General features: G+C 42.1%; 44 protein-coding genes, 1 pseudogene and 1 riboswitch (2 of these 46 running past the window's edge). Of the genes and pseudogenes, 28 read left to right on the plus strand and 17 right to left on the minus strand.

The features are described from left to right. The 3 genes from sspA to metA form a co-directional block, all read left to right on the plus strand. On the plus strand, nt 1–56 hold the 3' portion of the coding sequence (sspA, locus tag VRUMOI_RS02595; RefSeq protein ID WP_089139222.1) for a stringent starvation protein SspA. It extends 580 nt beyond the left edge of the window; only the last 56 of its 636 coding nucleotides appear in the window; its start codon lies beyond the left edge, outside the window; it ends in the stop codon at nt 54–56. A 1-nt stretch (nt 57) separates the two neighbouring features. Next, nucleotides 58–543 (plus strand): ClpXP protease specificity-enhancing factor, encoded by a 486-nt coding sequence (sspB, locus tag VRUMOI_RS02600; RefSeq protein ID WP_089139221.1) that lies wholly within the window; start codon nt 58–60, stop codon nt 541–543. 185 nt (nt 544–728) lie between these two features. Continuing rightward, nucleotides 729–1,670, plus strand: coding sequence for a homoserine O-acetyltransferase MetA (gene metA / locus VRUMOI_RS02605; RefSeq protein WP_089139220.1), 942 nt, complete (start codon nt 729–731; stop codon nt 1,668–1,670). 80 nt (nt 1,671–1,750) lie between these two features. On the opposite strand, the gene VRUMOI_RS02610 is transcribed toward metA, so the two are convergent. Beyond that, complete coding sequence (locus VRUMOI_RS02610) at nt 1,751–3,103, minus strand: cation:proton antiporter (RefSeq protein ID WP_089139219.1); 1,353 nt, start codon at nt 3,101–3,103, stop codon at nt 1,751–1,753. A gap of 236 nt (nt 3,104–3,339) precedes the next feature. Here VRUMOI_RS02610 and metH point away from each other — a divergent pair, with 236 nt between their 5' ends. Continuing rightward, nucleotides 3,340–7,005: a methionine synthase gene (metH, locus tag VRUMOI_RS02615; RefSeq protein ID WP_408646263.1), complete on the plus strand. Its 3,666-nt coding sequence runs from the start codon at nt 3,340–3,342 to the stop codon at nt 7,003–7,005. Between the two features lie 227 nt (nt 7,006–7,232). Here metH and lysC read toward each other — a convergent pair whose 3' ends face one another. Beyond that, nucleotides 7,233–8,582 (minus strand): lysine-sensitive aspartokinase 3, encoded by a 1,350-nt coding sequence (gene lysC / locus VRUMOI_RS02620; RefSeq protein ID WP_089139217.1) that lies wholly within the window; start codon nt 8,580–8,582, stop codon nt 7,233–7,235. Nucleotides 8,583–8,704: 122 nt separating this feature from the next. Then, nucleotides 8,705–8,885, minus strand: a riboswitch (Lysine riboswitch). Between the two features lie 356 nt (nt 8,886–9,241). Here lysC and VRUMOI_RS02625 point away from each other — a divergent pair. Beyond that, nucleotides 9,242–10,363 (plus strand): pyridoxal-phosphate-dependent aminotransferase family protein, encoded by a 1,122-nt coding sequence (locus tag VRUMOI_RS02625; RefSeq protein WP_089139216.1) that lies wholly within the window; start codon nt 9,242–9,244, stop codon nt 10,361–10,363. A 316-nt stretch (nt 10,364–10,679) separates the two neighbouring features. Here VRUMOI_RS02625 and VRUMOI_RS02630 read toward each other — a convergent pair whose 3' ends face one another. The 4 genes from VRUMOI_RS02630 to VRUMOI_RS02645 all read right to left on the minus strand — a co-directional run bounded on the left by VRUMOI_RS02630 (nt 10,680) and on the right by VRUMOI_RS02645 (nt 17,352). Next, complete coding sequence (locus VRUMOI_RS02630; protein ID WP_089139215.1) at nt 10,680–12,455, minus strand: PglL family O-oligosaccharyltransferase; 1,776 nt, start codon at nt 12,453–12,455, stop codon at nt 10,680–10,682. Between the two features lie 216 nt (nt 12,456–12,671). Beyond that, the gene (gene uvrA, locus VRUMOI_RS02635; RefSeq protein ID WP_089139214.1) at nt 12,672–15,497 is read right to left on the minus strand and encodes an excinuclease ABC subunit UvrA; all 2,826 of its coding nucleotides are present in this window, start codon (nt 15,495–15,497) and stop codon (nt 12,672–12,674) included. Nucleotides 15,498–15,700: 203 nt separating this feature from the next. Next, nucleotides 15,701–16,552 carry a UTP--glucose-1-phosphate uridylyltransferase GalU gene (gene galU, locus VRUMOI_RS02640; RefSeq protein WP_089139213.1) on the minus strand — a complete coding sequence of 284 codons (852 nt, stop codon included), beginning with the start codon at nt 16,550–16,552 and terminating at the stop codon, nt 15,701–15,703. Nucleotides 16,553–16,701: 149 nt separating this feature from the next. Continuing rightward, a complete protein-coding gene (locus tag VRUMOI_RS02645; protein ID WP_089139212.1) occupies nt 16,702–17,352 on the minus strand; it encodes a helix-turn-helix transcriptional regulator in 651 nt (216 codons plus the stop codon). Between the two features lie 421 nt (nt 17,353–17,773). Between VRUMOI_RS02645 and VRUMOI_RS02650 the strand changes: the two genes are divergently transcribed. The 22 genes and pseudogenes from VRUMOI_RS02650 to tldD all read left to right on the plus strand — a co-directional run bounded on the left by VRUMOI_RS02650 (nt 17,774) and on the right by tldD (nt 47,936). Continuing rightward, complete coding sequence (locus VRUMOI_RS02650) at nt 17,774–18,301, plus strand: single-stranded DNA-binding protein (RefSeq protein WP_089139211.1); 528 nt, start codon at nt 17,774–17,776, stop codon at nt 18,299–18,301. Nucleotides 18,302–18,495: 194 nt separating this feature from the next. Further along, a complete protein-coding gene (csrD, locus tag VRUMOI_RS02655; RefSeq protein ID WP_089139210.1) occupies nt 18,496–20,487 on the plus strand; it encodes an RNase E specificity factor CsrD in 1,992 nt (663 codons plus the stop codon). 17 nt (nt 20,488–20,504) lie between these two features. Continuing rightward, nucleotides 20,505–21,521, plus strand: a complete 1,017-nt coding sequence (locus VRUMOI_RS02660) for a hypothetical protein (RefSeq protein WP_162598331.1) — start codon at nt 20,505–20,507, stop codon at nt 21,519–21,521. A gap of 32 nt (nt 21,522–21,553) precedes the next feature. Further along, a complete protein-coding gene (locus VRUMOI_RS02665; RefSeq protein ID WP_110410635.1) occupies nt 21,554–22,579 on the plus strand; it encodes an IS630 family transposase in 1,026 nt (341 codons plus the stop codon). 274 nt (nt 22,580–22,853) lie between these two features. Continuing rightward, nucleotides 22,854–23,874: pseudogene (locus VRUMOI_RS02670) on the plus strand (IS110 family RNA-guided transposase). A gap of 591 nt (nt 23,875–24,465) precedes the next feature. Further along, entirely contained in the window at nt 24,466–24,978 is a 513-nt protein-coding gene (locus tag VRUMOI_RS02675) for a type II secretion system protein (RefSeq protein ID WP_110410636.1), read from the plus strand. Further along, complete coding sequence (locus VRUMOI_RS02680) at nt 24,975–25,571, plus strand: type IV pilus modification PilV family protein (protein WP_110410637.1); 597 nt, start codon at nt 24,975–24,977, stop codon at nt 25,569–25,571. Before VRUMOI_RS02675 ends, VRUMOI_RS02680 begins: the two co-directional genes overlap by 4 nt. Next, nucleotides 25,571–26,344 (plus strand): PulJ/GspJ family protein, encoded by a 774-nt coding sequence (locus tag VRUMOI_RS02685; RefSeq protein ID WP_110410638.1) that lies wholly within the window; start codon nt 25,571–25,573, stop codon nt 26,342–26,344. The genes VRUMOI_RS02680 and VRUMOI_RS02685 overlap by 1 nt, the downstream gene beginning before the upstream one ends. Before the next feature lie 11 nt (nt 26,345–26,355). Next, entirely contained in the window at nt 26,356–26,847 is a 492-nt protein-coding gene (locus tag VRUMOI_RS02690; RefSeq protein ID WP_110410639.1) for an MSHA biogenesis protein MshP, read from the plus strand. A 152-nt stretch (nt 26,848–26,999) separates the two neighbouring features. After that, nucleotides 27,000–27,374 carry a hypothetical protein gene (locus VRUMOI_RS02695; protein ID WP_110410640.1) on the plus strand — a complete coding sequence of 125 codons (375 nt, stop codon included), beginning with the start codon at nt 27,000–27,002 and terminating at the stop codon, nt 27,372–27,374. A gap of 78 nt (nt 27,375–27,452) precedes the next feature. Next, the gene (locus VRUMOI_RS02700) at nt 27,453–28,475 is read left to right on the plus strand and encodes an IS110 family RNA-guided transposase (RefSeq protein WP_110410641.1); all 1,023 of its coding nucleotides are present in this window, start codon (nt 27,453–27,455) and stop codon (nt 28,473–28,475) included. 269 nt (nt 28,476–28,744) lie between these two features. Further along, nucleotides 28,745–32,638 (plus strand): DUF6701 domain-containing protein, encoded by a 3,894-nt coding sequence (locus tag VRUMOI_RS02705; protein ID WP_089137968.1) that lies wholly within the window; start codon nt 28,745–28,747, stop codon nt 32,636–32,638. Nucleotides 32,639–32,824: 186 nt separating this feature from the next. Beyond that, nucleotides 32,825–33,013, plus strand: coding sequence for a hypothetical protein (locus VRUMOI_RS02710; protein WP_089137967.1), 189 nt, complete (start codon nt 32,825–32,827; stop codon nt 33,011–33,013). Then, nucleotides 32,964–36,521: a DUF6701 domain-containing protein gene (locus tag VRUMOI_RS02715; protein WP_162598332.1), complete on the plus strand. Its 3,558-nt coding sequence runs from the start codon at nt 32,964–32,966 to the stop codon at nt 36,519–36,521. The genes VRUMOI_RS02710 and VRUMOI_RS02715 overlap by 50 nt, the downstream gene beginning before the upstream one ends. Nucleotides 36,522–36,802: 281 nt before the next feature. After that, a complete protein-coding gene (locus tag VRUMOI_RS02720) occupies nt 36,803–37,846 on the plus strand; it encodes a rod shape-determining protein (protein WP_089137965.1) in 1,044 nt (347 codons plus the stop codon). Between the two features lie 105 nt (nt 37,847–37,951). After that, entirely contained in the window at nt 37,952–38,830 is an 879-nt protein-coding gene (gene mreC / locus VRUMOI_RS02725) for a rod shape-determining protein MreC (RefSeq protein ID WP_089137964.1), read from the plus strand. Continuing rightward, nucleotides 38,823–39,311 carry a rod shape-determining protein MreD gene (gene mreD / locus VRUMOI_RS02730; RefSeq protein WP_089137963.1) on the plus strand — a complete coding sequence of 163 codons (489 nt, stop codon included), beginning with the start codon at nt 38,823–38,825 and terminating at the stop codon, nt 39,309–39,311. Before mreC ends, mreD begins: the two co-directional genes overlap by 8 nt. A gap of 217 nt (nt 39,312–39,528) precedes the next feature. Next, nucleotides 39,529–40,134, plus strand: a complete 606-nt coding sequence (locus VRUMOI_RS02735; RefSeq protein ID WP_089137962.1) for a Maf family protein — start codon at nt 39,529–39,531, stop codon at nt 40,132–40,134. 17 nt (nt 40,135–40,151) lie between these two features. After that, nucleotides 40,152–41,621, plus strand: coding sequence for a ribonuclease G (rng, locus tag VRUMOI_RS02740; protein ID WP_089137961.1), 1,470 nt, complete (start codon nt 40,152–40,154; stop codon nt 41,619–41,621). Nucleotides 41,622–41,632: 11 nt separating this feature from the next. Next, entirely contained in the window at nt 41,633–45,577 is a 3,945-nt protein-coding gene (locus VRUMOI_RS02745; RefSeq protein WP_089137960.1) for a YhdP family protein, read from the plus strand. A gap of 78 nt (nt 45,578–45,655) precedes the next feature. Further along, a complete protein-coding gene (locus tag VRUMOI_RS02750; RefSeq protein WP_089137959.1) occupies nt 45,656–46,480 on the plus strand; it encodes a carbon-nitrogen hydrolase family protein in 825 nt (274 codons plus the stop codon). Between the two features lie 7 nt (nt 46,481–46,487). Next, a complete protein-coding gene (gene tldD / locus VRUMOI_RS02755; RefSeq protein WP_089137958.1) occupies nt 46,488–47,936 on the plus strand; it encodes a metalloprotease TldD in 1,449 nt (482 codons plus the stop codon). A 192-nt stretch (nt 47,937–48,128) separates the two neighbouring features. Here tldD and yjgA read toward each other — a convergent pair whose 3' ends face one another. Beyond that, on the minus strand, nt 48,129–48,650 hold the full coding sequence (gene yjgA / locus VRUMOI_RS02760) for a ribosome biogenesis factor YjgA (RefSeq protein ID WP_089137957.1): 522 nt from the start codon (nt 48,648–48,650) through the stop codon (nt 48,129–48,131). Nucleotides 48,651–48,773: 123 nt separating this feature from the next. On the opposite strand from yjgA, the gene pmbA reads away from it, so the two are divergent. Beyond that, on the plus strand, nt 48,774–50,117 hold the full coding sequence (gene pmbA / locus VRUMOI_RS02765; RefSeq protein ID WP_089137956.1) for a metalloprotease PmbA: 1,344 nt from the start codon (nt 48,774–48,776) through the stop codon (nt 50,115–50,117). Between the two features lie 281 nt (nt 50,118–50,398). On the opposite strand, the gene mgtE is transcribed toward pmbA, so the two are convergent. The 10 genes from mgtE to kdsC all read right to left on the minus strand — a co-directional run. Next, nucleotides 50,399–51,769, minus strand: coding sequence for a magnesium transporter (mgtE, locus tag VRUMOI_RS02770; protein WP_089137955.1), 1,371 nt, complete (start codon nt 51,767–51,769; stop codon nt 50,399–50,401). Nucleotides 51,770–51,929: 160 nt separating this feature from the next. Further along, entirely contained in the window at nt 51,930–52,253 is a 324-nt protein-coding gene (locus VRUMOI_RS02775) for an HPr family phosphocarrier protein (protein WP_089137954.1), read from the minus strand. Further along, complete coding sequence (gene rapZ, locus VRUMOI_RS02780) at nt 52,250–53,134, minus strand: RNase adapter RapZ (RefSeq protein WP_394607894.1); 885 nt, start codon at nt 53,132–53,134, stop codon at nt 52,250–52,252. The genes VRUMOI_RS02775 and rapZ overlap by 4 nt, the downstream gene beginning before the upstream one ends. Next, a complete protein-coding gene (ptsN, locus tag VRUMOI_RS02785; RefSeq protein ID WP_089137953.1) occupies nt 53,131–53,580 on the minus strand; it encodes a PTS IIA-like nitrogen regulatory protein PtsN in 450 nt (149 codons plus the stop codon). The genes rapZ and ptsN overlap by 4 nt, the downstream gene beginning before the upstream one ends. Before the next feature lie 2 nt (nt 53,581–53,582). Continuing rightward, the gene (gene hpf, locus VRUMOI_RS02790) at nt 53,583–53,870 is read right to left on the minus strand and encodes a ribosome hibernation promoting factor (RefSeq protein WP_089137952.1); all 288 of its coding nucleotides are present in this window, start codon (nt 53,868–53,870) and stop codon (nt 53,583–53,585) included. A gap of 27 nt (nt 53,871–53,897) precedes the next feature. Beyond that, entirely contained in the window at nt 53,898–55,382 is a 1,485-nt protein-coding gene (locus VRUMOI_RS02795; RefSeq protein ID WP_089137951.1) for an RNA polymerase factor sigma-54, read from the minus strand. A 265-nt stretch (nt 55,383–55,647) separates the two neighbouring features. Further along, entirely contained in the window at nt 55,648–56,373 is a 726-nt protein-coding gene (gene lptB, locus VRUMOI_RS02805; protein ID WP_089137950.1) for an LPS export ABC transporter ATP-binding protein, read from the minus strand. A gap of 2 nt (nt 56,374–56,375) precedes the next feature. After that, the gene (lptA, locus tag VRUMOI_RS02810; protein WP_089137949.1) at nt 56,376–56,885 is read right to left on the minus strand and encodes a lipopolysaccharide transport periplasmic protein LptA; all 510 of its coding nucleotides are present in this window, start codon (nt 56,883–56,885) and stop codon (nt 56,376–56,378) included. Then, entirely contained in the window at nt 56,866–57,429 is a 564-nt protein-coding gene (gene lptC, locus VRUMOI_RS02815) for an LPS export ABC transporter periplasmic protein LptC (RefSeq protein ID WP_089137972.1), read from the minus strand. Before lptC ends, lptA begins: the two co-directional genes overlap by 20 nt. Continuing rightward, nucleotides 57,429–57,671: the 3' portion of a 3-deoxy-manno-octulosonate-8-phosphatase KdsC gene (kdsC, locus tag VRUMOI_RS02820; protein WP_089137948.1), read on the minus strand. 315 nt of this gene lie beyond the right edge of the window; 243 of the gene's 558 nt are visible here — the last part of the coding sequence; its start codon lies off the right edge, out of view; its stop codon occupies nt 57,429–57,431. The genes lptC and kdsC overlap by 1 nt, the downstream gene beginning before the upstream one ends.

Here is a 57,671-nt window from a genome sequence, read left to right on the forward strand (position 1 = left end):
ATTCATTCTTAGCCTCTCTAACAGAAGCTGAACGAGAAATGCGTTTGGTTCGCTAGTATGGATATGGACAAAATGACACCAAGACGCCCTTATTTGGTGCGCGCATTTTATGAATGGTTAGTGGATAATGAACTGACGCCTCACTTAGTGGTGGAAGCTACATTACCAGGTGTACGAGTGCCTGTTGAGTTTGTGCAAGATGGTCAAATTATTTTGAATGTTGCGCCACGAGCGGTTGGTAACTTGGAAATCAGTAATGATGCCATTATGTTCAATGCTCGCTTTAGTGGTCGCCCACATTCAGTCATTGTTCCTATGTATGCAGTACAAGCTATCTATGCGCGTGAAAATGGCGCAGGAACCATGTTTGAACCTGAAGATGCTTACACGGTTGAAATGGAAGCAGGCATCAAAGAAGAGCCTGTATCATCCCTATCAAGTGTGGATAGCCCAAGCGATGAAACGCCAGAAGCGTCAGCATCTGATGAGTCTGAAGCCCCAGCGAAACCTAAAGGTCGTCCAAGTTTAACCATCGTTAAATAGTGATAATCACGACATCTTGTTTTCAAAAGCAGCGCTTTCATGCGCTGCTTTTTTTTGCGCTAAACTTAAACTTAGTTAACTAAAATAAGCGGTCTGGCGTCACGGATATTCTTACTCGACATTCACCTTTGTCTTGATATACTTATAGGTGTTTAGACGTCTAGATTGCTTATGGAGAGAGTGCAATGCCAATCAAGATTCCCGATCAGTTACCTGCTTCTGATATTTTACGTCAGGAGAGAATCTTTATTATGTCGGAAACTCGTGCTACCACACAGATGATTCGCCCACTTAAAGTTTTGATCTTAAATTTGATGCCGAAAAAAATTGAGACGGAAACTCAGTTCTTACGTTTACTGTCAAATAGCCCGCTTCAAGTCGATATAGAGCTACTTCGAATTGATGATCGCCCGAGTAAAAATACGCCTACCGAACATTTAAATAATTTTTATCGTCAGTTTGATGTGGTGAAAGATCGAAATTTTGATGGTTTGATCATTACCGGGGCTCCATTAGGTCTCGTTCAATTTGAAGATGTCGCGTATTGGGATCACTTACAGACCATTATGGCGTGGGCGAAAGATCATGTCACCTCGACATTATACGTTTGTTGGGCGGCACAAGCTGGCCTCAAATTGCTATATAACCTGCCAAAACGCACACGAAAAGAAAAGTTATCCGGTGTTTATCGCCATGATGTCGTTAGTGAATTTCATCCAGTAGTAAGAGGCTTTGATGATAGCTTCTTAGCGCCACATTCTCGTTATGCAGATTTTACGGATGAGTATCTTTCTAAGCACACCGATTTAGATATTCTGGCGACCTCTTCGGATGCCGGTGTCTATCTTGCGAGCAGCAAAGATAAGCGACACGTTTTTGTTACCGGGCATCCTGAATATGATTCTCATACTTTACATCATGAGTATATGCGAGATTTAGCTGAAGGGATGGATCCGGCGGTTCCAGTAAATTATTACCCTAATGATAACCCTGATAATCCACCAATTGCGAGCTGGAGAAGTCATGGCCATTTACTCTTTTCCAACTGGTTAAACTATTGTGTGTATCAACAAACACCATACGATTTGGATCATTTCTCAGTAGATAATTTTACGAAAGATGATTAAGCGTTTTATTCAAAATCGTAGCTAATAAAAAAGCAGCATAACCGAAAAGTCATGCTGCTTTTTTTGTGAGGTGATTTGTTTTACACGTCTTTGTTTAACGTCTCTTTTTGTGTTGTTGAGTCTGCTTCAACTTGTGCACGTAATTTATCAGCATCTTCCATTTGTTTTTGGATCACTTTTGCTTTATTGATCATTGGTGTGATCGTCGAGCCTTGAATTAATATCGAGAACACAACCACGGCATAAGTCATCACCATGATGATTTCTTTTACATCAATATTGTCGGCGGTAACAAAGTATTTTCCATGTGGAATAGAAAGTGCCATTGCTAACGCAAGACCGCCACGTAATCCACCCCAGGTTAAGATCTTCACTGACCATTTATTGTAAGTACGGAAACGCTTAAAGCCGATAAACGGTATCCACACACTTAAGAAACGAGCGAGTAGAACCAGTGGAATCGCAATGGCCATCATAATCCAATCTTCAGAATGGAATTCAAACAATAATAGCGACATACCGATAAGCAAGAACAAGATGCCATTTAGAAACTCATCAATTAGCTCCCAGAAATGATCCATGTGCTCGGTACTTTCTTTTGAGAAACCAACGTAGCGAGTCCAGTTACCAATCATGATACTTGAAACGACCATTGCTAATGGGCCTGATACTTCAAGTGTTTCGGCAAAAGCATAACCTGCAGTGGGAATACAGATCATCAATAGTAGTTCCATTGAGTGATCATTGGTTGAGCTGATTAGATAATGGAAAAGCAAACCTAATACGAACCCGTAAGCAATACCACCGACGGCTTCTTGCATGAATAAGCTTAATACTCCACCAACCGTTGGTGCATTGCCACTAAAGGCGACGGTAAAGATTGTTACGAAGATAACTAAGCCAATACCATCATTAAATAGTGACTCACCTTCAATTTGAGTTGAAATACGTTGTGGTGCTTTAAGTTTTTTAACAATTGCGAGTACTGCAATGGGGTCTGTTGGTGAAATTAGCGCACCAAACAATAAGCAATAAATGAGATCTATATGAATATCGATTAGATTACAGATGCCGTATAAGCTGAAACCGATAAAGAAGGTGGAGAATACCGTACCACCAAAAGCGAGGATGGCAATTTCCCATTTCTGATCTGCAAAGTGAGGTAATTTAATACCTAAGCCCCCTGCAAATAATAAAAAGCCAAGAATTCCATTTAACAAGAAGCTTTCAAAGTTAATTTCAGCCATTGTCTTTGAAGCAATATCGACAAGGTTGAACCAACCACTTTGACCAGCAATAAGGATTAGCAGGGAGAGCATCATTGCTCCGGCTGTTATTGCAATTGTCGTCTGTAGACGACCAAATTTTGCATTAATCAATGCTATTACCATCGCAGCAAACGATAGGAAGCAAAGGGTGTTATAGACCGACATAATTAAACCTTGGCTAATGTAACAAATTGTAATCACGCAATTTTCGTGCGCTTAATGATAAATATCAATATATTTTTAATAAGATTAGAGTAAAGCAGATAAAAAGCATGTTAAAAAGGCATATATTAGTCGTTTAAACTTGTTTTAGACGTCTAGATTTCTATGTTAGGATATCTTAAAGAATTAAGGAAAGAGGTTGTATCGTGGCTGGAAGCTCAAATTCTCATCGTAGTGAAATAAAACATCAAATTCAGACATTATTAAAATCTCGCATTTTATTGATTGATGGCGGCATGGGGACCATGATCCAGTCTCATCAACTGCAAGAAAATGATTACCGAGGTGAGCGCTTTGCTGATTGGCATAGTGATCTCAAAGGTAACAACGATTTATTAGTATTAACTCAACCGCAGCTGATCAAGAAAATTCATAGCGATTACTTAGCGGCTGGCGCGGATATTCTCGAAACGAATACTTTTAACTCCACTACCATCGCGATGGCGGATTACGACATGGAAAGCTTGAGCGCAGAAATTAACTTTGCTGCCGCTAAGCTTGCCCGTGAAGCAGCCGATGAGTGGACGGCAAAGACACCAGAGAAACCTCGTTTTGTCGCTGGTGTGTTAGGGCCCACTAACCGCACTTGTTCGATTTCACCTGATGTCAATGATCCTGGTTTTCGTAATGTCACATTCGATGAGTTAGTGGTTGCTTACTCTGAATCTACCCGAGCGCTAATCGACGGTGGGGCAGATATCATCATGATCGAAACGATCTTTGACACCTTAAATGCAAAGGCTTGTGCTTTTGCGGTGCTCAGTGTCTTTGATGAATTAGGTTTTAAACTCCCTGTGATGATTTCTGGCACGATTACCGATGCCTCTGGACGTACCCTTTCAGGTCAAACGACTGAAGCATTTTATAATGCGATGCGTCATGTTGAGCCTTTATCGTTTGGTTTGAACTGTGCACTTGGGCCTGATGAGCTTCGTCAATATGTTGAAGAGCTTTCTCGCATTTCAGAAAGTCATGTTTCAGCTCACCCGAATGCCGGCTTACCGAATGCTTTTGGTGAATATGATCTTGAACCACGAGAAATGGCCAAACACATTCAAGAATGGGCCGAAAGTGGTTTTCTCAATATGGTTGGTGGCTGCTGTGGCACTACTCCTGAACATATTCGTCAAATGGCTCGAGTTGTTGAAGGCGTTAAACCTCGCGCATTGCCAGAGTTACCAAAAGCCTGTCGCTTATCCGGTTTAGAGCCATTAACGATTGATAAAGACTCGTTATTTGTGAACGTGGGTGAGCGTACGAACGTAACGGGTTCTGCTAAGTTCAAGCGTCTGATTGTGGAAGAGCAATACGATGAAGCGCTTGATGTGGCTCGTGAACAAGTCGCGAATGGCGCGCAAATTATCGATATCAATATGGATGAAGGGATGCTAGATGCTAAAGCCTGCATGGAGCGATTCCTGAATTTATGTGCCTCTGAGCCCGAAATTTCTAAAGTGCCAATTATGGTTGACTCCTCGAAATGGGATGTCATTGAAGCCGGTTTAAAATGCGTACAAGGTAAGGGCATCGTCAACTCTATCTCAATGAAAGAAGGGGTTGAGAACTTTATTGAGCAAGCCAAACTGATCCGTCGCTATGGCGCGGCAGTGATCGTGATGGCATTTGATGAAGTGGGCCAAGCGGATACTCGCGAACGTAAAACCGAAATTTGTACTAAGGCCTACCGTATTCTGGTGGATGAAATTGGTTTCCCACCTGAAGATATTATTTTTGACCCGAATATTTTTGCTGTCGCGACTGGTATTGATGAGCACAATAATTATGCGGTCGATTTTATTGAAGCAGTCGGTGATATCAAGCGAGACCTGCCTTACGCGATGATTTCGGGTGGGGTATCTAACGTTTCGTTCTCATTCCGAGGCAATAATTACGTACGTGAAGCCATTCATGCCGTGTTCTTATATCACTGCTTTAAGCGTGGTATGGATATGGGGATCGTGAATGCTGGTCAGCTTGAAATTTATGATAACGTTCCTGAGAAATTGCGTAATGCGGTGGAAGATGTCGTACTCAACCGCCACGGCAATGCTACCGAAAACCTTCTAGAGTTGGCCGAAGAATATCGTTCAAATGGTGTGGGTAAAGCAGAAGATCCCGCTTTATTAGAATGGCGTACTTGGGAAGTCGAGAAACGTTTAGAGCATGCGTTAGTTAAAGGTATCACTGAGTTTATTGTTGAAGATACTGAAGAGGCACGCGCTAAAGCCAAGATGCCTTTAGAAGTGATTGAAGGGCCATTAATGGATGGCATGAACGTAGTCGGTGACTTATTTGGTGAAGGTAAAATGTTCCTTCCTCAAGTGGTGAAATCGGCGCGTGTGATGAAACAAGCGGTCGCCTACTTAGAACCTTACATTAATGCTGAAAAACAAGTAGGCCAAACCAACGGTAAAATTTTGTTAGCCACGGTCAAAGGCGATGTACATGACATCGGTAAGAACATCGTTGGGGTCGTATTGCAGTGTAATAACTACGAAATCATCGACCTTGGCGTGATGGTACCAACCGAGACCATATTAAAGGTTGCTAAGGAAGAAAACGTCGACATCATTGGCTTGTCTGGTTTGATTACGCCATCGCTTGATGAAATGGTGCATGTGGCCAAAGAGATGGAGCGTCAAGGCTTTGATTTACCATTATTGATTGGTGGTGCCACTACTTCAAAAGCTCATACCGCGGTGAAAATTGAACAAAATTACTCACAACCTGTGGTGTATGTGAATAATGCCTCACGCGCGGTTGGGGTGTGTTCTGCATTGCTATCCGATACGTTACGCCCCGCTTTCGTTGAGAAGCTTGATATTGATTATGATCGAGTGCGCGATCAACATGCTCGTAAACGTCCTCGTACTAAGCCGGTTACTTTAGAGCAAGCACGTGAAAATAGAGTGAATATTGATTGGCAAGCTTATACACCGCCGGCCCCCGCTAAACCCGGCGTGCATGTGTTTGAACATATTGATACGGCTATTTTACGTCAGTATATCGATTGGACACCGTTCTTCTTAACTTGGGGATTGATGGGGAAATACCCTTCTATTTTTGATCATGAAGAAGTCGGGGAAGAGGCAAAACGTTTATACGATGATGCCAATGTTTTCTTAGACCAAATTGAACAAGAGGGAATTCTTAAAGCTAGCGGTATGTGTGGCATGTTCCCAGCCAATAGCGTGGGGGATGATATAGAAGTGTATTCGGATGAATCTCGTACAGAGGTCATTAAAGTTTTACACAATTTACGCCAGCAAACCGAAAAGCCAAAAGGTCCGAACTATTGTTTATCCGATTACATTGCCCCGAAAGACAGCGGTAAAGCAGATTGGATCGGCGGCTTTGCCGTAACCGGTGGTATTGGTGAGCGTGAATTAGCGGATTCTTATAAAGCGCAAGGCGATGACTTTAACGCCATTATGATCCAAGCGGTAGCTGACCGATTAGCCGAAGCATTTGCTGAATATATGCATGAGCAAGTACGTAAAGATATTTGGGGTTATGCAGCGGATGAGAACTTAACCAATAATGATTTGATTCGTGAAAAATACCAAGGTATTCGCCCAGCCCCTGGTTATCCTGCTTGCCCAGAACATACCGAAAAAGGCAGCTTGTGGGAGCTTTTAAAAGTAGAAGAAACCATCGGCATGTCTTTGACCACGAGTTATGCGATGTGGCCGGGTGCCTCCGTTTCTGGTTGGTATTTCTCACACCCTGATTCTCGTTACTTTGCGATTGCGCAGATCCAACAAGATCAAGCAGAAGAGTATGCACAGCGTAAAGGGTGGGATGAAGTCGAAATGGAGAAATGGTTAGGGCCGAATTTGAGCTAAGGATGGAAAGAGCAGTTCCTAGTCCCTGGTCCCTAGGTGGTGGAGGCTGTTAACTCTTTTTGTTTCTTTGAGCTATTTAGCAGCTAAAAATAAAGGCGATGACTTATTAATAGTCATCGCCTTTAATCTTTCTGAATATTTGAAATTTTATTTACTGAATAAAGAAGTTAAAGCAGTTTCCTAGAGCTTCTTTTTCTAGGAACTAGGGACTAGCAACCTAGCTCTTTTTACTCAAACAACTCTCTATGTAGTACTTCTACCGCTTTTTTAGCTTCTGCTTCGCCAACTAAAAAGCACAAGTTATGAGGGCTCGCACCGTAGCAAATCATACGCAAGTTGAAATCTTCTAACGCACCGAATACTTGTTTAGCATAACCTTTTTTAGCGCTCATTTTATTACCAATTAGTGCTACTAGGCTGAGGTTATATTCCACTTCAACTAAGCACAATTGCTCTAATTCTGCTTTGACATCGGCAGGTAGCTCGGGCGCTTGGCCAGAGGTGTTGGTTTGGTCGAGTGTCAATGATACGCTAACTTCAGAAGTGGTGATCAAATCAACGGAAATTTGATACTTCGCGAGAATATTAAATACCTGTGCCAAAAAGCCGTAAGTTTGGAACATATCAGGGCTACGCAGCGTGACCATGGTCTGGTTGTTACGTAAGGCTAGGGCGCGAAATAGTGGGGCACTTTCAACTTGTTTACGAATCCAAGTGCCGCCTTTTTCTGGTTCGCGAGAAGAACCGACGAATACAGGGATCTGGTGGCGAAGCGCAGGAAGAAGTGTCGATGGGTGCAAAATTTTCGCACCAAAATTCGCCATTTCAGACGCTTCACTAAAGCTGATTTCAGGAATCGGTGTTGCTTTCGGTGCTATACGAGGATCGGTGGTGTAAATACCTGGTACATCTGTCCAGATTTCCAAACCAGAAGCCTTTACCGCTTCGGCAATGAGCGCCGCACTATAATCACTGCCACCACGACCAAGCGTTGTCGTGTTACCTTCCACATCACTACCAATAAAACCTTGAGTGACCACAACATGTTGCTGGCAAAGTGGGTAAAGTTTTTGTTGTGCTAGAGCTGATATATCGGCAATAACCGGTTCTGCTTTGCCGTGATCTGAGTTGGTACGTAATACTTCACGAATATCAAATCGAACAGCGTTAATACCGCGCTCAATCATTAGCTGAGTTAAAATGTGAGTCGACATTAATTCACCGCAAGCAACGATGTGATCGGTGAGTTTATCGCCCGATTGAAAAGAAGCCGCTTCAGCCATACTGGAAAGAGTGGTTAAAATAGTATCGATCGAATATCTGGTTTTTTCTTGTTCGGAAAATTGTTCGATGATGCTGTAATGAATCGCACGAACTTTGTCCAAGATAGCTTGGCGATCATCGGGATTTTGTACCCCAAGTGCTAGCTCAACTAATAGATTTGTTACACCAGAACAAGCACTACTGACAACCAATTTTGTTGACGGGTTATCTTCAATAATGGCGGCACAGCGGCTCATTGCTTCGAAATTGGCCACGCTGGTGCCACCAAACTTTGCTACGTTAAATGCGCTCACGGCATTGTCTCCCAATATACTCAAATAAGGCCTATTTATAGGCAAACGTCCAATGTTGAAGAGAGATTTCTTAGAGCAGGGAAATACATAGAAGTGAATCACTAGAATCGTGTGACCATGTAAATCTTAGAAGCTCTTCACTAAGCTAAGCACTTAGTGACAGTTGTCAGGATTCAACCTGAGCAACCGATGTGATAAATTTCCGAGCATTTATCCATCTCGGCGTAACTCCCCCTGAATGACAAGTTTAGGATCTCGGGATCCACTGGTCATCTACCTGGGTTACGCTCCTCTTCCGAACGATGAGATTTCAGTGGTTGAAATCATCATCAAAGTTCAACCATATCCTATGGCTGAAGGAGTCTACATTGAACGTTGTTGTATTAAAAAAGTCAATCACTGAAAGGTGATGGAGCGAGATTTTTTTTACGGTTGATTTGTCGACAATAATAATTAAAACTGTACACAATTAGTTGAGGGGGCTCACAGCTTTATTTACCATTAATGAGGACTCCTTCTAGGCATGGTAGTTTTACCGTAGCTTGCACATATTTAAGCACACCAATTTTGCTAATGTTATCTATGCTATTTCCCAAAAGTAGCGATAGAGTCGTGGCACTAGTGAATGATAATTATGGAATATACCATTAAGGATAATTATGACTATTCAGCGCTTTTTCCCACCTCGTCGAATTTTAATGGGCCCAGGTCCTTCTGATATTTCATCGGATGTTTTACAAGCATTAAGTCGTCCAACGGTTGGCCACTTAGATCCTCTGTTTATCGGCATGATGGATGAAGTGAAAACGTTGCTTAAGTATGCTTTTCAAACCGACAATGATTTTACGATTCCGGTTTCAGCTCCCGGCAGTGCGGGGATGGAAGCCTGTTTTGTGAACTTGATTGAACCGGGCGATAAAGTCATTATTTGCCGTAATGGTGTGTTTGGTGAGCGGATGCGTGAGAACGCGATTCGTAGCGGCGCCCAAGTGGTGCTGGTAGATGATGAATGGGGTAAACCAGTCAGTGTTGAGAAAGTGGCGGCAGCCTTTGCTGAAAACTCGGATGCGAAAATTTTAGCCTTTGTTCACGCGGAAACCTCTACGGGGGCATTAAGTGATGCACAAGCGCTATCTAAAATCGCTAAGCAATATAATGCGCTAACGATTGTCGATGCTGTGACATCATTAGGTGGTGTGCCATTGAAAGTCGATGAATGGCAGTTAGATGCGGTGTATTCCGGTAGCCAAAAATGTTTATCATGTGTACCGGGTTTGTCACCCATTACTTTTTCACCTAAAGCCATTGCAAAGATCCAAGCACGCACGACGCCTGTTCAAAGTTGGTTTTTAGACCAAAGCTTAGTGCTTGGTTACTGGAGTGGTGAAGGAAAACGAAGCTATCACCATACTGCACCAGTGAATAGTCTCTATGCACTGCATGAAGCTTTGCTTGGTTTGTATAATGAAGGGCTAGAAAATGCCTGGCAACGTCATGCCGATATGCACCAGAAACTAAAACAAGGTCTTGAACAATTAGGTTTTAAATATGTGGTAGATGAAGAATGTCGCTTGCCGCAGTTGAATTCTGTTTATTTGCCAGAAGGTCTAGATGATACCAATACTCGTCAACATCTATTGAATGAATACAATCTTGAAGTTGGTGGTGGATTAGGAGCATTGGCTGGTAAAGTTTGGCGGATTGGCCTCATGGGGTATAGCGCAAAAAGTGAAAATGTGGCGTTGTGTTTGAAGGCGTTGCAAGAGACGATAGGGAAATGAAAATAGGGGGCTAGGTTGCTAGTCCCTAGTTTCTAGAAGAGTTTTTTTGTAGCTCGGACGCTTCTTTATTACTTTCATTAGAGGGTAAATTTAATAACGTCATTCCAAAAGTGAGGAACGAACTGTTTGGAATCTCCTAATGGTGGCTGGAGATCCTGAACTGCGCTCCTACGTCGCTTTTCAGGATGACGATTTTCCCTACCAATTAATAGATTTGGACAACGAGCGAAGGGAAATCCTGCGTTCATTGTCCATTTTTATATTGTAGAGAGCTCCAGAGTGCACATCTAGGAGCTCGTTATTAGGAGCTAGAGACCTATTCTTCTTTAGCCGTTGCCTCTGCCCTTGAAACCCTTTCCTCTGGTGGAATATAGCGGATCTTAGAAAAGTCTTGGTTTGGGAATAAGAAACTCGCTTCTTTACGTACTTCTTCTGCTTTTCTGTTATCGCCAACAGCTTGGTAAGCCGCAATTAATTTTGAATAAAATGCAGCTCTTGGTTTGCGTTTGATGACTTGCGTTGCCCAATCAATATAAGGTTGGATGTACTCTGGCTTACCTAAATGTAGGCCGATATTGAGCTGAGTGCTATAAACGTCCCAATCAAATCGATCCTTCCAAACACTCGGATTAGTGACTTGATTTAATAAGTCAGGGTTGATTGGTCTAGTGTATTCAAAGCGGCTCAGTACATTATTAGTATGTAGCGCTGTGATCATAAAAAAGCCTGTAATGATCGGAATGAGCAGGGACAATACGCTCAGTAAGCTTTTACTGATTTTACTAAAGTTAATGACTTGGTATGGCGCGGTTAATTGGTCAACCCAGTAAATGAGTATGATGAAAATAATCCAGTGAATAGCTGAATGATAAAACGGATACTCAAGTTGGGTATGCAACACGATCGGGAAGAATAAAGCGATTAACGCTAAACGTGTCCCAGATTGCGATTTTCTGACCTTTCGAAATACGGCTAAAGCGGCAATTAACAGGCCTAATATCGATATTATTCCGCCTTCAACTGCCCAATATAAGATTTCATTATGTGGATGATCCATCGAAGGTAATCCTGGGTGATAACTAGGATTCAGTTGGTGCTGTCTTGCGGTGTAAACCATATAAGCAGGTTCAAACTTACCATAACCATAACCGGTGAGAGGTTTCTCAATGACCATATCTAATGTTTGTGGAAAGGTATAACGACGTGGGCTTTCTAAGTTTGATTTTTTAGCGATTAAATCATTTCCACCATTAGCCGTCGCTAAAGTATAACCACCGGCTAGGCCTAAAATGACAGAGATCATCCACAATGTCATGACGCGTTTTGGTAAGAACTTCATCAAATATGGAATCAGCAATAGAGTTGAGACCGTTGCGCCTAACCAACCAGTTCGAGATGCGAGAACCCATAACAACGGAATTGTGATTATCGGCATGAGTAATAACAAAATAGAAAAGGCTTTATTCAGTGTGACATTGCTTTGTTTCTGTCTCGCCAGTAGATAAGAAGAGACGGCTAGCCCTGTTGCGAAAAAGCTTGCGGTGACGTTTGGTTGTTGGAAAATCGCAAACGGACGGTTTTGCTCGGTGTTATAACCGAATGAATTACCAGGTTCTAAAAATAAGTATTGGAAGTAGCCATAAGCAGCCTCGATACACACTGCACCCACAATGAAAAAGAGTAGGGTTTGTTTTTGTTTAATCGACAGTGGATATTGATGCAAAATGACGAGGAGAAGCCAACCTGCCCATAACCCAATTAGGCGTAATATGGAATCTTGAATATTCGCGTTTGAATAAAACACTGGAATCGTCAAAATCACACAAACAACCAGCATTGAGATAATCAGCGAAGTCACACGAAGTACTCGTTGATTCGCAATCGCGTATAAGCCGATACCAAAACTGACACTTAATGCTAACCAAGTCGTGTTATTAAATGATAACGCGAGGCCAGCACCTCCAGGGTTAGGCTGAAAAAAATGCATGGCAAGTAAGAAAACAACTCCGAGTGACCAAAGAAAAGGTTTTGCCAATATATTGGGTTCAGATACCTTTTCAAGCTTAGTGCCTTGGATGTGTAAAGTTGCCATGTAAAGTACAGCCTCTAGATATTTTAGTTCTATATGAGTGTCTTATATTAACATTATTTGTGCGAAATGGATGACGAAAAATACCTACGGCGAGGCCGTTTAAGATAAGGTTAGCTTCCAATATTGCAATTTAAGTGTTGTGATAATAAAAGAGAATTGATAAATGCAAGGTAAGCATCAATCAACTCTCTTTTCGGTTTAGTATTAACGACTAGGTTATTTCAGTAGCGGTTTAAGAAAGTGTGCAGTGTGCGAGCCTTTCACTTTTACCACCTCTTCTGGCGTGCCAGCGGCTATGATCTCACCACCGCCACTGCCACCTTCAGGGCCCAAGTCGACAATCCAGTCCGCTGTTTTTATCACATCTAAATTATGCTCGATCACCACCACGGTATTGCCGTGATCACGTAAGCGATGCAACACATTCAATAGTTGTTGAATGTCGTGGAAATGCAGCCCTGTTGTTGGCTCATCTAAAATGTATAACGTTTTACCGGTATCGCGTTTAGATAATTCTTTGGCTAATTTGACGCGTTGCGCTTCACCACCAGATAAGGTAGTCGCGGCTTGGCCGAGTCGAATATACGATAGACCTACATCAATCAGCGTTTTTAATTTACGAGCAATAACCGGAACAGGTTCAAAGAAGGTATGGGCATCTTCGACGGTCATTTCTAGCACTTCATCAATGCTCTTACCTTTATAGCGTACGTCTAAGGTTTCACGGTTATAACGCTTACCTTTACAGGCGTCACAAGGAACGTACACATCAGGCAGGAAGTGCATCTCGACTTTGATAACGCCATCACCTTGGCAAGCTTCACAGCGACCACCGCGAACGTTAAAACTAAAACGTCCCGGTTTGTAGCCACGAGAGCGGGATTCCTGAGTGCCTGCAAACAATTCACGAATCGGTGTAAAAATACCGGTGTAGGTGGCAGGGTTTGAACGTGGCGTTCGACCAATTGGGCTTTGGTTAATATCGATAACCTTATCAAAGTGCTCAAGGCCGTTGATTTTTTTATAAGGTGCCGCTTCTGCAGTGGTTGCTCCGTTTAAACGCGCATGAGCGATTTTAAAGAAGGTATCATTGATCAGCGTTGATTTACCCGAACCAGAAACACCAGTGACACAAGTTAATAAACCCACGGGAATTGATAAGTTCACATTTTGCAGGTTATTACCTGTCGCACCAATTAATTCAACGGTTTTCTTTTTATCGATTGGCGTACGTTTCTTTGGCACTTCAATTTGTTTTACGCCACTTAAATATTGGCCAGTAAGAGAATTCGGGTTGGCAAGAATGTCTTGCATTGTTCCTTCGGCAATCACATTACCGCCATGGACACCGGCGCCTGGGCCAATATCAATCACATGGTCGGCGGCGCGAATCGCATCTTCATCATGCTCGACAACGATAACCGTGTTGCCTAAATCACGAAGATGAATCAAGGTTTTCAGTAGACGCTCGTTGTCTCTTTGGTGTAAACCAATTGATGGCTCATCGAGTACGTACATCACTCCCACTAAACCCGCACCAATCTGACTGGCTAGGCGAATGCGTTGAGCTTCACCGCCAGAAAGCGTTTCGGCACTACGAGACAAGTTGAGATAATTTAAGCCAACATTAATCAAGAAATTTAAACGATCATTAATTTCTTTGAGAATTTTTTCTGCAATTTGCGCTCTTTGACCGGTTAACTTCAGTGATTCAAAAAATTGTAGTGCGCCATAAATGCTCATTTCGACCACTTGAGGTAATGCCGTATTTTCAATAAATACATGGCGGGCTTCGGTTTTGAGGCGCGCGCCGCCGCAGCTAGAGCAGGACTTATTTGAGATGTATTTAGCCAGCTCTTCACGTACCGAGTTTGATTCTGTTTCATGATAGCGGCGGTTAAGATTATTTAAAATCCCCTCAAAAGCGTGACGTTTTACTCGGGTATCGCCACGATCATTAACGTATTTAAATTCGATTTCTTCTTTTTTCGAACCATGCAGGACCACATCACGAATCTTTTTCGGGAGCTTATTGAATGGTTGTTGTAAATCGAAATCATAGTGCTCAGATAACGCAGTGAGCATATGAAAATAATAGAAATTCTTTTTATCCCAGCCACGAATTGCACCATTAGCTAGACTTAAATTCTCATCCTGGATGACTCGTTCTGCATCAAAGTATTGCTGTACGCCAAGACCATCACAGGTCTCACAAGCGCCAGCAGGGTTATTAAATGAAAATAAACGCGGTTCAAGTTCACGTACGCTGTAGCCGCAATGCGAGCAAGCAAAATTAGCAGAAAAGATGATGTCTTCTTGCTTGGAGTCATCCATCCAAGTGATGGTTGCGGTACCACCAGATAGCTCTAACGCGGTTTCAAATGATTCGGCTAAACGTTGTTGAATGCCATCACGCACTTTAAAGCGGTCAACCACCACTTCAATGGTGTGTTTTTTATGTAGCTCTAAAGTCGGTGGGTCAGAAAGATCGCACGTTTCACCATCAATACGTGCACGGATAAAACCTTGTGCCGCGAGGTTTTGCAGTGTTTTTACATGCTCACCTTTACGCTCTTTAATGATTGGAGCGAGTAGCATGAGTTTGCTGTTTTCTGGTAGTTCTAATACCTTATCGACCATTTGTGAAATAGTTTGTGCGGCTAATGGGGTGTTGTGATCAGGGCAGCGAGGCTCACCGACACGTGCGTATAACAAACGCAAATAATCGTATATTTCAGTAATGGTTCCCACGGTTGAGCGCGGGTTATGAGAAGTGGATTTTTGCTCGATAGAAATCGCAGGAGATAAACCTTCGATATGATCAACATCGGGTTTTTCCATTAATGATAAAAACTGGCGAGCATAAGCAGAAAGCGATTCAACATAGCGGCGCTGGCCTTCAGCATATAACGTATCAAAGGCAAGAGAAGATTTACCTGAACCGGATAACCCTGTAATGACAATGAGTTTATCACGGGGAATCGTAAGATTAATATTCTTCAGGTTATGGGTTCGGGCTCCGCGGACTTCAATTGTTTCCATGCTTCACGCTCTCATAATTGACAGAAAAGTGACCAATGCGTATTGGATAAGTAGGTAATAAGTATTACATAGCTTGTTAAAAGTGGAAATAGTTTGCTGTATAAAAAAACAGTTGTTTGAGGGTGGCGGTGGTGAGATAAAACAAAGGCCGTAACGGAAACCCCTACGGCCTTGAACTCATTCAGTTGTAAAAGTGAATAAGATTATTTTTTGGTGGTTTTTGTATCTTGATCTTTCAAGTACAAATTTTCGTAGCAGTAGTTGGTCGCTTCGATATAACCTTCAACGCTACCACAATCAAAGCGTTGACCTTTAAATTTATAAGCAAGCACACAACCTGATTTCGCTTGTTTTAGCAAAGCATCGGTAATTTGGATCTCTCCACCTTTGCCCGGTTCGGTTTGTTCAATCAACTCAAAAATATCCGGAGTCATGATGTAGCGACCAATGATTGCTAAGTTGCTTGGCTCAGTACCCGGTTCTGGCTTTTCGACCATGTCATCAACACGATAAAGATCGTCTTTGATCATTTCACCTGAAATGACACCGTATTTATGTACATCTTCTTTTGGTACTTCTTGCACAGCAACGATAGTGCAACGGAATTGTTTATACAAAGCAACCATTTGAGCGAGTACGCCTTGATCAGGGTTGACACATAAGTCATCAGCTAATACCACAGCAAAAGGTTCATCACCAACGAGTTCACGACCAGTTAAAATGGCGTGGCCTAGACCTTTCATTTCACGTTGACGAACATAAGTGAAGTTTGCGCTATCGATGATATTACGAATATCAACCAACAATTCTTCTTTGTTAGTTCCGCTAATTTGGTGCTCTAATTCATAGTTTTTATCAAAGTGATCGGTTAATGAATGCTTACCGCGACCGGTTACAATGCACATGCCTGTCATGCCTGCTTGAATCGCTTCTTCTACCCCGTATTCAATCAAAGGCTTGTTGACAATTGGCATCATTTCTTTCGGCATTGATTTCGTTGCCGGTAAAAAGCGTGTGCCGTAACCTGCTGCAGGAAATAGACATTTTTTGATCATGATGGAGACCTTGTATAAATAGAAGATATTTACATACTAAAATAGCATTTTTAGTAGAAGAAACACAAATATAGCAAATAATGCTTCATTTTTAGAATATACAAATTATCCATTTACAAAATGTGATTGGTCACCATTTAAATGAAACATTATAGATAGAGTTGAGCCCAGTTAATCGCTTGTCTACGGTTGCTAACCTTGAGTTTTTTAAAAATACGATATAGATGAGATTTAACCGTATGTTCGCTAACAAACAATGAGTCTGCGATATCTAGATTAGAGTGTTCAACTTGTAAATGGTTTAAAATGTCCAGTTCTCTGCGAGTCAGTGACAGCTTAACTTGAACCATTTGGTTATCTTGTTGATGATGGATAGCTTGCCAGTGTTGGAAGAATTTGATTAATAATGATTTCGGTAAGCAGTTTTGCCCGTTTACTATTTTTCTAACTTGTTGACTAAACTGAGAGAGTGGCGCGTTTTCATAGAAATATCCCGCCAAGTTATGCCATAAAGATAGTTGAACTAAATTAGGTGTTTGAGGAGCAAAAACTAAAGCGGTAGCTTGTGCTTTTTTGATCGTTGGGTGGTTTTGTAATTTAAATAATGTCTCTTCATTAAGACGAGCATCAATGAGCAATATATAAGGTTGTTCTATATTGATGTTATTTAATACAGAATCACAATTGAGAATATTGAACGCAAGGTGAGTTTGCCTTTGAACTTGGCTGACTAAATGCTCATCGGGAGATATCAATGTAGAGAATACATAAATTATTGTTTCTTGTATTGGACAAGTCATGGCATCAATCCTAAATGAGTATGGCTATCTTTCATTCCTTTTATTCCCCTTTTGTGAATGAGTGCTCATTTCAACTGGTTCGCCATTTGGCGGTGTTACAGGTTATTGATAAATAAGAGTCTTAACCTAACAAGTAATTATTTATTTGGGGTGAGACGTTATGAGATGTCATACTTGAGATCTAGATTATTTAAGTGGTTTTTTAAACGATTCTTTGTTTTGAGAAGAGCTTCATTGAATTCAATAAATTATGCAGAGTGCTTTGAAAATAGTCACCTAAAGCCGTGACTTTTGCTCAGCGCTATAGTGAACATAGGGGCTAATATCTTCGTTTGTTGAGTCGATATTGTTATACCTTTGGCGATATAAATCATGATATGATGAAAAGCTATTTTTGAAATGAATTAAGACGGAGCAGAACATGGCTAGCCGCGGAATAAATAAAGTAATATTAGTCGGAAATCTAGGTAACGACCCAGAGATTCGTTATCTACCAAGCGGTGGTGCGGTTGCAAACATTACCATTGCGACTTCTGAATCATGGAGAGATAAAGCAACAGGTGAACAGCGTGAAAAAACAGAGTGGCACCGTGTTGCTTTGTTTGGCAAATTAGCTGAAGTTGCTGGTGAGTATTTACGTAAAGGCTCTCAAGTTTATGTTGAAGGCCAATTACAAACTCGTAAATGGCAAGATCAAAGTGGTCAAGACCGCTACACAACAGAAGTGGTTGTTCAAGGCTTCAATGGTGTAATGCAAATGTTAGGTGGCCGCGCACAAGGCGGAAGTCAAGCACCTGCCGCGGGTGGTAATCAAGGTAATTGGGGACAACCTCAACAACCACAAGCGCAACAATCTGCGCCTCGAGCTCCTCAGCAACAAGCCCCGCAACAACAAGCTCCACAATATAATGAGCCACCAATGGATTTTGATGACGATATTCCGTTTTAGAGTTCAGCGTACTTTAGCTGCATAAAAGTGCTCGTTAGCGCATGATTTAAATAAAAAACCGCATACCTAATGCGGTTTTTTGCTATGATAACAACTACATATGAACAAATGGTTGAATAAAGAATTAATATTAGGTTCGAGTGATGATGAGGATGTGTTTCCACATCTAAAGTTTAATCATAAATGGAATTTCAATGAGACATACCCCAACATTAAAGCTAAGTACTCGATTGGTTGCTTTTGTTACCATGATCGTGGTGTGTGCAATGTTCATTTTATTTGTCGGTGGCGTATTTACCTTCAAAAAAATGGGAGGGCAATATGTTGATCAAAATCTACAACGTGTGACATCGATTATCGATCAAGAGTTAGCGACGCCACAAGATTTTGATTCTGTGCGCCGCTGGTTGCCAAAATTGTTACAAGCAAACAATGTGGCTGAACTGAAAATCACGTCTCCAGCGGGTATTATTTATTCATTTAAAAATAAGTCCTTACTCCAGGAAGAAGAGTTACTACTGTATGAAAAGCGCTACCCATTAGAGCGTAATCATGATTATTTTGCTGATTATCAAGTTGTTCCTCCTTACGCTAATAATAGTTATTCCTTTGAAGCCTTTTTTTCGCTGACGTTAGCGGTTTTACTCGTGATGTTTTGCTTGTTGAAGGGGTTGCAATGGTTAAAAGCCCAACTCTATGGTTCCGAGTTACTTGAAGAACGAGGCCGCATGATTTTAGCTGGCCAAGTTGAAGAATACGCCAAAAGTGATGAGCGAGAGTGGCCATATACCGCGAGTGAAGCATTAAGCCTGCTAATAGAAGAATTAAATGATGCCAGACAAGAGCGTAGTCGCTTTGATACTTTCATTCGTACACATACGTTTTTAGACCAACTTACAGGGGCAGCCAATCGAGTATTATTCGATAGCCGTTTAGAGTCGGCTCTACAAGAAGCGGGTGCTTATGGTGGGGTATTGGCGATTGAAATTACAGGTTGGGACGAGTTAGTTGAAACATCAGAGAAGACTGAATATGAGGCTTTTCTCGTCTCGGTTGGACAAGTGTTAATGAACTTAACTCAAAAATATCCAAATGCTGTTTTTGCTCGCTATTACAGTGGGCAGTTTACGTTATTGATTCCTCATCAGTCTGAAAAAGAAATTTCAACGCTTGCTAGTCAATGCATTAATCAACTTAAAAAGTTAGCGACACCATTAACTCTTGACGCTGAAAACTGGTGTCACATTGGTGTAACAAATTACTCACAAGAAGAGCGTAGAGGCAAGATCATCAATGAAGCGGAAACAGCAGTAAAAACAGCTCGATTAGAAGGCGCTAATAATTGGGCTAAGTTCAAGAAATACAAGCATAAACCGGTTGAATATCGCGGCGGAGTTCGCTGGAGGAATCTATTCGATCTCGCATTAAGTCCAAATAAGCTATTTATTTATGAACAGCCTTGTTATTTAATAGATAATGATAAGCCAAAAGTGATTGATCACTATGATTTATTCACCAGAATTTCAGATGAGAGGGGGGATATAATCAAGGCTTCTCGCTTCTTAACAGCAATTGAACAAGTTGGTTACGAGAGAAAACTGGATCAAACAACGCTAAAACTTGTGTTTAGTCAGCTGAAATCTGAGTGGCAAGAAAATCATTATTCAGTGAATTTATTCACTACTCCGTTTAAGAAAAAAGATTATCGACGTTGGTTGCGAGATGAATTATTACAACTTCCTAGTGAGACGAGGAAGAGGTTGAGTTTTGCATTCATTGAACGGAATTTAGTCTCCGATCTGGATGTGATGCGCCCTATGTTAAAAGTGTTATCTGGTTTAGGTTGTCGAATTATTGTTAACCAAGTGGGTAGGACCATTGTAAGTACTCACTACGTAAAAATACTTCCGATCAGCTATTTAAAATTGCATCGAAGTCTAATAAAACAAATTGATAGAAGAAGTGAAAATCAACTTTTTATTCGTAGCATACTTGGCTCTTGTATCGACAGTAGCACTAAAGTAATAGCCGTCGGGGTTGAGACTGAAAGTGAATGGTCGGTCTTATCTCATTTAGGGCTAGATGGTGGGCAAGGTCGTTACTTCTTAGAAGAAAAGCAATTGCTACCAACTATAGAAAAAACACGCTTGATTAAGCCTGGTAGAAGAAACCGTTGGCGAAAATAGAGGAAAAAATTCAACCTATGAGTATTCACTCACTGCTCCAGAAGTTTATGAACAGGAGAGCTGAGGAACCTTCACTCAGCATTGTGATGCTAACGGAAGGCATCTATCTGTCTAAGGTTAACCCTAATTCAGGTCTTGAGTCCGTTTCTTTTTATGAGTTGACGGATAATAACTGGGACTTCATTTTAAGTTCAGCACTGAAAGAGAATCAATGCCAAAATTTGAATGCCACTGTTACTTTAGGTTCTCATTTATATCAAAGCTTTCAACTTGAAAAACCAACGGTTCCGAAGGACGAGTGGCCAGTCGCATTACCGTTTTTACTTAAAGATCTTATTACAGAACGTGTCACTGATATTGTTGCTGATGGGGTTGAACTCGGTGATAGCAATAAAATACAAGCTTATGTTGTGGTTAAGCGTTTTGTTGAGCAACTAAAACAAGTTCTTGATCACCGCAACGTTAAATTACTGAAAATTTCACCTGAAGATGAAGTGTGGGCGCACGCTCGTCAGGATGTGCCTGCTTATATGCTGTTGCATCGTTCTCAAAAAAGTGACTTTAAAATTGGTGCGTTTGTTAATCAAGGGTCTATCTTCCAAAGAACGATTCGAGGTGTTGAATCACCAATAACGGGTGAGTATGCAAATTCATTACAAATAGATGCGCTAGCGTTAGAACTGCAACGCTCAATGGATTATTTGTCTTCGCAATTAAAGCAAGTACAAATCAATAAGTTGTTTCTTTGTTGTGATGACGAAAATAATGAAGAGTTACGAGAAGCGTTACAAGAGCGATTAAATGTAATGGTGGAACCGTTACTGCTTGTGGATACGCAACACCAAAGCGGTGAGGTGCTGGTTAATGAAACTTATCAGTTAGGTTTAAAGGGCGCTAATTTATATCCCCCTCACTTACAACCTAAAAAAGAAATGTTTAACTTAGATGTTGTCGCGGCCAGTTGGCTGGTGTTATTTCTCATCATGATGGCTATTTATAGTGTGTATATACCCGTGATCATTGAAGATGCTTGATTTTATCCTTGAACAGGATCATGCTACCAAACATGAAAATAGAACTTTCCAACCAAAAGAAAAAACAACTTGAACGGATGCACGATTCATCTCGTGACCGTCGAGTATGTGATCGTATCAAAGCTGTCCTGCTTGCTTCTGAAGGTTGGTCTGTTTCTATGATTTCGCAAGCATTGCGAATTCATCAAACGACGGTGACTCGTCATATCAATGACTATTTACAGTCTGAAAAATTAAAACCCGAAAATGGTGGCTCACAAAGTAAACTCAATGCCGATGAAACGATGGCATTAATTGAGCATCTTGCTGAAAATACCTATTTTCATACTCACCAGATTGTTGAGTACGTCCAGAATCAATTCCAAGTCACTTACACTGTCGCTGGAATGAATAAATGGTTACACCATAATGGCTTTTCCTATAAGCAACCTAAAGGTGTTCCACACAAACTTAATCCTGAAGCTCAAGAAGCTTTTATTCAGCATTATCAAGAGCTGAAGCAACTCAATGAACCGATTTTATTTATGGATGCAGTGCATCCAAGCCAAGCGACTAAAATCACTTACGGTTGGATCCGCAAAGGTGAAGATAAAGTAATTGAAACGACCGGTAGCCGTACACGATTAAACTTTGTCGGTGCACTGAATCTAACGGATATATCTACGACAGTGACCGAAAGTTATGAAACGATTGATAGTGAAAGTATTGCCCGTTTCTTTTGGAAACTGAAAAAAGATCATTACCCATTAGAGCAAAAGATTCATGTAATTCTCGATGGTGCCGGTTATCACCGAAGTCAGCTGGTAAAAGATTTTGCCCGGATGCTCAATATCGAACTGCATTATTTGCCCCCTTACAGTCCAAATTTGAATCCAATAGAACGACTGTGGAAGGTCATGCATGAGCATGCCAGAAATAATGTTTACTTCCCGACAAAAGCATCCTTTAAGGATGCAATAAATCGATTTTTTGATGTGACTTTGCCCAAAGTTGCAGGCTCACTGACAACTCGAATTAACGACAATTTTCAGGTTTTGAAATCTGCAACTTCAAGTTAATTGGGTATATATACAACACGCTGTGAGTTGATCCCCGATGTCGCTAATTCTCCTCAGTGATGACGTAGAAGTAACACCGTCATCCTGAAAAGCGACGTAGGAGCGTAGTTCAGGATCTCCTACAGAAATGTGAGTACTCAACGTGTGGCAGGAGATCCTGAATCACGTTCGTTCCTCACTGTTCAGGATAATGTAATGGACCCACCCTTTTATACGGCTTCGCAATGAGCCATGATGAAAGTGTCAAACTACATCAAATAAGGGCAGGTCCACTATGAAGATTACAACAGCTGGCTTGGATATAGCAAAAAATAAGTTTCATTTTTATGGTGTTAATCAAGTCGGGAAGAAAGTTAAAAAACGAGTGCTAACTCGTTCTGAAGTTCTTCCTTTCTTTAGCACATTAGAGCCAACATTGGTTGTCATTGAATCTTGTGGAAGTGCAAGCCATTGGGGAAGAAAACTCAAAGAGCTTGGTCATGAAGTAAAATTAATAGCACCACAATATGTGGTGCCTTATAGACGAAAAAATAAAAATGACTTCAATGATGCCGAAGCGATAGCGGAGGCGGCTCAACGAAGTAATATGACTTTTGTACCGATTAAGACAATAGAACAACAAGATGTTCAAATGCTACTGAGAGTACGTGACCGACATATTCAAAGTCGAACACAGCTCAGCAATCAAATCCGTGGCTTGCTCGCAGAATATGGATTAATTATCTCATCGGTGGGCAGAGCAGCCTTAAGGAAAGAATTGCCAGAGTTTTTAGAAGATGCTGAAAATGATTTAACCAGTACAAGTCGAGCCTTATTCTCTGAACTCTATGAAGAGCTCATACAGCTTGAATCTGTGATTAAAAGTATGATAAAAAGTCGAAGGCATGGTTAAATTAAATGATATCTGTCTTCGAGCCCAAACCGTTGTTGGTATAGGGCCTATCACCGCAGCGGCACTTTATGCTGCCATTGGAAATGGACATAATTTTTCAAATGGTCGCCATTTTTCAGCATGGTGCGGGTTGGTGCCTAAACAGCACTCAACTGGCGGAAAAAGCGTTTTGTTAGGGATAACGAAACGAGGTAATCCTTATTTACGCACTTTACTGAATCATGGTGCTCGAACGGTTTTAAAATATTGTGAAATGAAAGATGATAAATTGAGCCTATGGGCTCAAAGGCTTAAAAAAGAAAAGCATTACAACCAAGCCAGTATTGCAGTCGCAAATAAGTTAGCAAGAATCGTCTGGGCAGTAATCAGCAAGAATGAAAGCTATCAAGTCGATTACGTTTAAGAAGTAATAGAGTAAAACACTCACCATCAGTTGCGAAATGAGTTTGAATGGATAATAAACAGTTAAACTGAGCTACTTAAAAACTACCTGCGTCATAGGCTCTTAGAAGCCGTCGGGATGATAAAGTTAAGTAGCAGCAGATTGCATCCAGGCTATGGGATTAAAGCCCTATTAATAAGCCGAATATATGAAGGCAATAACTATTTTATTAAACGCTCAAAATCACTTGCAAACTGGGTGGGTCCATATATGACGAGCTTGAAAAAAACCGTTCCAAGAAACAAGTTCCTAGTTATTGGTCCCTAGTTCCTAGGAAAGAGCAAAAGAAAAACGTGACTCGTTCCTCGGCCGCTACGCTATTCGTATATCGAAAGAGAAAAAGCAGTTCTTAGTAGCTAGTCCCTAGTTTCTAGGAAAAACAAAAGCGCAGATCGAGCAACGAGAAACAAGTGTCCGAGACACGAGACTCGAAAAAAAACATCTAAAACTCGAATCCACTTGTCGGCACTCGAGCGAAGCGTCCTCGTACCTCGTCCCCTTTTCTAGGGACTAGGTACTAGTAAACTAGAAACCTAAAAATACAGGTGCAGCATGTCTAATCGTTATTCATCACAACGTGGGTTTACGTTAGTTGAGCTCACCATCGTTATCGTTATCTTAGCGATTCTTTCTGTGTATGCTGCGAGTCGCTTTCAAGGTGCTTCTTCTTTCTCTCCTTACGCAGCACAAACACAAGCTATTTCGGTTATTCGTCAAATTCAATTAGCACGTATGCAATCGAATATGCCGGATGGTGAAGATAACCCTCAATATCAACTGCATATTACGGGGACTTGTTTAGGTTCTCCTGCTGCCTGCTCCGGTAATGAATCATTAAGCAGTAAAGTACAAGTGGATGGGCAAGATTTAAGTTTTACCGTGACTCCCAATGTCGCTGACATCCAATTTGATTTATTAGGACGCCCATTACCATTAACACCTTCGGGAAATAGCACTACTGGTACGCAATACCAGATAACCATTAAAGCCAAAGGCAACAATGTAGAAAGCACAACCGTGTGTATTAATTCAGAAGGGTTTGTTTCGGGAGTTGAGTGCCAATGATGAATCATAAAATCAAACAGAATCGTCAAGGCGGTTTTACCCTAATTGAAAGTATTGTTGCCATGGTTGTCATGGGGATCGCCATGACCATTCTGTTTTCGGTGTTCTTCCCTCGGGTAGAAGATTCCGGGCGCCCTCAATACATTGTCCGAGCATCAGCTTTAGGTCAAAGCGTTATGAATACAGTGTTATCTCGTAGTTTTGACCAAGCGAGTGATCCAAGTGGAGGCATTATTCGTTGTGACGATACGACCATTAATTCCGATCTTGATAATGATGCACCTAAATGTATTGGTGCCACAGGACCAGATTCCGGAGAGTCGGTGGCGAATGATTTTAATGATACGGATGACTATATAGGTTGTTGGGAGCAGACCAGCGAATCGACAACTTGTGCTCCATTATCCGAATTGATTAACGACAGCTCTAAATATCCTAACTTTAAGGTTGAAGTGAATGTTGAAGACATTAACTCTCCAGAATTAACCTCAGGTCAACCGGCAGCCACTCATATTCTTAAAAAAGTCATCGTAACGGTGTCGGCGCAACGTTATGAATCATTTAGATTAGTCGCCTATCGAGGTAACTACTAATGCAACGTTCTCATCGTGGCCAACGGGGTTTTACTTTAATTGAATTAGTTATCACCATCGTTGTGGTGGGGATTATGATCCTGGGAATTGCTGGCTTTATTGAGTTAGGCACTAAAGGTTATGCCGATACCGTTGATCGCCAACAACTGCAAAACCAAGCTCGCTTTGTCGTCGAGAAACTCACCCGTGAAGTTCGACACGCGGTACCTAACAGCTTTGAGCAAACCGACCAATGTATTTCTTTCTACCCAATTGATTACGCAGGTGCGTATGCTGTTTTGCCTACGTCAGACGATACGATATTTAAATTTGTTGTGGTGAACGCTCCTCTTACAGGGACTGCGGGTAGCAGCAAACTATCTGGCAAGAAGTTGGTTGTTAACCCTAGCACTCAAGATGATCTTAATACTGAAAACAGCAATAGTATCGTGCTATCAAATGTTCAACCGAACTCCGATGACACTGGTGTTTTTGAAACCGATGTGGATTCAACAGAGTTTAACCAAGGAACCGTAACGAATTCAGTGAGTAACCGGTTATATATTTACAGTAATAAAGTGTCTTATTGCCTAGAAGGCACTCGTTTATTGCGTAATGATGTCGCCGTTGCTGATGCTCTGACTTCAGATTCCTCGTTTGCTAGTGGGGATACGAATAGTACCAACTCCGACTCTTTATCTCGTAGTGGCCTTATTCATATTAAGCTTTCCTTTAAACAGAATGATGAAACCACTGAGTATGAAAATGATATTCAAGTGTTAAATGTGCCGTAAATGAGTGAGATATGAGAATGATGAAAACGAATCCTTTATCTTACCGTAAGCAGTCGGGCAGCGTATTAATTGTGGTGATCTTTGTCGTGGTGGTCATGGGCTTACTGGCGGCGACGATGGCTCGCTTAGAGTGGTCAAACCAAGATACTCAAAGCCGTGAAATTATGGGTAACCGCGCGTGGTTTATGGCGCACTCTGCGAATGAATGGGCATTGACCTACTTGTACCCATTAAATCAGTCTGCAAGTGACCCTGCAGATATTGAAGCGAGATGCACCACACTACAAGCGAATTCGGCAGCTGCTTTAGGGGCACTATTTAGCTCTGAAAGTGAATACAGTAATTGTACGGTTAAAGTCTTGAATTGCCGTGCATACAATGTCACTGCGGATACCGATAAATACACCTATTTTAAGCTCCATGCTGAGGCCACTTGTGGTGACAGCCAAGGGTTGTTTGCGGTTGAGCGAGCCCAAGATGTGGTGGTAAAAGCCATTAAATAACGAGTTTTAAATCGCTATTTTTTTGAACTGATTGAATTTGTTCGAGCTTAGTCTGAAGTGAGTTTTACTTCTGAGTAACTTCTCAATTCTCCCTTTTTGTATGTTGTAAGCGGGAATATCCAATGAAACCTTCCTTTCTGAGTAAGACTACTATGAAAAGTATTTTACTCAACAAGTTGAATTGCCTTGTTAATTCTTTCTCTTTGATGCTGTGCTTGCTTGCATTAAGCTTAATTTCTCAAGCGAGCTGGGCTGATGAGACTTGTTCGGTGAAAGGTAATAAAGATTTTGATATTACCGTCAGCATAGACAGTTACGATCCGGCTTTGTCTTATGATGTTTATTATGAAAAAAATGGTAGCGTTGTAATATGGTCGAACCATGATTCGAGCGCGGTTATCTATGAAACATCACTGCAAGAAGGGCAAAACTATCAACTGAAGTTCTTCTATGATTCAGCCTCTTCGATGGTCACCTATTATAAGAATGAAAATGACTCAGCGGTTTGGTCTCAAGGAATAATGTAATGGACCCACCCTTTTATACGGCTTCGCAATGAGCCATGATGAAAGTGACAAACTACATCAAATAAGGGCAGGTCCACAATGAAGATTACAACAGCTGGCTTAGATATAGCAAAAAATAAGTTTCATTTTTATGGTGTTAATCAAGTTGGGAAGAAAGTTAAAAAACGAGTGCTAACTCGTTCTGAAGTCCTTCCTTTCTTTAGTACATTGGAGCCAACTCTTGTTGTCATTGAGTCTTGTGGTAGTGCTAATCATTGGGGACGAAAGCTCATAGAGCTTGGCCATGAGGTAAAATTGATAGCACCACAATATGTTGTTCCTTATAGACGAAAAAATAAGAACGATTTTAATGATGCTGAAGCGATAGCAGAGGCCGCTCAACGAAGTAACATGACTTTTGTACCGATTAAGTCAATCGAGCAACAAGATATACAAATGTTATTGCGCATTAGAGATAGGCATGTTCAAAATCGAGTTCAGCTCGGTAATCAAATCCGAGGTTTACTTGCCGAATATGGCTTAATTATTCCATCTTTGGGAAAAGCCGCGTTAAGAAAAGCATTACCCGAGTTTCTAGAAGATGCTGAAAATGAATTAACAGCTTCCAGTCGAGTCTTATTTTCAGAGTTGTATGAAGAATTACTTCAACTTGATGAAGTGATTAAAGCCTATGATAAAAAAGTAGAAGGCGTTTCAAAGTTAAATGAAACATGCAGTCGAGCTCAAACGGTTGTGGGTATTGGGCCAATCACCGCTGCAGCTCTTTATGGTGCAATAGGTGATGGGCATAATTTTGCTAATGGCCGTCATTTTTCTGCATGGTGTGGTTTAGTTCCAAAGCAGAACTCGACCGGAGGAAAGAGTGTTTTGTTAGGAATAACAAAACGTGGCAATCCTTACTTGCGAACTTTGCTTAATCACGGAGCCAGAACCGTTTTAAAAAACTGTGAAGGAAAAAACGATAGATTGAGCCTGTGGGCTCAAAAGCTCAAGAAAGAAAAACACTATAATCAGGCGTGTATTGCGGTAGCCAATAAATTGGCCAGAATAGTCTGGGCTGTCATCAGTAAAGATGAAGACTACCAAGCAAATTACATTTAAGTAGTAAAAACACAGCTATAAAAATACAGAGTTACAACACTCACCATCAGTTGCGAAATGAATTTGAACGGATAATAGACAGTTAAACTGTGCTACTTAAAAACTACTCCTGTCATTGGCTCAAAGAAGCCGTCGGAATGATAAAGTTAAGTAGAAGCAGATTGCATCCAGGCTATGGGATTAATGCCCAATGAATAAGCCGAATATATGAAGGCAATAACTATTTTATTAACTGCTCAAAATCACTTGCAAACTGGGTGGGTCCATATATGACCGAACCGGTGGATTTTCATAATGGTGAGTCTATTTTTACTGAAGGCGGGGCGGATGACTTGTCGTGTGAATCCGGTTCGGTTGAACCTCCTGCAGCTATCCCCGATGTTTGTGAGTTAGTTCCCGACACCTTGCAAAGTAATTATTATGCCGGTGGTAGTGTCTATGGCAATTTGTCGACGACTCCTGGAGCTGGAAATAAAATTTATTTGCCTTCCGATGACACCAACATGTCGTTTAATTCTACCTTTTCTTCAGATTGTTTTTATCCTGAAGCCGGTGGTCCCGTTGCTTGTAAAGTTGACCCTAATAAGCTGACACCGGGATACCCTTTTGTGTTAGAAGATCATTTTACTGGTGAGCTTCTTTCCATTGCTGCGGGGGAAACGCAGACATTAGAAAGTGGAGAATATTGGTTTGATACCATCACATTTGGAGGCGATAACGCGTCACTTGCGGTGAATGGCCCTGTCGTCATTCATTATAAGCAATTAATTATTCCCCATACGGGCAGTAATACGCGGGTTTATATTAATGATGGTGGTGATCCTAAAAACGTACTTTTTATCGGGCATGGACCAGAGGCCGCGGTATTAACAGAACATGACTCTGCTGCCATTACTTCTTTCGCTCATTATTATGTGGCAAATGAATCAGCTCAAGGTTTAACACTCGGTGGCAGCAACTCTATCTTTTATGGCGGTCTGGCGGCGAATGCTGTCTCTTTAAGCGGTACTGATAACGTGTTTAACGGTGAGGGCAGTTGTGGCGATCCTGATCCAACTCCGCCGGAGCCTGAACCGGATCCCGATCTCTGTACTTTCTTCCCAAGTGGGCTTCAGGGCAACGTGTATGATGACCAAGGGAAAGTATCGGTTCCTATCGTGGTTAAAGACGGTAATGGCGGTGGCGGTAACCGTATTTATTTAGATGAAGAGGGCGTTTTAGGCTTTAGTGCGGCAGATAATAGTATCTACCCATCAAATGTGGGCACCCCATCGAGTGGTTGTGTTTATCGTAATGAAGATGGAACATTCCCGGCCAGTAATGAAACTCATGCTGCGCTTGAGTGTAATATTGATCCTAATTTAGATGCCTTTGATGGCGCACCTCCAATGCTTGATGTATTTGACCCCTCTGGCGACGCGATTCAAGGGATTGATAACGGTGAAGTGACGGCTAGTCCAGGGAATTATTCCACGATTGCATTTGCGAATAATGCCAGCGTAGTCGTGTTAACGGCGGGTACTTATTGGATTGATATGCTAGATTTCAGTAAGAATGGATCGATATTAAAAACGGCGGGTGATGGCCAAGTTATTATTCATTACAACCATATTAATTTCGGTGGTGACAGGGTATTTGTTAATGCGGATACCAATCGTAGTAATGAGTTCTCACAAACGCCAGAAACGATTGATTCGATCCGTGGTGAGTACTCTCCAACGAATTTAATGTTGCTCGGACATGGGCCTGATTCTGGTTTAAATAACCCCCACAGTGATACATATATCAATGCATTGTGGTATATCTCGCCAGAATCAACGAAAGGGGTTGATATTGAATCGACCCAACGTTTTCAGTTTTCAGGAGCACTTTCTGCTCCACAAGTTACGATAACGGGTGGTTCGGATTATAGTTATGTCTATTCAATTCCGGGTGTGGCTTGTCCTCAACCAGATCCTGATGCCAGCTACACGATAGAAGTCACACCGGATGACGGGTATTCGCTAAGCTGTGATGCGCCGAATATCACGTTTACCGTCAAAGATGATAGCGGTGAAATTGCCACTGATTACGATGGTTATATCAATGCCACATTCCCGAATGGCTTAGTGCCAGATAACGCCAATATTATCCAAGGTAAAGTCATCGATGCGGATAATAATGTTTATCAACCGGTTGATGGGCAAGTGATCGTGCCGGTTTCTTCTGGCGAGTATAAGTCTTATGAAGTGAAAGGTGAGTTGGCGGATGATACTAGCCAAGTCGATACTGGTAACATCGAATTTGTCCCTTTTGCTTTTTATATTGACGATCAGCATGTGATTGCGAATAAAGCACAATCGGTTGAAGTGAGAGCCTTAGCTTGTGATAGTGGTACTCATGACAAAGTCGCAGTAAGTTACTCGGGGACGCCAGAGGTCAGCTCTACACTACAAGAGCCTAATGGTGGTGTTGGAACGTTAAGTTTTGAACCTGTGTTCGCGAGTGAAGATAATGGCGAAACGTCAACGGATTTAACGTTCACTGATTCGGGTAAAGTTGCCGTAACCATAGAAGACAAAAACTTTGACTGTACTGGGTATGAAGGTTGTCCAATAGGTGAAGATGGTCAGTCTGATGGTGTGATGAAAGGGGGCTTTACCGTTTATGCTCGTCCATGGACATTTGCGATTTGTGATGCTCAAGGTTCGAAAATGGATGGAACGATCACCGATAGTGCCAGCTTAGGTTATAAAGCGGCAGGTCAAGAATTTGATTTATATGTACGTCCATTACGCTGGGTGTCTGGAAATACCGATCCTGTAATTGGTGCTGAGAATATTGATGTCACCGATATGTGTGATAAACCAATTACACAAAACTATTTATCATCAGGCTCACCGGATTCGACGATGCAATTGAGTTATGAGTTGGCACAACCGAGTGCCGATGTTGGTCATGCAGGTTCGTTGTCGGGTACTCAATCTTTGGCGAATACAGAGAGTAGTGGTACCGGGGAAAGTGGCTATTATAATTTCTCTCAATTGGCTTGGTCGGAAGTTGGCGTGTTAACCGTGAAAATGGATACTGCTGAAGATTATTACGGTATGAATATCAACCAAGGCTACCGTAATATCGGACGTTTTTATCCAGATCATTTATCGATTCTAGAAAATACTTGGAGCTACGCTGAAGGGCATAATGGTTTTGCTTATATGAACCAACCTATTGGTATGTCTTATACGGTAGAAGCTCGAAATGCCAATGATCAGCCGACGCAAAACTATGGCTATTTCACCGAAAGCCTACAAGCTCAATTAAAACTGGTTGGTGTGGATGAGCACAACATGAACTTAGATGAGCGTTTTTATGTCGGAGATAAAGGAACCGATACCGGTTGGAGCTCAGTCACACCAGTATCAGACCGCAACGCACAGTATGTTTATACTACTGATAACTTTGAGTTCTTTAAATTAGCCGAATCGACCGAACCTTATGTTTCGACTCCGGATGGCCCATTTGATACCGATGATTCAAATTGGGGGATGGAGGTTACAGATGAAACCACGGATCAAGTGAACTTTGATTTTAATGATAATGACAATAGTTTTACGGTCGATACATTAAATGAAAAAGCAATGGCATTCAGCGAGAAACCTGATTTTCGTTATGGCCGTATGGTGTTAGACAGCGTGAGTAGTCCAATTGGTGGCCCTGTATCCGTGCCATTACGTGCTGAATTTTGGAGTGGTAACAATTATGAAGTCAACCAAGACGACAATGGCAGCCAATTTAAAACCAATGTTTATTGCGCGGTTAATGAGGATACGAGCGAATCGAGTGGGAGCGCGTTATTGACGGATACTGACAATGACAAGATTTTTCATTTAGTGAGTGATGGTAAATCGTCAATCGTTCAAGCCAAGCAATCGACGGCTCTGCGTGAAATGGTCCGTATCTTCTTACGTCAAGGTAGTAATGATGGGGATTTCCACCATAGTAATCCACAACCAGCAAGTGTGGATTGTGAATGGAATAATAGTGAATCAATCGACCAACCTTGGTTACAGTTTAACTGGCGAGATCAAGGCGATGAAGATCCTTCTACTGTCGTCAATTTTGGTGCTTATCGTGGTAATGACCGAATTATTTTCCGTGGTGAAGAGCAGTTGACGGATAATTAAAGTCGCTTACGATAGCACTATAATTAGATGAAAATAGAAAACCCTGAAAACGTTAAAGTTATCAGGGTTTTCCTGTATCTGTGAGATTTGAATTCAGTGGCGAGATTAAGCTGGGTTAAATGATAAAATTATGTTCTCTTAATTGATTTACTGAATGGATGGTGCTGCTTTGCAGTGGTATCCTTTATGCCTTATTGGTGGCGTCAGGTTGGAATGGATGCGTTATTTAACAAAATTAATGGTGTTGTTTTTTGTCTTGATGCCGATTTCGGTGTGGGCGGCGGGCTCGTGTTCTGTGAAATCGCAGCAAAACATGGCGATAACAATGAAGATAACAATTTATCAGCCATCACAAACTTACGAATTGAAGTTTAAGAAAAGCGGTAGAGGGAAGGAAGAAGTATTGGTTTGGTCTACCAGCAATGCTAATTCGCCAGTTATCTATGAAGATACCTTGGTTGCGGGCAAAAGTTATGATCTGAGAATTTCCTATACAGATAATAACAGCACTTTTATTTATTATCGTAAAGAGGCACAAAGCTCGGTATGGCAAGAGGTGGGGTCGGCTCAAAAAGATTTAGATAATGGTAATGCGGAATTAACCGTAGTTGGTAATGCCGATCTGGATTGTAAGTTTGACGATGAGGTTCCTGAAACACCAGTGGAGCCAGATATTGACTGGTGTGAATACTTCCCTGAACCAGCACAAAGTTGGATAACTCAAGGTACGTCAGATTATTCTGGCTATAGTCCTAGTCAGTTAATAATGAATAATGGTAAGAATGGGCAGTCTATTATCGGCTGGAGTGGTGGTTACGTTCAAGATAACTATATTGAAGATGGTTATACTGATGGTGAATATGGAACCATTGATGTACTTAAAGTCGGATTTGATCTGACAACAGATACAAGTAACTTACATGCTGTAGGTACTTGCGAAACAGCACCTTGTGATACAGGTGGAGAGAAGGTTGATACAAGAAAAGTCTCACCGCCCCCGCGAGTAAATGCTAACTTCCCTGTGAGTGATGGTTCCGCTGATGTCAGTATTACACCCCCTTATAATCCTGGTGATGGCTATCAAATGTGTGATACCTCTGATTTATGTAGTCGTTATACTGATAGCACCGGAACAACTGTAACAATAGATAAAGATATCAATAAACTAACTGTCGCTAGCTACAATGGGGAACATTACAAGATAGTTCTCGATGGAGAGCGTACTATTAAGACTTTGGATGTTAACTCAAATAACGTTGAGGTGATATTTAAAGCCGATAGTGTTATTACGGTTAATACTGCTATATTTTCTCAAGCACCTACTATTATTTTTGAAGATAATGTACGAGTAAATATCTTGGCTAGTTGGACGTTTAATAACTCTATTGCCTTTAAATATGCTGATGGGGCTGATAGTTCATTATTATATGGCCCAGAAGCGACTATAACCATCAGTAATCCGAATATGGATTACGATGGCTATATATTGGCGAAAAATGTTATTTTAAGTAATAGTATTGATATTTACGGTGCGGTTACAGCAAATAAGTTACAAATGGATACTGCTGGCATTAAGATTATTTCAGCTGGTCGATGCTCCGAGCCCACCCCATCAACTCATTACACCCTTGACGTCACCCCTGACAATCAATTCGCATTACTATGCCAAGCACCAGAAGTGACGTTTACTGTTTACAGCGATGATGGCAGTGTGGCCACCGATTACGATGGTACGATTACCGCGACATTTCCTGATGGTTTAACACCAAGCGCTCCTACTGTGGGCACTAAAAATAGCGATTATATTTACACCCCAAATCAAGGTGAAGTAGTCGTTCCTGTTAAGTCTGCTACTTTGCAAGAATATACAGTGAATGCCGAGTTAACCGATGATTCCGATGCGAAAGATTCCGGTAAGCTATTGTTTGGCCCTTACAAATTTTTCGCTGACACAGTAAAAGCCGTGGCAGGGCATCCAACACAATTTGATGTACAAGTACTCGCTTGTAAAAATGATCAGGTTACGCCAGTACAAGGTTATAGCGGTGATAAAGATCTCACGATTACCAATATTAGTTTAACTAAGCCAACCCTTAATCAAGGTGCAGTTGATGGCGATTTAGAAGTCAGTGCGGCTCAAAATGGCAGCTATAGCGCTAGTGATGTCACTTTGAACTTTACTGATGAGGCAAAATCCAGCGCTTATTTGAACTATGAGGAATCCGGCTCTTTAAACTTCACTCTGACCGATCCTGACTTTGTTTGTCCGACTGATTATGATGGGTGTGAAGTCACTAATGACGACGATAGCACTGAAAATATCACGACACTGCAAGGTTTAATTAATGTTGATGTTCGCCCCTGGACGTTTGCAGTCTGTAGCCCAACCAATCAAGATATGAGTGGGGATTCAGATGGTGGTATTGGGTTTATCGCAGCCGGTGAAAAATTCAATTTAGAGGTTAAGCCGATTGTTTGGCAAAGTGGTGGATCTCTTACAGGGGATATCGATGTTAGCCATTACTGTAATGCCAATGTGACGAAAAACTTCCTGCTCACTCAAGCACAAACCGCGACCGTCGTTATGGGGAGTGAACTTGCGACGCCAATTGATGGTCGATTAGGTTCGGGTATTCAAGCGACGGATGGTGGCAGTTTAGAGCGAGAACATGATGCTGTGCTAAATTCTGGTGATGATCATTACACTTTTAATGATGTTACGTGGCAAGAGGTCGGGAGTCTCGCCGTCAATGCTGATAGTAACGCGGATTACTTAGGAATGGATATCAACCGAGGTTATCGCGAAATTGGCCGTTTTTACCCACATCATTTTAAGCTTGAAAATGACAATAACTGGGATTATGCCAGCGGACACAATGGTTTTGCCTATATGAATCAGCCTATTGCTATGGATTATAGAGTGAAAGCGAAAAGTGCTTCTGACAGTGATACCGAAAACTATGGTTATTTTGCTGATAAATTAAAAGCAAGCTTAATGGTTGAGGCCATTGAAAAGTCGATCGTTTTTGGAACCACTATCGATGGAGATAGTTTGAGTGAGCGCTTTATTGCTGGCGATAATCAAAGCTTAAATAATTGGGACAAAGCGACTTATGAGTTTCATTCTAACGACTTTATGTTCTTGAAAGATCACTCGAGTAATTCTCCTTATACCACAAACCCTGATGGGCCTTATGATCGTGACAATTCAGTGTTTGGAGTCATGGTTGACCCTTCTAATACGACGTTCAGTAATGATGATCATGTTAATTTTGTTCAAGACTTAGCTGATTCTGGTACTTTTAAGACTCGTAATGGGCTGGATAATATTGGCGTCGCCTTTTTTACTCAGCCAGATTTTCGCTATGGTCGTATGGCATTAGATGCGGTGAGTGGGCCGATTGGTGGGCCTATATCGGTTCCGCTACGAGTCGAGTATTGGGATAACACAAATTTTGTGGTCAATAACGATGATAATGGCAGCCACTTTAAAACCGACGTGTATTACGTGATGAGTAATGCTAGTGGTAGTAGTGCGCAACTGACCAGTTCTGCATCATCTTCTTTTCTTTCAGTCGCCAATGGTAAATCGAGCCGAGTGCAAGCGAAACAAAGTACCGCTACGAGAGAAACGGTTCGCTTATTCTTGAGGCAAGGTAATATCTCAGGCGGGTTTGGCAATAATTCTGAACCTGCAGCCGATGATGAGCTCAATGCGACGATTGATGGCTGGAAAAATTCAGAAAATATCGAACAACCTTGGTTGCAATTTAACTGGCGAGATAAAGGGGATGAAGATCCTTCTTCTGTGGTTTCTTTTGGTGCTTACCGAGGGAATGATCGCATTATTTATCGTGGAGAGCCGAATTTAACCGCGAATTAGGTGATAGGGGGCGGGTTCCTAGTCCTTAGGAAGCGCCTCTCGAGCACTTCGTTTCTCGTAACTCGTTACGCGACCCGCGCCTTTGCTTTTTCGAATGACGAGAAGTGCAACGCCCGAGCATCGAGATCCGAATTCCATCTTTTTCCTGACCTTGAGTTAACTTTATGTAAGAATACCGCCTATTCTTACTCTGAGTACGGTTAATGCTTGCCGATAGTGCAAGGCATTGGTACATTTAGCACAATTTTATTTCCTTCTATGCTCTTAGGATAACGAAGAATATGTTCAAGAAACTTCGTGGTATGTTTTCAAATGATCTTTCAATAGATCTAGGTACAGCCAACACACTTATTTATGTTAAAGGTCAAGGCATTGTTCTTGATGAGCCTTCTGTTGTTGCGATCCGTCAAGATCGTAATAGTACAGCGAAAACTGTCGCAGCTGTCGGTCATGAAGCTAAGCAAATGCTTGGTCGTACTCCAGGTAATATTTCAGCCATTCGTCCAATGAAAGACGGTGTGATCGCTGACTTTTATGTGACAGAAAAAATGTTGCAGCACTTCATTAAACAAGTGCATGACAATAGCGTTTTAAAACCAAGCCCTCGCGTATTGGTATGTGTTCCTTGTGGTTCAACTCAAGTTGAGCGACGCGCGATTCGTGAATCAGCATTAGGTGCTGGTGCTCGTGAGGTTTACCTTATTGATGAGCCAATGGCAGCAGCAATTGGTGCTGGCCTTCGTGTTTCTGAGCCAACCGGTTCAATGGTGGTTGATATCGGTGGTGGTACCACAGAAGTTGCGGTTATCTCGTTAAATGGTGTGGTTTACTCTTCTTCTGTACGTATCGGTGGTGACCGCTTTGATGAAGCGATCATCAACTACGTTCGTCGTAACTACGGTAGCTTAATTGGTGAAGCGACAGCTGAAAAAATTAAACATGAAATCGGTTCGGCTTACCCTGGCGACGAAGTGATGGAAATGGAAGTGCGTGGTCGTAACCTTGCTGAAGGTGTACCTCGTAGCTTTACTCTAAATTCAAATGAAATTCTTGAAGCATTACAAGAGCCTTTATCAGGTATTGTTTCTGCGGTGATGGTTGCTCTTGAGCAATGCCCACCAGAGTTGGCTTCTGATATTTCTGAAAATGGAATGGTTCTAACCGGTGGTGGGGCATTACTAAAAGATATAGATCGCTTACTAACAGAAGAAACTGGCATTCCTGTTGTTGTTGCCGATGAACCATTAACGTGCGTTGCGCTTGGTGGTGGTAAAGCACTTGAAATGATTGATATGCATGGTGGCGATCTATTCAGCGAAGAGTAAGCTCAAGCTATTTGATGTTGCAGTGTATGGAGATATGATTTCTCCTTTCTGCAACTTCATTTATGTAGAGTTTATTACTAGGAATAGAGACGACAATTTAATTGCATGAAATTGATATTTGGCCGCGGCCCTTCTTTACAATTGCGCTTATTTTTTGCACTGATTATATCAGCCAGCTTAATGCTGGCTGATAGTCGTTTAGATACTTTCTCAAATGTTCGTTATTTGCTCAATAGTTCTGTTGCTCCGATCCAATATGCAGCGAATTTACCGAGAAGCATGTTTGATGGAATGTATGAACGCTTGAATAGTATGAAAACCTTGGTTAATACCAATAGCGCTTTAAAGAATGAAGTATTGACCTTAAAAAGTAATTTGTTACTCCTTGAGCAATATAAAGAAGAAAATGTTCGCTTGCGTGAATTGCTAGGTTCTCCTTATGTGAGAGATGAGCGAAAAGTTGTTACTGAAGTAATGGCGGTCGATTCATCGCCTTATCGTCATCAGGTCGTGATTGATAAAGGTCATACCGATGGTGTGTATGAAGGCCAGCCGGTGATCAATGAAAAAGGTATTGTCGGTCAGGTGATCAATGTCTCTGCTCATAATAGCCGGGTGCTATTACTGACGGACAGCAATAGCTCCATTCCGGTACAAGTCTTACGCAACGATATTCGAGTTATTGCCTCTGGTGATGGTGATATTGATTCCATTCAATTAGAAAACGTCCCAACGAGTACTCATATTGAAACGGGGGATTTGTTAGTGACTTCTGGTTTGGCCGGCCGTTATCCTGAAGGTTATCCGGTTGCTTATGTCACTAGTGTTAAGAACGATAACCGTCTTCCTTTCGCCGAAATTGAGGCAAAACCTGTGGTTGAATTTGATCGCCTACGCTACTTATTGCTTGTATGGCCAGATCAAGAGCGTCAAAAACAAGCTCAAACAATAGAATTATCTGAGCAGGTGGTAGGAAATGACTAATCACTTATTTAGAAGCAAATTAATCATTTGGTGCTCTTTTTTTACCGCTTTGATTCTTCAGGCTGTACCTTGGCCTGGTCCATTAGAAATGATGCGTCCTAGTTGGGTGATTCTGGTATCCAGTTACTGGATATTAGCATTACCGCACCGTGTCAGTGTCGGCACTGCATTAATCTTAGGTTTGCTTTGGGATCTTGTCATCGGCACCACCTTAGGTGTCCACGGTATCGTGATGGCGGTTACTGCTTATCTTGTGGCTCTGAATTTCCAAGTATTACGTAATATGGCACTGTGGCAGCAAGGTGTAGTCATTGGCAGTCTTACCGTATTGGCTGAGTTTCTAGAATTCTTTGGTGAGTTCTTAATTAAAGATATTGAATTTAATCCTCATCTCTTATGGTCTGGTGTGATTAACTGCATTTTATGGCCTTGGATGTTCTTACTTTTAAGAAGAGTGAGACGACACTGGCATATGCGTTAACTTGCCACTGACATACAAGCGTAGTGTGATCTTAAAACTGCTCGTACTCTGAAAATAATAACTTATCTGGAAGCTATAACGGTGTCGAAATAGTAGCGTGGCTGTTTGTATTTTGACCGTTTCTATTTCTGCCATGTAAATGATGATATAACGTAAAGTGTAAGGTCACTGACGCTAAGACTTACCGCTTTAAGATTCTTTCAACCTGCGAGGTAGTATGTCTCACTTTTCTTCCAGTTCTCATTACCCTAATTTTTATTTAGCTTCTGGATCTCCTCGACGTAAAGAACTGCTCACTCAACTTGGTTACCAATTCAATATTGTTGTTCCTAATATTGAAGAACAACAGCAACCCAATGAATTACCATTAGAATATGTTGAACGTCTTTCTCGTCAAAAAGCGCAAGCGGGTGTTGTCCTAATCTCATCTATCCCCGAAGAATCACAGTTTCCCGTTCTCGGTGCTGATACGATAGTTGTTGTCGATGATCAAGTCTTAGAAAAACCAAACGATTATGCTGATTGTCTACGTATGTTGCAGTCGTTGTCTAACCGGCAGCATCAAGTGATGACATCGGTTACTGTCGCAACTTCGACTCATCATCTCACTAAAGTTGTGGTGACTGATGTATGGTTTAAATCTTTAACTGAACAAGAAATTGAAGCTTATTGGCAAACTGGTGAACCATGCGATAAAGCTGGTGGTTATGGCATTCAAGGTATTGGTGGTCGTTTCGTTTCCCGTATTGATGGCAGTTTTCATGCTGTAATGGGGTTACCTTTATATGAGACCGATGAGTTATTAAATCAATTTTTAGTTTAAAACTATGAGGCACAATCATGAGTGCAGAATTACAGATTAACGTTACCCCTAGCGAAACCCGAGTCGCTATGATTGAAGCTGGGTTGCTGCAAGAAGTTCATATCGAGCGTGAATCCCGCCGTGGGATTGTTGGCAATATTTATAAAGGTAAAGTCAGTCGAGTATTGCCTGGTATGCAGGCCGCTTTTGTGGACATCGGATTAGATAAAGCGGCTTTTTTACATGCCTCAGATATTGTTCCCCACACCGAATGTGTCGCAGAAAATGAGAAGAAGCAATTTCAGGTTAGAGATATCGCAGAACTGGTTCGCCAAGGGCAAGATCTTGTCGTACAAGTCGTCAAAGATCCTTTAGGGACTAAAGGGGCTCGTTTAACCACCGATATCACTCTTCCATCACGCTATCTAGTCTTTATGCCTGGTGCTGCGCATGTTGGTGTATCACAACGAATTGATGATGAAGCAGAACGTGATCGTCTGAAAAAAACGGTAGTGCCTTATTGTGATGAACATGGTGGTTTTATTATTCGTACCGCCGCGGAAGGGGCTGATAGCGACGAATTGTCTCAAGATGCGGCGTTTTTAAAGCGCTTATGGAATAAGATTAATGAGCGACGCAGTAAATATAAAACCAAGTCGATGCTGTATGGTGAGATTGGTTTAGCTCAGCGTATTTTGCGCGATTTTGTCGGAACAGAAATTAGCCGAATTCAGGTCGATTCACGCATTGCTTTCGATACTTTACTTGAGTTTACCGCTGAATTTGTCCCGAACTTAACCGACAAATTAGAGCTGTATCATGGCGATAAGCCGATTTTCGATATGTATGACACCGAAAATGAAGTTCAACGCTCATTAGATCGAAAAGTTGAACTGAAATCGGGGGGATATTTGATCATCGACCAAACTGAAGCCATGACCACGGTTGATATTAATACCGGGGCTTTTGTCGGTCGACGCAACTTAGAAGAAACTATTTTTAATACCAATATTGAAGCGACTCAAGCGATAGCGCGTCAACTTCGCCTGCGTAATCTTGGTGGCATTATCATCATCGATTTTATTGATATGTTAGAAGATGAGCACCGTCGTCGAGTCATTCAATCACTTGAGCTGGCATTATCAAAAGATCGGGTAAAAACCAATATCAATGGCTTTACTCAGCTTGGTCTGGTTGAAATGACACGTAAGCGTACTCGTGAAAGTATTGAACATGTTTTATGTTCAGGATGTCCGACTTGTAAAGGTCGTGGCTCGGTGAAAACCGTTGAAACGGTATGTTATGAAATTTTACGTGAAGTAACCCGAGTAAATCGAGCTTACGATGCGGATAAATTTGTTGTCTATGCGGCCGTTGCGGTGGCTGATGCCTTACAAGGTGAAGAGTCTCATGCCTTAGCGGAACTCGAAGTGTTTATTGGTAAAGAAGTCAAAATTCAAGCTGAGCCTTTGTATATTCAAGAGCAGTTTGATGTCGTGATGATGTAGCGGAGAGAAGTGTGACCTTGCCCAAGCGCCTATGGCGAATCTTATTATGGACAATATTAACGATAGCGGTTGTATGGGCTGTTAGCGTCACGTTGCTGCGTCTTTTTCTTCCTAGCCTTGATAGCTATCGTGATGAAATAGAATCTCAAATATTGAAATCAACCGGTGTTGAAGTTCGATTTGATTCTATTCGTGGTTATTGGGGTAATATTACTCCAGCGCTAGCATTAAAACACGTTCAGGTTTTTTTACCGGGTGAAACTATTCCCATTGTGAGTGTTGATCAAGCGGATGCTGAAATCGATCTTATCTCTTCGTTTATTCATTTAAAACCTAAGTTAGCCGACGTCAAAATTGAAGGTTTACGAGCGGATCTCAGCCGCTGGCCTTTAATGCCAAATAAAAAGGATGCAACCGCGCCTAAATCGGATGTCTCTGATGAACCACTAAAAAATGTCCAAAATTTATTTTTACGCCAATTAGGTGAATTCTCTTTAGCCGATTCGAGTATTCAATATCTTTCGCTTAATGGGGAAATTCGGTTACTCGAAATAGATCGTTTACGCTGGGAAAACAACGTCAATCAGCATAGTGCAGAAGGGGTTGTGAGTATTGCGGGTGCTAATATAAATAAAGTTTCGGTGATCGCTAACTTTTCTGAGAACGGGGATTTACGAGAGATTGATGGGCAATTCTTTGTCTCAGCACAAAATATTCGTATTACGCCTTGGATGCCTAAATATATTAAAGAGTCGACCACCATTGACTCTGGACAAGTGAGTCTAAATTCATGGTTTACGCTTAAGCAAGGCCAACCTACAGATGCTACGGTCGAGTTAATGCCTTCTCACTTAGTTTGGGGGGGGAAGGATAACCAGCATCAACTTGATATTGACTATGGTGTGGTGAATTTAAAGCCCCATGCTGAAGGTTGGAAGGTTTACGGATCAAATCTCTTAATAAAGACGAATGATGGTAAGTGGCCTGAATTTCAATTTTCTCTTGATTGGCAGCCTGAGCATCAAGCTTTTAATCTTTCACGGTTAGATATCCAAAATCTGACGCCATTAGTTGGGATATTGAGTAATCAAAAGGACTCAATGAAATGGATAGATCATATACAGCCATCAGGAACGATTGAAGATATTCGAGTTAATATTCCTAAGCAGAGCGAAAAGCTGACTTATTCCGCGACCTTAAATCAGGTGGCGATTAAGCAATGGGATTTATTGCCTGGAATTAATAAGCTGTCAGCTACTGTAACCGGTGATACTAATAACGCATCCATTAAGGCAACATTAAAAGATGATGTCGTGCCTTATGGTGAGGTATTCCAAGCTCCGCTCAATATAGATCAAGGTAAAGTGAACTTAGTTTGGCAGAACTATCAAACTGGTTGGAAACTTTGGGCAGATAAAGTTCAAGTGTCCACACCAGATCTGTCTGCTATTGGTGAATTTCAGCTTGATTTTCCACAAGACCAATCGCCATTTCTATCTTTGTATGTTGAAGCCGATGCTAAAAAGGCTGGTGAAACATGGCGCTATTTACCCACTTTAGCGTTGGGACGTGATCTAACCGATTATCTTTCCAGTGCGATTCAAGCGGGGAGCGCTAAAACAGCTCAGATCTTATGGTACGGTCCTGTCAGTGATTTCCCTTATACCAATCATAAGGGGATTTTTCAGGCTAAAGTGCCGCTAGAAAATGGGCGTTTTAGCTTTGATACCACGTGGCCTGCAATCACCGGTTTGCAGCTCGATCTTCTGTTTGAAAATCAAAGCATGTATTTGCATTCTAATTCTGCAACCTTGATGGATGTGCATGCGAGCCGAATTGATGGTGTGATTCCTAATCTTGCACCAGATGGTCACATAGAAATTCATGCTAAAGCGCAAGCCGAAGGTGAATCGGTACGTGACTACATGATGTCAACGCCATTAGTGGATTCTGTGGGAGCGGCATTGACGGCTGTTCAAGTATCCGGCCCAGTTAGCGCCGAACTGAATTTGTCTATTCCATTCGATGGAGGGGATCCTGATGTCAGTGGTTTTGCATTACTAAAAGATAACCCTATTGCGGTACAAACCCCCGCGATTAAGCTTGAGCAAGCAAGCGGAAAGATTGATTTTAAAAATGATGTTGTGACCGGTTCAGGGTTAAAAGCCAATTTATTTGAACAGCCTATTGCGTTAGATTTTAATAGCCATACTCAAGGTCAAGGATATGCGGTTAATATCGATGTAGTCGGTGATGCCGATATCACTAAGTTAAAGAAACAAACTGATTCTTCTTGGTTACAACCATTATCAGGTAATGCACCTTGGACGCTTGGAGTAGACTTGCAGCTTAATGATGTTGGTTTCACCTACCAAATTGATGGTAACTCAGATTTGGAATTTTTAACCAGTCAATATCCTGCACCATTAGGGAAAGGGTTAGGGATTAAGGGGAAAGGGCGTTTACAAGCGGCGGGTAATCAAGAAACGGTGAATGCTCGTATCACGCTACCAACCGCTAAATATCAAGCTGATATTGATATTCGTCATGAAACACCGGTATTGACGGCGACGAATCTTATCGTTGGTCGAGGTGACTTTAAGGTGAGCCCAATTGGTGGGCACTATTTCTCGATCAATACCAATAAGTTCAATGCTGATGATTGGTTTGATTTCATTATGGATGGTGAACACTCACTTAATATGAAGCCTGCGGATGTGGATCCTAGTGTTGTTAAGACGATGCCTAATAAAGGTAATCTTGATTCGACGAGTGAAAAAGAGCTCACCAACAGTACCGCTAGTATCAATATGCCGGCGATTCCGATGCCTGAGATTATAAATATTCATACCAAAACCTTAGTGTTGGGTGGTTTAGATTGGCATCAAGTCAAACTCAGTGGGATCCATAAACCACAAGATTGGCAGCTTAATTTATCGAGTAGTGAGATTGTCGGTAGTGGGAACTTCCGCAATAAGAAAGATTTAAGCCTGAATCTTAAAAGTGTGCATATCTTTATTCCTGAATGGGATGAAAAACAAGATGATGGGGCTCAGCTTATTTCTGATAAAGCGAAAGATGAACCATTAATTACTGAGTTTGATCGTCAGTTCCATCAATACATGCCGAATCTATCGTTGAAGATTGATGATCTATGGCTACAAGGTTATAAAGTCGGTACTGTCGATATGCAACTTGTACACGATAAAGATAAGTTAGTTTGGAAGAACTTAGACTTTAAAACCGGTTCAAATCACCTACAAGCAAAAGGTTGGTGGGAGTTATCTGGCGAGAAAAGCCATTCTAATTTTGATTTTAGCTTAACCGGTAAGAATAACTCAGAGGTGATGGCTCGCTTTGGGATTAACTCAGGTATTCAAAAAGCGTCATTTGATCTTTCGATTACATCGAACTGGGATGGTGCTCCATGGTCAGTGAAAACCAATACGCTTAATGGTCACTTGAAAACAGAATTTAAAGATGGCGTGATCACTGATGTTAACGGCGCGGCACGTTTGTTAGGTTTATTTAGTTTAGATTCCATTGTTCGTAAGATGAAACTCGACTTTACGGGTGTGTTTGATGACGGTATGACGTTTGATTCCATCAAAGGCAGTGGTGATATTAAGCGTGGGATTTTTGTCACGAATGATCTTGAGATGGATGGTTCAGCAGGAGATCTATCCTTAAAAGGGCAAGCGGATCTTAATACGCGTTTAGTGGATGCGGAAGTGACGTTTATCCCTGACTTAACCTCAAGTGTGCCTTTGGTTGCCGCTTTTGCCGTTGCGCCTCAAACCGCGGTGGCGATTTTTGCTATCACCAAAGTACTGTCACCTGTTGTTGATGTATTTACCAAGGTTCAATATTCGGTGAAAGGCCCATTGGATGCACCGGAAGTGAAAGAGATTTCTCGTAGTCGAGGTGAATACCAATTGGATAAGTCGGCCAAATAAATCAAGCTGGCTTAGCATTGCACTTGAAACTGAGCCGCGTATTTTAAAGTTGTCGTCGCTTTCACAAGGAGTGTGAATATGTCAAAAGTTGCACTAATTCAAATGACTTCGGGGCCTGAACCTCAAGGGAATTTGGCGTTTGTTGAAAAACAACTACAAGCGATGCAGGGCCAGAAAGTTGATTGGGTTGTGTTGCCAGAAAATGCGATTATTCTAGGGCAGCGAGAAGATTACCATCAATATGCCGAAGCGCTCGCTAATGGGCCTCTTCAATCGGCTTTAGCGAAATTGGCCTGTGATTATGGCGTTTGGCTTGTGGTCGGCTCTTTTCCTATCCGAGTTGGGGATGACGTCAAAACGACGTGTTTGGTGTTTTCTTCAGCAGGAGAGCTGCAAGCCGATTACGATAAGCTGCACATGTTTGATGTGGATGTGGATGATGGTCATCAGTGCTATCGTGAGTCGGAAACCTTTCTAGCGGGTGAGCGAGTCGTGGTTACGCAAACGCCCTTTGCCAATCTTGGGCTTTCTATTTGCTATGATTTGCGCTTTCCTGAATTATTCCAACAATTACGTGCACAAGGTGCGGATGTCATCGTGGTGCCTGCCGCCTTTACTTATGTCACCGGTCAAGCGCATTGGGAGCCTTTGTTACGCGCGCGCGCGATTGAAACCCAATGTTGGATCGTCGCTGTCGGACAAACTGGAATTCATTCTTGTGGTCGCCAAACCTGGGGGCATTCTATGGTGATTAACCCATGGGGCAAGATAGTTGAATGTTTACCCGAGACAGCAAGCTATATAACCGTTACCATTGATAGCAAGATTAACCAAGACATTCGACAACGCATGCCTGTGATGCAACATGCTCGATTTGTCCGTCAATTAAAACCCAAACAATAGAGTACCTATGACACTTACTAAGGTAGAAAGCGAATTATTAGCGCCGTCGGGATTAACCGATAGCGATATTCAAAAAACATTAGCGAGCATTGCCACTCGCCATATTGATTATGCGGATATTTACTTTCAGTCTAGCTGGCATGAGTCATTAGTCTTAGAAGACAGCATCATTAAAGATGGCTCGTTTAACATTGACCGTGGCGTCGGTATTCGAGCGATAGCTGGTGAGAAAACGGGCTTTGCTTATTCTGATCAAATCGACATTAATGGCTTACAACAAAGTGCCATTGCAGCGCGTGGTATTGCTCAGCAAGGACAACATGCGCAAGTAAAAGCCTTTACTCGCAGCGTGACACCGCAAACTTATCAAGCAGTGAATCCTCTTGAAAGTCTAGATAAGCAACAGAAAATCGAATTATTAAAGCAAATTGATGCCTACATTCGTAGTAAAGAACCTCTAATTCAAGAAGTGTCTGTCAGCATTAGCGGTGTTTATGAACAAATTCTCGTTGCCGCTACCGATGGCACTTATGCTGGCGATGTTCGCCCATTAGTTCGTTTATCCATTTCGGTATTAGCGCAGCGTGGCGATCGTCGTGAACGTGGTAGCGCCGGTGGCGGTGGTCGCTATGGCTATCAAGCTTTCATGCAAACAATGGAAGATGGTAAAACCCAAGCGATTCACTTTGCCGATGAAGCGATTCGTCAAGCCTTAGTGAACCTTGAAGCCGATGAAGCTCCGGCTGGAACTATGCCGGTGGTATTGGGCTCTGGTTGGCCTGGTGTTTTGTTGCATGAAGCGGTGGGCCATGGCTTAGAAGGGGACTTTAACCGTAAAGAATCCTCGGTGTTCTCTGGCAAATTAGGCCAAAAAGTAACGTCTGACTTATGTACCATTGTTGATGATGGCACCTTAAAAGACTTACGCGGCTCATTGAATATCGATGATGAAGGCGTCGAAGGCCAATACAATACTCTGATTGAAAACGGCGTATTAAAAGGCTACATGCAAGATAAGCATAACGCGAGTTTGATGGGGGTTGCACCAACTGGAAACGGTCGTCGTGAATCTTATGCTCATTTGCCAATGCCGCGCATGACCAACACTTATATGTTGCCAGGAGAACATACTCCAGAAGAAATCATTTCAACCATCAAGAAAGGCCTATATGCGCCTAACTTTGGTGGCGGTCAGGTTGATATTACTTCAGGGAAATTTGTGTTCTCTGCATCAGAAGCGTATTTAATTGAAGACGGTAAAATTACTCGTCCAGTCAAAGGTGCCACTTTGGTCGGCTCAGGTATTGAAGCGATGCAACAAGTCTCAATGGTGGGTAATGACCTATCGATTGATAAAGGCGTTGGTGTGTGTGGCAAAGCTGGTCAAAGCGTACCGGTAGGTGTTGGTCAACCTAGTTTGAAACTGGATTCAATTACGGTTGGTGGGACGCAATAAGATACGAGATACGGGGACGCTACGCTAGGGAGCCGAAGAGCTGTTTCGAGTAACGTGTTACGTGTCGCGAGAAAAGATTGAAAGCTTGAATTAAGCACTTGGAATAAAAATAAACCGGGACTGAGCATGCTTTTGCTTTTTCCCGGTTCTCGAAGCGAAGCGTACTCGGCTCTCGCAACTTTCTTTTATCTTTTAAAGCTCTTTCAATGCTTTCAATAATTGAAAGATCTCTCTCGACGCTTTAGGTGGCTTATTGCTGCCTTTTTCTTTTTGAGCTTGGCGAGCTAATTGGCGTAAACGCTGACGATCGGCGTTAGGGTATTCTGCCATCACATCTTCAATAGCCGGATCGATATCCGTCACAATACGATCACGCAATTCTTCTAATTTATGTAATTCAGCTGTAGCTTGCGAGTGCTTATTACGTAATCTATCCAGCTCAGCTTGAATGGGTTCAGGATCGATCTGACGCATTAATTTACCAATGTATTGTAATTGGCGGCGCTTTGCTTCATTGCGAAAACGTTGAGCATTGGCAATCGCTTCGCGTAAATCATCATTTAATGGGAATTTGTCTAAAGATGAAGGCTTTAATCCCACTAATTCTTCACCCAACTTTTGTAGGGCTTCCATGTCTTCTTTCATCTCGGTTTTGCTTACCCAGATGATTTCCTCTTCTTCTTCCCAAGGTGCTTTTTGGTTTTTACGAGCCATAGTCTCTACTTATTCTTAATATGAGAATGATATTGGTCTATTTTAGCAAGAATTATGGGGAGAAAGCGAAATTCTTGTTATCCTAGAGGTAATAATAGTGAAATAAATGAGATAAGAGTGGATATGGACGCAAAACAACAAATCGCACAGCAAAAAATCGAATTGGAAACTGCCGTCGCAAAAGCGTTGGAGACCGCGAAAGTCAGCGCAGATGCGGTCGAAGTTGCGATCACGAAAACCACTGGTATCAGCGTGACTACCCATGCTTGTGAAGTCGAGAACGTCGAATTCAATAGCGATGGTGCTTTAGGGATTACCGTTTACCGTGGTCAATGTAAAGGCAGTGCTTCAACCTCAGATTTGAGCGATCTTGCGATTCAAAAGGCGGTTGCTGCCGCTCTCGATATTGCTAAGTTTACCTCTCCCGATCCTTATGCAGGCCCAGCCCCTAAAGAATTAATGGTGAAAGAGATCCCTGATTTGGATCTGTTTCACCCAGATGAACCCGATCCCGATTATGCTTCTGAAATGGCGATTCGTGCCGAGCAAGCGGCGTTAGAGTACAGTGATAAGATCAAACAGAGTGATGGTGCGAGTTACGATAGCCATTACGGCATTAAAGTGTATGGCAACAGCCATGGTTTACTCGTGAGCAATGCCTCTAGTCGTCATAGCTTGAGCTGTAGCGTGATTGGTGCTGGCAAAACGGGTGAAATGGAACGTGATTACAGTTATACCATCGCTCGCCATAAAGATGATTTATGGACTCCAGAAAGTGTTGGTTTACAGGCTGCCAAAAAAACCATCGACCGATTGGACGCTCGCCAAGTTAAAACCGGTAAATACCCTGTTTTATTCCAAGCGGATGTTGCAACAGGCTTGTTAGGACACTTAGTGATGGCGATCAGTGGTGGCAATCTTTACCGTAAGTCATCCTTCTTACTTGATCGTTTAGATACGCAGATTTTACCGAGTTGGTTTAATGTTGCAGAAAGGCCACACGTTCTACGAGGCTTAGCATCTGGTGCGTTTGATAGTGAAGGGGTTTATACCAAAGATGCCCAAATCATCAATGATGGTGTGTTATCAACATATCTATTAACCAGCTACGCAGCCCGAAAAATGGGTATGACGCCAACAGGACATGCTGGTGGGATTCATAACTGGTTTGTGCAATCAACGGGTCAAGATTTCGGTCAACTTGTCAAAGATATGGGCACAGGTCTTATCGTGACGGAATTGATGGGACAAGGCGTTAATATGGTAACCGGTGACTACTCACGTGGTGCAGCAGGTTTCTGGGTGGAAAACGGTGTGATTCAGTATCCAGTGTCTGAAATTACCATTGCGGGTAATTTAAAAGATATGTTTAACCAAATCTCTGCGGTTGGTTGCGATGTTGAAACTCGTTCACAAATTCAAACTGGATCGATCTTGATTGAATCAATGAAGATTGCAGGGGAGTAGATAAGCGATCCTCGAGTGGTCGTTTCTCGTGGCTAGGAAAAGATCAAAGAGCGGTTCCTAGTTACGAGTTCCTAGTTTCAGGGGAAAAACCGTCATCCTGAAAAGCGACGCAGGAGCGCAGTTCAGGATCTCCAACTACGATAGGAGATTCCAAACAGTTCGTTCCTCACTTTTGGAATGACGGTGTTAAGTTAACTACTCTCGAGAATCGAGCAGCGCCCAAGTCACGAGTTCCGAAAACGCTCTTTCTAGGAACTAGGGGCCAGGGCCTAGTAACCTTTTTAAATCATATTCAATTTAATCATCAAGGTCGCAAGACCTAGGAAAGCCGATAGTCCCACCATATCAGTGACGGTGGTTAATGCCATACCGCCCGCTAGTGCAGGATCTATATTCATCTTCTTGAGTAAGATTGGGATGCTTACACCGGCAACACCCGCTGCCAGTAAGTTGGCTAGCATAGCGACCGCCATGATCATGCCAAGTACCACACTGCCTTTCCATAACACCACAATACCGCCAATAATACAGGCCCACAATAAGCCATTTAAAAAGCCAATCGCTGCTTCTTTCAATAATAGTGAACGTTGGTTGGTATTACCGATGTGGCCTAACGCTAAACCACGGATAACTAAGGCAACGGTTTGATTGCCGGCTACTCCACCCATTGAAGGTACGATTGTCATCAATACGGCAACGGAGGCCATTTGTGCTAAAGTGCCTTCAAACATATTGGAAACGGACGCCGCAGCAAGTGCTGCGAGTACGTTAGCGCCCAACCAAATACTACGACGGCGCACTGATTTCACTACGGGAGCAAAGGTATCCTCGTCATCGTCCAAACCCGCCATACTCATCATTGAGTGTTCGGCGTCTTCACGGATAACATCAACCACATCATCGATAGTAATACGACCGACCAGTTGGCCATTTTGGTTAACAACAGGCGCAGACACCCAATTACGACGTTCAAACAAACTGGCTACATCGGTTGCGCTTGTATCGACAGTGATGGTTTCATCGGCATCTTCGATTAAGTCAGCAATTGGGGTGTCTGTTTGAGAAGTAATTAAAGCGGTCAGTGATAAATGTCCGATGAGCTTATTGTCACTATCAATGACATATAAAGCATCGGTCGCTTCTGGTAATTCACCTTTCATGCGTAGATAACGCAAGACCACATCTACGTCGACATCACTACGAATCGTGATGACGTCGGTGTTCATCAAACCACCGGCACTATCCTCTGAATACGATAGGGCGGTTTCGACGCGTTCTCGATCGGCGGAATCCATTTGGTCGAGGACTTCACGTGACACATCGTCGGGTAAGCTACGTAAGACATAGGCCACATCATCGGTGTCCATGCCTTCAGTGGCTTCTGCCAGTTTTTCTGGCGCCATTTTCGATACGATGCTGTCTTTGATATCTTCGGAAAGTTCATCGAGGATTTCACCGTAGTCTTCAGGATCGGTAAGTTGCCACAGTACATCACGGCTTTTATGCGGAGAGGCTTCTAAAAGGTGAGCAATATCCTCAGGTTCCATGTCCTGTAATTGGCGACGAACATGGACAAAGCGACCATCATCAATAGCTTCTGTTACTTCTTGGAGGGTTTGATGGGTGAGTTCAAACTCTTGTGGTTCAGCCATGACTCGCCTCCTAAATACAACCTGAATAACATCTATAATATTGAGGTGTGAATATTAGCTTAATTTAAGCATAAATGTCATAGCTTATAGTGCTCTAACGAGGGTATTTTTATATTGAGTAAACAAGAATAGGGAAGGATAAAGACGGATTGAATAATGATTATTCTTCTTCATCAAATTTTTGTTCAATTAATGCACAGATGGCAGAAAGTGCTTGCTCTGCTTGGCTACCTTCGGCTGTGATATCAATATATTGACCTTGGGCTGAATCTAGTAACAATAGCCCCATCACGCTATCTGCTGTCACTTCTCGCTCATCTGCACTGATGGTAATGATGGCGTCGAAGCTTTGGGCCAGTTCAACCAACTTAATTGCCGCTCGTGCATGTAAGCCTAATCGGTTTTGAATTAACACCGTTTGCTGGCATTTAGTGTGTTGAGGGCTAGGGGATTGAGAGTTGGTTGGCTGACACTCTTTGTTCATACGTGATGCTTCTCTAGGCTAGTGTGACGAATTTGAACTTGGTGTCCAAGTGTTTTGAAGTGTTCGCCAAGTTGTTGAGTAATATAGACAGAACGGTGCTTGCCACCCGTACAACCAATCGCAACGGTAAGGTAGCTTCGATTATTTTTCTCTAACAGTGGAAGCCATTTATTGATAAAGCCTTCAATACTCGCTTGTAATTCGAGGACATCAGGTTCTGCGCTAAGAAAATCAATAATCGGTTGATCAAGCCCTGTTAGCGGTCTTAACTCTGGAACCCAATGTGGATTGGGCAAAAAGCGAACATCAAAGACATAATCGGCATCGTTCGGTAATCCGTATTTAAATCCAAATGATTCAAATACCATGACTAATTCTTTTGACTCTCTTCCTTGAACACGAATACGCACGGTTTCACTTAATTCATGTAAAGAGAGATTGGTACTGTCGAGCACTAAGTCGGCTTCTTCTTTTAAGTTCAGCAGTAGGTCTTTTTCTAATTGAATGGCTTGCTCAAGAGACAGTTTATCTTTATGCATAGAAAGAGGGTGCAGGCGGCGAGTCTCACTATAACGCTTGAGCAACGTTGATTGATCCGCATCTAAAAACAACACATTCACGTCATACAATTGCTTTAAGTTTTGCAACGTAGTCGATACTTCGGTTGGATCTTGAGGAAGATTGCGAATATCAATACTGACGGCGACGTTTTGTTTACTGCTACGAACGGAAGCGACAAAGTCATCTAATAAATTGACTGGAAGGTTGTCAACACAGTAATAACCTAGATCTTCGAGTACTCGTAGGGCTACACTTTTACCTGCTCCGGACTGGCCACTGACAATGGTGACATGCAATTGTTTAGACTCTGTTGTGTTCATGCATTACCAACCATGATGTCGTATAACTCTTGATCGGTTTGAGCATGACGCAGTCTTTTTAATGTGAACTTGTCATTGAGTTTTTCAGCCATCAGCGACAAGGTCGTTAAGTGCGTTTTACATTGCTCATCTGGCACGAGCAAAGCAAAAAGAATATCAACTGGACGGCTGTCAATCGCATCAAAATCGACGGGTTGTTCACATTGTAGTAATACCGCAATCGCTTGGTCGCTATCTAGCATGCGGCCATGTGGAATCGCGATACCATTTCCGATACCTGTAGTACCGACTTTTTCTCGGGATAACATGCATTCAAATAATCGATTTGAATCAAGGCCACTATGTTGCGCTGCGATTTCACTGATGATTTCGAGTGCACGTTTTTTGCTAGTGCACTGAACTGCCGTTTTGGTGCAGTCCAGTGACAATACTTCATTTAATTGCATAGTTAATGACTACTTAGTTTTTCTTTGTGTTTGCTGAGTTGACGAGACAGTTTATCGACTAAATCGTCAATTGAAGCATACATATTCTCACTTTGTGAGGATGCATGGATTTCGCCTTGGTTAACGTGAAGGGTAGCCTCGGCGATTTGCTCTAATTTTTCAACCCGTAATACAACGTGAGTGTTATTTATATGGTCAAAGAAGCGTTCTAGCTTTTGGAATTTGGTATTTACATATTCATTTAACGCATCGGTCAAGTCGACATGGTGTCCCGTAATATTCATTTGCATAAACTTTCCTCTTTGATTTACTACTTTTTACAGTAGACGTTTACGTTGACTAGAAGGGGCAATGCCGAGTGATTCACGATATTTCGCAATCGTTCGTCTTGCCACTTGTATTCCTTGTTCAACTAAAAGGGCTGCAATTTTACTATCACTTAACGGTTTCTTACTGTCTTCTGCGGCGACTAATTTTTTGATTAAAGCTCGAATCGCAGTGGATGAACATTCACCCCCCGTTTCCGTGCTGACATGGCTTGAGAAGAAGTATTTAAGTTCAAAAATTCCTTTTGGTGTATGCATGTATTTTTGTGTGGTAACACGAGAAATCGTTGACTCATGCATGTCCACATCTAGTGCGATGTCATTGAGCACCATTGGCTTCATTGCCTCCTCACCATATTCAAAGAAATCTTGCTGATGTTCAACTATACAGCGAGCAACTTTGAGCAGGGTCTCGTTTCGGCTTTCTAAACTTTTAATTAACCACTTAGCTTCTTGAACATGAGTACGTATATATTGGCTATCAGTACTGTTTCCTTTACCTAGAGCCGCATATTGTTGGTTTACTTTTAAGCGTGGCACACTGTCTGGGTTTATGGAAACAGTCCACTTACCTTTATCTTTAAATACCGATACATCGGGTACTACGTATTCAATATCGTCACCGCCGACGTGATTTCCTGGCCTTGGATCGAGTTGCTGAATTAACGATAAAATTTGTTTGAGTTCATCTTCTTTGAGTTTAGCTTCTTTACACAAAAGTTTGTAATCACGGTTACCAAGGTAATCAATATAATTGTGTAACACCATTTTAGCTTCATTAAGCCAAGGGGTGTCTGCCGGAAATATAGCTAATTGAAGGAGTAAACATTCTTGTAGATTACGAGAAGCGACACCCAGAGGATCAAACTGCTGTATACGCTTTAACACCGCTTCGATTTCATCTAACTCAATCTCATCGTTTCCAAGACTTTGTTGGATATCCTCTAAGCTTTCGGTGACATAGCCATATTCATCAAGGCTATCGAGAATGGCCAGCGCAATCGTACGGTCTATATCGCTAAAGGGGGTCAGCTCTAATTGCCACTCCAGATAGTCTTGCAGCGTTTGAGTGGTCTCGCCTTGATAAACAGGCAGTTCATCATCATTACTGATCCCGGTGCTGCCGGTATTGGCGCTATAAACATCTTCCCAGCTCGCATCAATGCTCAGCTCGTCACTGATCGTTGATTGCTCTATATGCTCGGTACTATCGGAAAGCTCGCGTTCACTTTCTTGAATGCCAGCCATGTCTTGCTGTGCGTTTTCTTGAGACTCAGCGTTATCGCTGTTTTTATCAAGCTCACCACTAGATTCACCGAAGTCTTCATCTATCTCAAGTAAAGGGTTGGAATCGAGTGCTTCTTGGATCTCTTGCTGTAAATCGAGTGTCGACAGTTGCAGCAAACGAATGGCTTGCTGTAACTGAGGTGTCATGGAGAGGTGTTGACCAAACTTAAGTTGTAATGATGACTTCATGCAATACTCTATGCCTTTTGTTCTGGAATATCCCTATTCATGGTGTCTTGAATGATGCTTATACCCATCGTACTTGAAGCTGCTGCTTTGTTGACTACGCTCATTCTCCCCAATCACATAGACGAGCTATGCTCATGGGGTTCATTCACTTGTCGCCTCACTGCAACACCAATTACTTTGGGTATAGTATCTCAGTCGATAGTGTGGCGACGTCGATAGTGGCGATTCCTTCGCTCACATCATCCAAGTTGGCGCTAAAGAGCTGTTATAAGCGGAATTGTTCACCTAAATATACTTTCTTCACTTGCTCGTTATTCAATACTTCTTCCGGAGTACCGTTAGCGATCAAATGGCCTTGGCTCACAATATAGGCGTGCTCACATACATCTAATGTTTCACGTACGTTATGGTCGGTGATCAATACACCTAAGCCACGATCACGTAAGTGTTCAATGATCTTTTTGATATCAATAACGGAAATCGGATCAACCCCTGCAAATGGTTCATCCAATAGAATAAATTTCGGGTTCGCGGCCAAAGCACGGGCGATCTCTACTCGTCGACGTTCGCCACCAGATAGTGCCATCCCAGCACTTTTTCGAATGTGCTGAATATGGAACTCATCGAGCAGTTCTTCTAAGCGATCGTGCTTGTCTTCTTTGGTGAGTTCATCGCGAGTCTGCAACACGGCCATGATGTTATCTTCGACAGACAACTTCCGGAAAATAGACGCTTCTTGGGGTAAGTAACCAATCCCCATGCGTGAGCGTTGGTGCATAGGTAAGATACTAATGTCTGTATCATCAATACTAATCGTACCTTCATCACGAGAGACTAAGCCTACGATCATGTAGAAAGACGTCGTTTTACCTGCGCCATTGGGGCCCAATAATCCGACAATTTGGCCGGATTTCACTTCTAGCCCCACATCGCTTACTACTTTTCGGCTGCCGTAAGTTTTGGCTAGTTTTTCTGCTTTAAGTGTTGCCATAGTTATTTCTTATCCAATTGCGCAGGTTGAATGACCGTCGATACTCGCTCACCATCACCACTGCTGGCATTTAAGCTCTGGCTAGAAATATGGTAAGTAATGACTTTGCCTTTGATTACGCTATCGTCTTGATGTAATTCTGCATTGGTAGTCATGATAAGTTTATCCCCAGCGACGTTATAGAATAAGCTATTCGCTTGTCCTTTCATCAACTTCCCTTCATCGGTTTTTTGCGAAAAGTGCGCAGGTTGACCATAACCTTGTAGTTCTGTTAATTCGCCGGTTTTGGCGTCACGAAAAACGATTAATTTATCAGCGGTTAACAGAATACTACCCTGAGTAAGTTTTACGTTACCGGTAAAGGTTACTTTGTTACTTTTCATATCCAAATCTTGGCTATCAGAGCTGATATGGATTGGCTGCTTCTGATCGGAAGTTAATGCCGATGCTGCAGGGGTGAATAAGTAAAACAATACACTAAGGCATAATGAACTAAGGCGTAAGATTTTCATATTTCCCTTGAACTTGGTTAAAGAGCGTGGCGAGATTGGATTCAAAGTTTCCTTTCATCGCGTTGCCGATATTTATAAATTGAGGACCAACCATAGTGACTTTTGTGTCGCTTGAAAAATCCTTGCTGTTGAGATCAATCTTCATTTCTTCTGTCGTTAACCGATCAAAGCTCGCCCCTTCGACGACATTACGAGCCATAACATTTTTTTGTAGTGTTAAAATATGATCTTTAGAAAGAACGGCGGTATCAGAAGTTACGACCCACTCTTCAGTGTTTCCTTCTCGGTAAACAATCAGTTTTGGTTGATGGAAAACAGTATGCCCATCTTGCGCAAAATGCTCTAAAGAGACGGCGTACATTTTGTAGTTGCGCAATCCTTCAATATCATAACTGGTATTGGTTAGGCGCTGTCCGGTAAACAATGGCGCTTCTAAACTTGGCGCCACTTGATCGACCTCATCAGCCGATTGCTCATAAAGATAGTAAGCCGACCAAGAGGCAATAAAAATGAGTATGGTATAAATGAGTTTGGATAAGCTCATCATATACTGAGTCCTTGGTAAGCTTCGAGTTCATCTCGTGCTTGTAAAATGAGATCACACACTTCACGCACTGCACCATGGCCGCCTTTGATATGAGTAACATAATTGGCTCGTTGTACTAACAGCGGATGGCCATCAGCGACCGACACTTTCAATCCAACTTTTTCCATGACTGGCCAGTCGATTAAGTCATCACCAATATAACCCACGTGTTCTGGTGATATGTCTAATTTTCTTAAAAT

The organism is Vibrio rumoiensis (genome assembly GCF_002218045.2).
GTDB lineage: Bacteria > Pseudomonadota > Gammaproteobacteria > Enterobacterales > Vibrionaceae > Vibrio > Vibrio rumoiensis.

Excerpts from the sequence above, each read along its gene's own strand:
- VRUMOI_RS02795 (WP_089137951.1), bottom strand. The coding sequence starts at position 55,382 with ATGAAGTCATCATTACAACTTAAGTTTGGTCAACACCTCTCCATGACA.
- yjgA (WP_089137957.1), bottom strand. The coding sequence starts at position 48,650 with ATGGCTCGTAAAAACCAAAAAGCACCTTGGGAAGAAGAAGAGGAAATC.
- VRUMOI_RS02625 (WP_089139216.1), top strand. The coding sequence starts at position 9,242 with ATGACTATTCAGCGCTTTTTCCCACCTCGTCGAATTTTAATGGGCCCA.
- metA (WP_089139220.1), top strand. The coding sequence starts at position 729 with ATGCCAATCAAGATTCCCGATCAGTTACCTGCTTCTGATATTTTACGT.
- galU (WP_089139213.1), bottom strand. The coding sequence starts at position 16,552 with ATGATCAAAAAATGTCTATTTCCTGCAGCAGGTTACGGCACACGCTTT.
- rng (WP_089137961.1), top strand. The coding sequence starts at position 40,152 with ATGAGTGCAGAATTACAGATTAACGTTACCCCTAGCGAAACCCGAGTC.
- VRUMOI_RS02695 (WP_110410640.1), top strand. The coding sequence starts at position 27,000 with ATGAAAAGTATTTTACTCAACAAGTTGAATTGCCTTGTTAATTCTTTC.
- VRUMOI_RS02685 (WP_110410638.1), top strand. The coding sequence starts at position 25,571 with ATGCAACGTTCTCATCGTGGCCAACGGGGTTTTACTTTAATTGAATTA.
- VRUMOI_RS02750 (WP_089137959.1), top strand. The coding sequence starts at position 45,656 with ATGTCAAAAGTTGCACTAATTCAAATGACTTCGGGGCCTGAACCTCAA.
- lptC (WP_089137972.1), bottom strand. The coding sequence starts at position 57,429 with ATGAGCTTATCCAAACTCATTTATACCATACTCATTTTTATTGCCTCT.
- mreD (WP_089137963.1), top strand. The coding sequence starts at position 38,823 with ATGACTAATCACTTATTTAGAAGCAAATTAATCATTTGGTGCTCTTTT.
- mgtE (WP_089137955.1), bottom strand. The coding sequence starts at position 51,769 with ATGGCTGAACCACAAGAGTTTGAACTCACCCATCAAACCCTCCAAGAA.
- VRUMOI_RS02630 (WP_089139215.1), bottom strand. The coding sequence starts at position 12,455 with ATGGCAACTTTACACATCCAAGGCACTAAGCTTGAAAAGGTATCTGAA.
- VRUMOI_RS02715 (WP_162598332.1), top strand. The coding sequence starts at position 32,964 with ATGAAGATAACAATTTATCAGCCATCACAAACTTACGAATTGAAGTTT.
- csrD (WP_089139210.1), top strand. The coding sequence starts at position 18,496 with ATGAGACATACCCCAACATTAAAGCTAAGTACTCGATTGGTTGCTTTT.
- VRUMOI_RS02675 (WP_110410636.1), top strand. The coding sequence starts at position 24,466 with ATGTCTAATCGTTATTCATCACAACGTGGGTTTACGTTAGTTGAGCTC.
- VRUMOI_RS02775 (WP_089137954.1), bottom strand. The coding sequence starts at position 52,253 with ATGAACAAAGAGTGTCAGCCAACCAACTCTCAATCCCCTAGCCCTCAA.
- rapZ (WP_394607894.1), bottom strand. The coding sequence starts at position 53,134 with ATGAACACAACAGAGTCTAAACAATTGCATGTCACCATTGTCAGTGGC.
- VRUMOI_RS02660 (WP_162598331.1), top strand. The coding sequence starts at position 20,505 with ATGAGTATTCACTCACTGCTCCAGAAGTTTATGAACAGGAGAGCTGAG.
- lptA (WP_089137949.1), bottom strand. The coding sequence starts at position 56,885 with ATGAAAATCTTACGCCTTAGTTCATTATGCCTTAGTGTATTGTTTTAC.
- hpf (WP_089137952.1), bottom strand. The coding sequence starts at position 53,870 with ATGCAAATGAATATTACGGGACACCATGTCGACTTGACCGATGCGTTA.
- VRUMOI_RS02610 (WP_089139219.1), bottom strand. The coding sequence starts at position 3,103 with ATGTCGGTCTATAACACCCTTTGCTTCCTATCGTTTGCTGCGATGGTA.
- VRUMOI_RS02720 (WP_089137965.1), top strand. The coding sequence starts at position 36,803 with ATGTTCAAGAAACTTCGTGGTATGTTTTCAAATGATCTTTCAATAGAT.
- tldD (WP_089137958.1), top strand. The coding sequence starts at position 46,488 with ATGACACTTACTAAGGTAGAAAGCGAATTATTAGCGCCGTCGGGATTA.
- sspB (WP_089139221.1), top strand. The coding sequence starts at position 58 with ATGGATATGGACAAAATGACACCAAGACGCCCTTATTTGGTGCGCGCA.
- VRUMOI_RS02700 (WP_110410641.1), top strand. The coding sequence starts at position 27,453 with ATGAAGATTACAACAGCTGGCTTAGATATAGCAAAAAATAAGTTTCAT.
- VRUMOI_RS02665 (WP_110410635.1), top strand. The coding sequence starts at position 21,554 with ATGAAAATAGAACTTTCCAACCAAAAGAAAAAACAACTTGAACGGATG.
- VRUMOI_RS02650 (WP_089139211.1), top strand. The coding sequence starts at position 17,774 with ATGGCTAGCCGCGGAATAAATAAAGTAATATTAGTCGGAAATCTAGGT.
- VRUMOI_RS02690 (WP_110410639.1), top strand. The coding sequence starts at position 26,356 with ATGAGAATGATGAAAACGAATCCTTTATCTTACCGTAAGCAGTCGGGC.
- mreC (WP_089137964.1), top strand. The coding sequence starts at position 37,952 with ATGAAATTGATATTTGGCCGCGGCCCTTCTTTACAATTGCGCTTATTT.
- VRUMOI_RS02680 (WP_110410637.1), top strand. The coding sequence starts at position 24,975 with ATGATGAATCATAAAATCAAACAGAATCGTCAAGGCGGTTTTACCCTA.
- lptB (WP_089137950.1), bottom strand. The coding sequence starts at position 56,373 with ATGGCAACACTTAAAGCAGAAAAACTAGCCAAAACTTACGGCAGCCGA.
- VRUMOI_RS02735 (WP_089137962.1), top strand. The coding sequence starts at position 39,529 with ATGTCTCACTTTTCTTCCAGTTCTCATTACCCTAATTTTTATTTAGCT.
- uvrA (WP_089139214.1), bottom strand. The coding sequence starts at position 15,497 with ATGGAAACAATTGAAGTCCGCGGAGCCCGAACCCATAACCTGAAGAAT.
- VRUMOI_RS02705 (WP_089137968.1), top strand. The coding sequence starts at position 28,745 with ATGACCGAACCGGTGGATTTTCATAATGGTGAGTCTATTTTTACTGAA.
- pmbA (WP_089137956.1), top strand. The coding sequence starts at position 48,774 with ATGGACGCAAAACAACAAATCGCACAGCAAAAAATCGAATTGGAAACT.
- VRUMOI_RS02710 (WP_089137967.1), top strand. The coding sequence starts at position 32,825 with ATGCCTTATTGGTGGCGTCAGGTTGGAATGGATGCGTTATTTAACAAA.
- VRUMOI_RS02645 (WP_089139212.1), bottom strand. The coding sequence starts at position 17,352 with ATGACTTGTCCAATACAAGAAACAATAATTTATGTATTCTCTACATTG.
- ptsN (WP_089137953.1), bottom strand. The coding sequence starts at position 53,580 with ATGCAATTAAATGAAGTATTGTCACTGGACTGCACCAAAACGGCAGTT.